Here is a 47,542-nt window from a genome sequence, read left to right as displayed (position 1 = left end):
GGCTTCGGTCCTCCTACACCACCACCCGGGACACGACCCGCCGTGGGGTCAGGACGACGGATACGGTGAAGTCGACTTTTCCTCTGATGCATCGCGCTCCTGCGGATCGTGCCCGGTGAAGAGATCTGCGAGCATGCGACCAGGAGCATCGAGAACCGGAGATCGGAACAGTGTCCGAACGCCATCAGCCCGCCCTGCGCCATGCCGTGGATGATCTGCCCACGCGCATCGTCAAGCGGCAGGCGGAACGCGCGGGTTGGATCAAGGCAGCCGGCGGGCAGATCTCGCCCGGCCAGGTGCCGGCGCGGCTCTCGGCTGCCCCCGGTCGCGCCCATCGGCGCAATGCGCGGCTGCTCGGGATGATCGCCGCCGGCTTCGCCGCGCTGGGCGCGGTCTCAGCCCTCGTTGCGGAGGGTGACGACGCGCTGGCAATCCTAGTCCTGACGCTGCTGCCGGTCGGGACGGCGGGGGGCGGCGCGCTCTGGCACTTGGCCAAGGCGCGCGTCGCGCCAGCCCGGCTGCGCCTGAGCCTGTCCGAGACCGGCGTTGCCCTCGAAGCGGATGGAAGAGCCTGGAGCATGCCGCTCACGGCCTTCGAGGGCATCGCGCTCCGCTCCTACGTCACCCAGAAGGAGAACCCACGCACGCGCCAGCACAGGACCGTCATCGAGACGAGGGAGCGGAAAGGCGAGGAGATCCGGCTCTACTGGGTCGAACTGACGCACGCCGACCCCGAGCAGTCGATCCCTCTCTGGGCGTCCGACGCCCCCTTCGCATCGGCCGACGGCATCGGCTTCGCGCAGGGCTTCGCGGAGCGGCTCGGCCTCATGTTGCTCTCGACGGCGGGCGTCTCAGCCGTGTGGGAGGATCGACCGCGGCGGCGCTGAACGCTCTCAGACCCCGGAGTTGCGAGCGTGGACCGGCCGCGACCCGGTCCTTCCGCCGGTGCCTAGTAGCCTGCTCTCCAAGGCTCCGGCCTGGAGACCGCCTGTACCGAGTCGCACCTCCTCCGCCAGTTTCCATGCGAGCCGTGCTCCCTGCGCCGCTGCAAGACGGGCGGGCGCTGGCTCAGCAAGGTCGACGCCTTGGCGATGGGGTGCCGGAGACCGTCACCTTTCTGCGCAGGCCAGAGGTTCGGGCTTCCGGTCGGCGAACGGTGTCGCCACGGCGACCTCCAATTCCGGGGCGTCGGGCCAGATCGCCGCAGAGAAAATGGGCGCGCGAAGGCCGGCCCTCAGTCGTAGGTGACGATGCCCGCCGCTACCTCGCGGTCGTAGCCGCGGCTGGCGAGGAGAAGCTGGCGCGTATAGGCCTCGCGCGGTTCCTGGCGGCGCAGCGTGGCCACGTCCATTTCCTCCACCACCTGGCCGCGATTCATCACCGCCAGCCGGTCGCACATATGCGCGATGACGGCGAGGTTGTGGCTGACCAGCAGCAGCGTCAGCCCATGCGCCTGGCGCAGGCGGCGCAGCAGGTTCAGGATTTCCGCCTGCACGCTGACATCCAGCGCCGAGGTCGGCTCATCCAGCAGCAGCACCTTGGGTTCCAGCATCAGCGCGCGCGCGATGGCGACGCGCTGGCGCTGCCCGCCGGAGAGCTGGTTGGGGTAGCGGAAGCGAAAGGCGGGACCGAGGCCCACATCCGTCAGCGCCCGCTCCACCCGCGGCCCCACATCGCCGATGCCCTGGATTTCCAGCGGTTCCGACAATGCGCGGTCCACGGTGTGGCGCGGGTGCAGCGACGCGTAGGGGTCCTGGAACACCATCTGCACCATGCGCGGCAGCCGCGCATCACGGCCCGCCACCGCCACGCCGCCCACCGTCGCCTCGCCGGTCCAGTACGGGTTCAGCCCGGCCAGCACACGCAGCACGGTGGACTTGCCCGAGCCGCTTTCGCCCACCAGGCCGAAGCTCTCGCCCTTGGCCACGGTGAAGCTGACGTCGCGTGCCGCGCGCACGGACCGGGTACCCTGGCCGAAGGTGACGGTGAGGTCCCGCACATGGATCATGCGGTCACTCCTTCAGCCATTCGGGGTCGCGTTGCAGGGTGGGCAGTTCGGCGCGGTCATCGTCGATGCGCGGCAGGCTGTTGAGCAGACCCCGGGTGTAGGGGTGCGTCGCGGCACGCAGGTCCCGTGCGTGGCGTTCCTCCATCACGCGACCGCCGTACATGACCAGAACGCGGTCGCAGAAGGAGGAAACGAGGTCGAGATCGTGGCTGATGAAGATCAGCCCCATGCCGCGCTTGGCCACCAGGTCATCCAGGATGGCCAGCACCTGCATCTGCACCGTGACATCGAGGGCGGAGGTCGGTTCGTCCGCGATCAACAGGTCAGGTTCCGGTGCCAGCATCATCGCGATCATGATGCGCTGGCCCATGCCGCCCGAAACCTCGTGCGGATACAGGCCATACACCCGCTCCGGGTCGCGGATGCGCACGGCCTCCAGCATTTCCAGTGCGCGGCGCTTGGGGTCGCCGCGGTCGCGCACGGCTTCCGCGATCTGCTCGCCCACGCGCATCACGGGGTTGAGCGAATATTTCGGGTCCTGCAGCACCAGGGAGATGCGCTTTCCCCGCAGCGCGCGCATCTCGCGCGGGGAGGCGGTCAACAGATCCTTGCCATCGAAGCGCAGGCGCCTGGCTTCCAGCTTCGCATGCGCCGGCAGCAGCCGCAGCAGCGACCGCCCGGTGAGCGACTTGCCCGAGCCGCTTTCGCCCACGATGCCCAACCGCTCCCGCCCCAGGGTGAAGGAAACCCCGCGCACCGCGTGGAACGGCCCGGTGGGGGTGGGGAAGGTGACGCGGAGGTCCTCGACCTCCAGCAGCGGCGTGCTCATGATTTGCGCGGGTCCAGCACGTCGCGCAGCCCGTCGCCCAGCAGGTTGAAGGCGAGGCTGACGGTGATGATGGCGATGCCCGGGATGGTCGCCACCCACCACTGGTCCAGCACATAGCGCCGCCCTGCCGAGATCATGGCGCCCCATTCCGCCATGGGCGGCTGCGCGCCAAGCCCCAGGAAGCCCAGCCCCGCCGCCGTCAGGATGATGCCCGCCATGTCCAGCGTGACCCGCACCACCAGCGACGCGACACACAGCGGCATGATGTAGGCCCAGAGGATGCGCGCCGTCCGCGCCCCCTGCATCCGCGCCACGGCGATGTAGTCGCTGTTGCGGATGGTGATGGTCTCGGCGCGGGCGATGCGCGCATAGGGTGGCCAGGCGGTCAGCGCGATGGCGATGATGGCGTTCTCGATGCCCGGGCCGAGTGCGGCCACGAAAGCCAGCGCCAGGATCAGGCTGGGGAAGGCCAGGAACACGTCGGTGACGCGCATCAGCACCGTGTCCAGCCAGCCGCCCGCATAACCCGCGGCCGTGCCCACCAGCAGCCCGATGGGCGCCGCGATGGCCGCGACCAGTACCACGATCATCAGCGTGATGCGCGCGCCGTAGACGAGGCGCGAGAAGGTGTCGCGCCCGAACTCGTCGGTGCCGAACCAGTTGCCCGGCGTGCCCGGCGGCAGCAGGCGGCGCGCGAGGTCCTGCGCGTAGGGGTCATGCGTCGCGATCCAGGGGGCGAAGGCCGCCACCACAATCAGCAGCAGCACGATCAGCAGGCCCAGCACCGCAAGCCTGTTACGCTTGAACTGCAGCCAGCCGCGGTAGAATTGCCCCAGCCGCGCCTGGTTGCGGGATGCGGGTGTGTCGGTGAGGAGCTGCGCGCGCCAGGTGGTCGTCGCGCCGGAGGCGCGCGGATTGTTCATTTCGCCCTCGGGTCCATCAGCTTGTACAGCGCGTCCGACAACAGGTTCAGCCCGACGAAAACCGCGCCCACCACCAGCGTGCCGCCCAGCACCGCGTTCATGTCGGCGGCCAGCAGGGCGGTGGTGAGGTAGCGGCCAAGGCCGGGCCAGGCGAACACCGTTTCGGTCAGCACCGCCCCCTCCAGCAGCCGCGCATAGGACAGCGCGATCACGGTGATGAGCTGCACCGAGATGTTGCGCAGCGCGTGCACCCAGATGATGCGCGCCTCGGAAAGCCCCTTGGCGCGGGCCGTCACCACATATTCCTGGCTCAGCTGGTCCAGCATGAAGCTGCGCGTCATGCGCGCGATGTAGGCGATGGAGAAATACCCCAGCACCGCCGCCGGCAGCACCACATGGCTGACGGCGTTCCAGAACACCTCCCACTCGCCCGCGATGGCGGAGTCGATCAGGATAACGCCCGTCACGGCGGGCACGATGTCCTCGAAGAAGATGCCCAGCCGCCCCGGCCCCGCGACCCAGCCCAGGATGCCGTAGAACACCAGCAGCCCCATGATGCCGAGCCAGAAGATCGGCACCGAATAGCCCACCAGGCCGATGACGCGCACCAGCTGGTCCGGCCAGCGATCCTGGTACACGGCGCCGGCGATGCCCATGGGCACGCCCAGCGCCACGCCGATGATGGTGGCGATGGTGGCCAGTTCCAGCGTGGCGGGGAACACCCGCGCGATATCGTCCAGCACCGGCCGGTTGGTGACGAGGGAATTGCCGAAATCCCCCACCGCCATCTTCTGGACGTAGAGCCAGAACTGCACCCAGAGCGGCCGGTCCAGCCCAAGCTCGATGCGCACCGCCTCATAGACGTCACGCGGCGCCTGGTCGCCCACCACGGCCAGCACCGGGTCAATGGGAACCACGCGCCCGATGAAGAAGGTCACGGCCAGCAGGCCCAGCAGCGTCAGCGCCACCTGGAGGGCGAACTCGCCGCCCCGGCGCACGCCCCGCAGCGCGCCGGCCCCGCCCGATGCGACGCTCACCTCAGCCCTTGTTCGCGAGCCAGTAGATGGCCGACAGCCCCGGCGAGCTCGCCATGTAGCCGGTCAGGTTGGAACGATGCGCCACCTGCACCTGCTGCTGCGCGAAGATGGCGAAGGGGGAGGTGTTCATGAACTCCTCCTGGATCTGCCGGTAGATGGCGGCGCGGGCGTTCTGGTCGCGCTCGGTCATCGCGGCCTCGGTGCGGCGGGTCAGCTCGGGAATGTCCCAGCCATTGCGCCAGGTCAGCTTGCCCGGATTGTCGGCGCCCGGCGGATTGTGGGCGAAGCTGTCGGCATTGTAGTGCGGGTCCGGGTAGCCCAGGCCCCAGATGCCAATGAACAGCTGGTGGTTCCGCGCACGGAACTTGGCCAGCACCTGCGCGCCGGTGGCCGGCAGAACTTCCAGCCGCACGCCGCCGCGCGCCATGCTGGCCTGCAGCGTCTGCGCCACGTCGAGCGAGGGGAAGCTGTTGGCGGTGTCGATGGTCAGCGCGATGCCGCTGCCGTGGCCAGCCTCCGCCAGCAGGCGGCGGGCACGGTCGGGGTCGTAGGTGTAGGGCCGCGTGTCCACGGCGCCCAGGATGGCGCGGGGAATGAAGCTCTGGTGCGGAAACACCTGGCCCGGCAGCAGGTTGTTGGCGATGCCGTCATAGTCCACCAGGTACTTCAGCGCCTCCACCACCTTCGGGTTCGACAGCAGCGGGAAGGTCATGTTGGCGCTGAAATACTGGATGGTGCCGCGCGGGAATTCGGCGATGGTGAGGTTCGGCCGGCCGCGCAGGGCCGTGATGTCGGTGGGCGTCAGGTTGCGCGCCACATCCACATCGCCACGCTCCAGCAGCAGGCGCTGCGTCGCGGCTTCGGACACGTGGCGGACGATGACGCGCTGGAGATTGGCGCGGCCGCGCCACCAGCTGTCGTTGCGCTCCAGCGTATAGCTTTCATTGGGCTGGTAACGCCCGATGCGATAGGCGCCGGAGGCCGCGGAGTTGCGGTTCAGCCAGGTGTTGCCCATGTCCTCGCCGGCATTCTGCTGCACCAGCCGGCTGTCCACCACCGAGGCGATGGTGGCGGTGAACAGGTTCTGGATCAGGCTGGGCGCATAGGCACGGTTGAAGGTGACCGAGACGGTGAAATCGCCCAGCTGGCGCACCGTCTCCTCCACGTTTTCGCGCGTCAGGCCGACGCTGCGGTACATGAAGGCGGGCGTGCGGTTGATCAGCAGCGGGCGGCGCAGCGAATAGACCACATCGGCCGCGGTCAGCGCGTTGCCCGAATGGAAGCGCACGCCCTGGCGGATCTGGAAGGTGAAGGTGCGGCCGTCCTCGGAGACGGTGAAGCTCTCGGCCAGGCCCGGCTGAAGCTCGGCGGCGTCCTTCGTCGGGTCCAGCATGAACAACTGGTCATAGACATTCTTCAGCAGGTCGCTGCCGGTCACCTCAAAGGAGTGGTGCGGGTCCAGCGCCACAAGATCGTCGATGGTGCCCGCTATCACCAGCGCGTTGCGGGGCGTCTGCGCCTGGGCGACGCGCGCGCCGGGCACGGCACCCATCACAAGGGCCGCGGCGCCCGCGGAGAGGAGGGTGCGCTTGGAAAGGCTGGTGATCATGCTATGGCTTCCGTCGGGGGACGCCGCATGCGCGCGGCAGCTTGTTACAGTTCACTTATGCATGCCCCGGCGTCAAGCTCCGCCGCGGCCCTTGCGCTGGGGCTCCGGCCTCGACCCTGGGCCATAGGCTTTGCGCGGTGGCTGGCGCCTCCAGCCCCTTCATCTTGGCCAGCTCGCCATAGCGCCGCTGCTGGGCCGCCTCGGCGCTGTCACATAGTCCGGCGAGAGCTTGGCGAAGGGATTCGGCTCGACCGCGGTAGCGCCTGGTGGCCACATGCAACCGCACCGGTTCGGCCACCTGCTGACCGAATTCCTTACCAGCCAGGCATGGCCGAGCTCCTGATGCCGGCCGTCAATGCCGGCATCGGCCGGATTCCCACCCAGGTAAGGCGAGGTCCGTACCCGTGTGGAGGACCGGCCACGCCGTCCCGGCGCCGTCGGTGATCTGGAGCGTGTCGCTAACCGGCTTTGCCGAAGGCGCCTTCCTCGCGGGCCTGGACGAGGTCCTGGTCCCCCAGGCCGATCTCGCGCAGGATCTCGGCCGTGTGCTCGCCCACCATGGGCGGCGGGCGGCGCACCTCGACCGGCGTGGCCGTCAGTGTGAAGGGTGGCGCCACGCCGTGTTCGACATGACCGTCACGCTCCCAGTGCAGCACCGCCCCGGCGGCCTCCAGCTGCGGATGGTCCGCCGCCTGGCCCACATCATGCACCCGCGCGACATTCACCTTGGCCGCGCCCAGACGCCGCAGGATCTCGTCGCAGGTCAGGGCGCTTGTCACCTCCGTCAGCGTCGCCAGAAGCGCCGCCCGGTTGGTGCGGCGGTCCATGGCGGTGAGGTATTCCGGACGCTCCAGCCGCGCCGGATCCAGCGCCCGCGCCAGGCGGCGCCACATGTCGTCGCTGGGCGCGATGATCACCACATCGCCATCGGCGGCGGGGAAGACCTGGTTCGGCACGGTCAGGTGGTTCGCCGTGCCCATGCGCCGGTGCTTGGTCCGCGCCAGCCACCAATCGGTGTAGAAATAGCTCATCAGATGCGCCGAGGATTGCAGCAGGGAGGAGGTGACCTTCTGCCCCTCGCCGGTCTTCGCCCGGTGCAGCAGCGCGGCGAGGATGGCGCTGACCATTCCGAGGCTGCCATGCAGGTCGATGCCCGCGGTGCCGACCCGCACCGGCGGCCTATCCGGCTCCCCGGTCAGGTGCATCAGCCCGCTATGCGCCTGCAGCGCCACGTCATTGGCGCCGAAGTCGCGCAGCGGCCCGGCCTCGCCATAGGCCGAGAAGCCGCAATGGATCAGCCGCGGATTGACCGCCCGCAGATCCTCCCAGCCGAGGCCCCATTTCTCCATCGCGCCGGGGCGGAAATTATGCACCAGCACATCGGATGCGGCGGCCAGCCGTCGGGCCAGCCCCAGGCCGGCGGGCGATTTCAGATCCAGCGCGATGCTGCGCTTGTTGCGATTGAGCGCGAGGAAGGACGGGCTGGCGCCGAGCCGCTCCAGCACCTCCGCCGTCACGCCGAAGCCGCGCGCCTCGTCGCCGCGGCCCGGTTCCTCCACCTTGGTCACCTCGGCACCGAGGTCGCCCAGGATCTGGGTCGCCGCGGGGCCGGCGAAGACGCGGCTGAGATCCAGCACGCGCACGCCATCCAGAACACCGGCCATGGTCAGTGGATCTTGACCGCGGCGGTGCCGACGGTAACCAGCTTGCCGGCGCCATCCTCCGCCCACACCTTCAGCGAAAGCCGCTGTCCCCCCTGCGGCAGGGGCTGGGCGCCTTCCACCCGCAGCACGCAGGTGATCGGCACATCCTCATAGACCGGCGCCACGAATTTCGTCAGCAGCGCGCCGGGGTCTTCCAGCACCTGCGTGCCGAGGCTGCGCAGCAGCAGGTCCAGGATCCAGTTGCTGGTGATCATGCCGTCCGAGATGATGCCCGGCAGGCCTTGGCCTTTCGCATATTCATCATCGTCATGGATGGTGGGTACGCTGAAATGTACGCGCCCGTCATTCGCTTCCACCGTCGGCAGCGCATCGACATACCAGCGCATGCGCTCCCGCGTCATCACGCGCGGGGCGGAGCGGATTTCGTCGCCCGGGTTCAATTCCATCGGGGTCCGGTCCATCACGCGGCATCCTTCGCGGCTTCGCGGTAGGACAGGCAGACCGTGTCGCGATATTCCACCAGCAGGCGGTCGGCGGATTTATCACGCATGGTGATGTCCACATCCATGTATTCACGCCCGCGCTTCATGTAGCGGCTGCGCACCACGCCCTCGACCACCAGGGGCATGCCGGCCCGCAGCGCGCCATGCCAGCGCACGTCGAAGGTGTAGTGCACCCGCGCATTCGGCCCACAGCCATCCGGGCAGTAGATCGTGTAGAAGCGCAGCTTCTCCAGATGCGCCATGGTCGGCGGCACGATGGGGTTCGGGTCGTTCTGGAAGCAGGGCTGGTGCAGCTCGTTCGCGTGGCAGTATTCGCGCACCTGGAAGGGGCTGATGACGACATCCACCGGCCCGAGCCGGTCGCCTTCCTCGAGATCACTGGTGTAGCGGCCGGTGGCCATCCTATTCCCCCTTGAAGACGGGCTTGCGCTTCTCGACGAAGGCGCGCTGCGCCTCCTTCGTATCGGCGCTTTGCGAGAGCTGTTCGGTGACGGTCTGTTCGAAGCGATAGGCCTCGCGATACGGCATGCTCTCCACCACGTTGAAGGACCGCTTGATCTCGCGCACCGCGAGCGGGCTTTTGGCGGCGATCTCGCGTGCCATCTCCAGCGCCGCCGGCAGCAGGGCCTCCGCCGGCAACACCGCCTCGACCAGTCCGAGGCGATACAGCTCGGCCGCCGGCATCTTGCGGCCCGTGAAATACATGGCGCGTGCCTTGGAGCGGGAGAAATGCTCCGACAGCAGCTTGGTGCCGCCGGCCAGCCCCACATCGATCTCCGGCATCTGCACCCAGCAGGTCTCGGCGGCCAGCATCACGTCGCAGGACAGCATCAGCGCGAAGCCTGCGCCGATGGCCGGGCCGTTGGCGGCGCAGATCACCGGCTTCAGGCAATCCATCGGCGCGTAGAAGAATTCCCGCGTCAGCCGGTTGTGGGAGATGTAGTCACCCGGTTCCTGCACCAGGCCGACGCGTTCCTTGATGTCGGCGCCGGCGGAGAAGCTGTTGCCCGCGCCGGTCAGCACCACGCAGCGCACGTCGCGGCGGTCGCTGCAACTGTCGAAGATCCAGGTCAGCTCCTCCCGCAGCCGGCGGTTCTGCGCATTCACCGGCGGGCGGTCCAGCGTGACGGTGGCGATGCCCTCGGCCACCGCCAGGCGGCAGGTCTGCAATTCCATCCCGGTCAATCCAGTTTCACGCCAGCGCGCTCGATGACGGAACGCCATTTGGTTCGGCCGTCGGAGATGACCTGTGAAAGGTCTTCCGGTGTGCCGCCGGATGCCGCCATGCCCATCTCGCGGAAGCGTTCCCGGATGCGGGGCAGGGCCAGCACCTCGTTGAAGGCGGCGTTCAGCCGCTGCACCACGGGCGCCGGCATGCCTGCCGGGCCAAGCATATAGAGCAGCGTGGTGCCCTCATACCCCGCCAGGGTCTCGGCGATGGCGGGAATCTCCGGATGGTCCTCCAGCGGCCGCTCCGTGGAGATGCCGAGCACCCGCAGCCGGCCCGCGCGCACCGCAGGCATCATCGCCGCGAAGCTGTCGAGGCTGGCCTCCACCCGCCCCGCCATCAGATCGGCCAGGGCCTGGCCGGAGCTGCGATAGGGCACATGGGTCATCCGCGTGCCGCTCATGTTCATGAACAGCTCCATCGCCAGGTGGCTGGAACTGCCGGGGCCGGTGGAGGAGAAGCTCAGCCGATCCGGGTTGGCGCGGACATGGGCGATGAATTCCGCCACGTTCTGCACGGGCAGGGACGGGTGCACCACCAGGATGTTCGGCAGGTGGGCGATGTGCACGATCGGCGTGAAGCCGCGTTCCGCGTCATAGGGCAGGTTGCTGTAGAGGAAGGGGTTCGTCATCTGCACGCCGGGGGTGCAGATCAGGATGGTGTAGCCATCCGGCGGCTGCTGCGCGACATGGGCGGCACCGACGGAGGCGGCCTGGCCGGGCCGGTTCTCCACCACCAAGGGCTGGCCGAGGCGGGGCGACAGCTCCTCCACCAAAAGCCGCGCGACGATGTCACTGCCGCCGGCGGGGGCGAATGGCACCACGAAGCGAATAGGCCGGCTGGGAAAGGGCGCAGAGCCCTGGGCCAGGACCGGTGCCGCCAGCGCCAGGCCGGCCCCCATTCCAAGCAACATGCGGCGTTTGGCCTGCATCCTATTGATCCTCCCGAGGGTCAGTCCGGGAAGTCTTGCGACGCGGCGGCGGGGCGGACAACGCTCGGCGGATGAGCAGCATCCTTGCTCTGGATGCAACGCTGAGGCGCCGGCGCACGGCGACATCCTTTCACCTGGCGCAAGGATGCCGTGCTGCGGAGGAACGTTCACCTGTCGCTGCGCAATGCCTAACGTCGCCGCAACCCGGCCGCGCGGCGGCACGGGACGGAGGGGGAAGCACAGATGCCAAAGCTGAGCCGCAGGCAAGCCATTCATCTTGCAGGCATGGCCACCGCCATGCTGGCCACCCCCGCCTTGGCACAGCCCCGATGGCCGGACCGGCCCATCCGTATCGTCGTGCCCTATCCCCCGGCGGGTCGACAGACCCGGTGGCGCGCCTGCTGGCGACCGCCCTGCAGCCCCGTCTCGGCCAGCCCGTGGTCGTGGAGAACCGTGCTGGCGCCGCCGGCTCCATTGGCACGGAGGCGGTGGCGCGTTCGGCACCCGATGGCACCACCTTCCTGTTCCACACCTCGGTCCTGGCGACGGAGCCGAGCTTCAAGCAGAACCTGCCGTATAACGTGCTGACGGATCTTGTGCCGGTATCCCTGCTTGTCACCGGCCCCTACCTGCTCGTGGTCAACCCCGGCCTGCCGGCGCAGAATGTGGGGGAGCTGATTGCCTTCGCCCGGGCGCGGCCCGGCGTGGTGAATTTCGGCTCCGCCGGCACCGGTTCCTCCGGCCATCTGATCGGGGAATTGTTCGCGCTGCGGGCCGGCGTGCAGATGGTGCATGTGCCCTATCGCGGCGGCGGGCCTTCCGTCACCGCGCTGATGCAGAACGACATCCAGTTCATCTTCGACACCATCCCCGGCTCGCGCGGCCTGGTGGAGGATGGCCGGCTGCGGGCGCTGGCGGTGACCAGCGCAGGGCGGGCGCCGCTGCTGCCGCAGGTGCCGACCATCACCGAAAGCGGCCTGCCGGATTTTGCCAACGAGTTCTGGCTCGGCCTGCTGGCGCCGGCGCGGTTGCCCACAGACATCCAGGCGCGCATGGCGGATGCGGTGCGCGAGGCCCTGGCCGAGCCCGCCTTCCGGGACCGGCTGATGGCGCTCGGCATGGTGCCCCGCGGCCTGGGGCCGGACGAATTCGCCACCACGCTGCGCCGCGATATCGCCGAATGGCGAGATGTCATCACGCGCGCGAACATTCGCGCGGAATAGGCCGGGAGACAGGATCATGGAACGCATCACTCTTCCGCGCCGCGGTCTGCTGCTGGGCAGCCTGGCCGCCGCCGCTTCGCTGCGCAGCGGCACCGCGCCCGCCGCAGTGCCGCGCGCGACGGAGCAGGCCCCCGGCTTCTACCGGCATCGGGTCGGTGAGATCGAGGTGACGGCGCTGCTCGACGGCAACCTCGCCTTCCCGGATGCGGCGCTGCCGAACCTGTTCCGGAACTACGACGCGGACACCGGCACGCGGTTGAAGGCGGCAGCCTTCGATGCGCCGGGCGGCGTGCCGTTGGCGGTCAACGCCTTCCTGGTGAACACCGGCACGCGGCTGATCCTGGTGGATGCCGGCGCAGCGGCGGCGCTGGGCCCCAATCTCGGGCAGATTCCGCGCAACCTGCGCGCCGCGGGCGTGGCGCTGGAGGATATCGACGCGATCGTGCTGACCCATCTGCACCGCGACCACGCCGCCGGCATGCTGACCGCCGATGGCGCCGCGCTGTTCCCGCGCGGGGAGGTGCTGGTGGCGGAGGCGGAGGCTGCCTACTGGTCCGATAGCGGGGAGGAGACCCGCGCACCGGCGCCGCTACGCCCCTTCTTCGGTCCGGCCCGCGCCGTGCTGGCGGCCTATGGCAGCCGGGTCCGCCGCATCGCGCCAGAGACGGAAGTGGCGCCCGGTGTCCGCACCCTGGCCATTCCGGGTCATACGCCGGGCCATCTCGGCGTGCATGTGGCCTCGGGCGGCGCGCAGTTCCTGATGTGGGGCGATGTGGTGCATGCGCAGTCGCTGCAGTTCGCCCGGCCGGACTGGTCGATCTCCTTCGATTCGGACCCCGACCTGGCGGCCCGCACGCGCAGCCGCATCTTTGACATGGCGGCCACGGACCGCCTCGTGGTCGCCGGCTCCCACCTCGCCTTCCCGGCGATCGGCCATGTGGCGCGGCGCAGCGAAGGCTACGGCTTCGTCCCCGCCATGTGGCGCTCGCCGCTCTGACGATGGATGAGGCCGGCAAGGCGGCGCTGAAGGCGGAGGTGATCGCGGCACGGCGCTACTGGGCGCCGTTCCATGAAGGCCTGTTGCAGCACGACCCGGCTTTCCTGGAGGCCTATCTGGCCTTCCTGCACGGCCCATGGCGCAGCGGCGCGTTGCCCGCCAAGGTGCGTGAATTCGTCTATATCGCCGCCGATCTGTCCTGCGCGCATCTGTATGAGCGCGGCGCCAGGCGGCACATGGAATTCGCGCTGGAAGCCGGCGCGACGCCGGCCGAGATCCTGCAGGTGATCGAGCTGACCAGCGCGCTCGGCACATGGACCGCGCGCCAGGGCCTGGCGATGCTGGGGGAGGAGGTGGCCCGCGCCGGCCGCCAGCCGCCACTGCCTGTCGCCGCGGAGCATCTGGCGGCGCTGCGCCAGCGGTTTGAGCCGCTGCTGGGCGAATGGCCGGCGGAGGTGGACACCCTGCTTTCCGTCGCGCCGGCCTATGTCGAGGCCTATCTGCTGTTCCTCACCAGCCCGCGCCGCACCGGGCCGCTGGAGCGCAAGGTGGTGGAGTTCATCGGCCTCGCCGTCGCGGCCTCCCCGGCCACGCTGTATGAGCCCGGCATGCGCTTTCACATCCGCCGCGCCCTGGCGGAAGGTGCGGCGCGGGAGGAACTGGCGGAGGTGCTGCAACTCGCCGGCGCCATCTCCATCCATTCCTGCTCCATCGGTGTCCCGGCGCTGATGTCGCTGCTGGAGTCTCCGGATTAGCGGTCCGTATTCCGGAAGGTCTCGACCAGGAAGTCGATGAAGACGCGGATGCAGGCGGAAAGGTGGCGGCTGCGCTGATAGACGGCGAAGACGCCATTCTCGAATTCCAGGTGGCTCGCGCGGTGGTCCGCCAGCAGCCGGACCAGACGGCCCGCGCGGATATCCTCCCGCACCGACCAGTCGGGCATCAGCACCACGCCGAGGCCGGCCAGCGCCGCGGCATGCAATGCCGGCCCGTTATCGGTGGTGAGGCTGCCCGCCACCGGCACCTCCACCGGCGGCCCCTCGGCATGCGCGAAACGCCAGACGGACCGGCCCATGCCGAGGCGGTAGGTCAGGCAGTTCTGCTGCGCCAGGTCGGCCGGGGCCAGGATCGGCGGGCGGCCGGCGAGGTAGGCGGGCGCGGCGCAGACCACCCTTTCGCTGGTGGCCAGGCGCCGCGCGATCAGGGCGCTTTCGGTCAGCTTGCCGATTCGGATATCGACATCGACATTGCGCTCCGCCAGGTCGACCGGATGGTTCGACATGACCAGTTCCACCGAAATCTTCGGATAGGCCTGCAGGAAGCGCGGCAGGTTCGGCATCAGCACCAGCGTGCCGACAAGCAGGCGGGAATGTACCCGCAACAGGCCGGAAGGCTGCTGTTCCCGCTGGCTGACCTCGGCCTGCATTTCCTCGATCTGGTGCAGGATGTTCTCGGCATGGCGCAGGTAGATCTCGCCGGTGCTGGTCAGCGTCATGCTGCGGCTGGTGCGGTTCAGCAGACGCGCGCCGAGTTGTTCCTCCAGCGCCGTGATCTGGCGGGAGACGGAAGCCGGCGAAAGCCCCAGCTTGCGCCCGGCCGCGGAGAGGCTGCCGTGATGCGCGACCGCGGCGAACAGGCTCATCGTGCGCAAGGTTTCCATGGTCTGGCCGGGCTTCTTTTCATTTTCCGTACAGCATTGGTAGCGGAGCGGCCATGGATATCACGCGTCATCGCGGTCCGGGGCGCACGCCACCTTTCGGTCGGTCGCGCCACCGGCGCCTCGAACTGGGGGAGAACGGCAGCGGCTTGCCGGACGGTGCCGCCAGAGTTCGGTGTCAGAGCTTGGGTTGGGGTGAATCGTTTGACGGCAAGCCGCAGGGCCGACCCGCCGGTGTTTTCAAGCTGATGCGGCGGACGGTCCCTGAGCGGCCTCGATGTGCCAAGCTCGCGGCGAGACCTGAGTCCCGCCGCGATGGTGCCGCCGCCGAAGCATTCGCAGCAGCGCCAGGCACTAATCGATGCGGATGCCGCTATCGCGGATGATCGGCGTCCATTTCGTGCGTTCGGCCGCCAGCGCCTCATTCATCTGGTCCGGCGTGCTCCAGCGCGGCTCAAGCCCGTTGCGGTTGAGTACCGCCGTCACATCGGCGTCGCCCAGCGCCACGCGCATCGCGGCGTTCAGGCGGGCGATGGCGGCCTCCGGCGTGCCGCGCGGCGCCATCACCGCGTACCAGGACGGCACGTCGAAGCCCGGCAGGCCCGATTCCGCGACGGTCGGGATGTCCGGCATCAGGCGCGAGCGTTCGAGATGGGGGATGGCCAGGGCGCGCAGCTTACCCTCGCGCACCTGCGGCAGCACCGATGCGGCGGTGGCGAAGGAGTAGTCGATCCGCCCGCCGAGCAGATCCGTCACCACCAGCCCGCCGCCGCGGTAATGCACGGCGGTGGTGTCGATCCCGGCGGTGCGGTTGAACAGCAGCCCCGCGAGATGCGGCCCGCCGGCGATGCCGCTGGTGCCGTAGGAAAGCTGCCCGGGCGCCGCCTTGGCCGCGGCAACCAGTTCGGCCACGTTGCGCCACGGCCGGTCGGGCGGCAGCACCAGCATGTTGAACAGGTCGACCGCCACCGAGACCGGCACCAGGTCGCGCGCCGGGTCGACCGGCAGGCGGATCACCATCGGGCTGACCACCAGGGCGCCCAGCGTCGCGAGCAGCAGCGTGTGGCCATCGGCCGGGCTGCGGGCCACCACCTCGGTCGCGATGTTGCTGCCCGCGCCGGGGCGGTTCTCGACGATCACGGGCTGGCCCAGCACCTCACCCATTTTCGGCGCGATGGCGCGGGCGGAGATGTCGGTCGCCCCACCCGGCGTGAAGCCGACGATGAGGCGCAGCGGGCGGGACGGAAACCCCTCCTGCGCCAGGGCGGGGGCGGCAAGCGGCAGGGCGGCGGCACCCAGCAGGGCGCGGCGGCTGAAGGCAGTCGGGGTCATGTCGTTTCGTTCCCAGGTGATGATTGTTGACAGTCTTATCGCACAAACTGCGCGGGGGGCGAAACCGCCTTCCGCCAGGCTTGTGCCGCGATCCCGGCATAGACCGTGGCGGGTTGACAGGAGTTGAAGCCCCGGTGCCATCATCCGTGCACCTGCTGGCAGGTTTGTCGTGCAGCGATCCCAGGACCTGGAACGGGCGGCACCCATGATCACTTGCGCGACTGAGGGGCCGTGCCCGCAATCCACCGCACGATCCGGCGCGACTGGCGCCCGCCTGGCGGCAGCCTGACATGCGGGTTGCCGTCGCAAGCTTCGAATACGAAGGCAACAGCCTGTCGCTCCGCGTCGAGCGTCGCGCCGACTTCGCGCGCATCGGCATCCACGAGGGCGCCGCGCTGCCGCAGGCCATGGAGGGCAAGGACCTGGCGCTGACCGGCGCAATCCACGCGCTGCGCGATGCGGGGGCCGAACTCGTGCCGATCTTTGCCGCCAAGGGCGGTGCGGGCGGGCATGTCGAGGATGCGTTCTTCCACGAGGCGCGCGATCGCATCGTCGAGGGCATCGCCGCCGCGCTGCCGCTGGATGGCGTCTATCTCGCCATGCACGGCGCCATGATCTGCGCCGAGGAGAAGGACCCGGAAGGTGCGGTGCTGGCGGCGTTGCGCGCGCGTATCGGGCCAGGCATCCCGATCGCCATCAGCCTGGACCTGCATGCCCATGTGACGCCGCGCATGGTGGCCGCGGCCGACATCGTCGTGGGCTATGAGACCTACCCGCATGTCGATGCCTACCAGACCGGCGGCCGCGCCGCCGGCTTGCTGGTGCGCGCGCTGCGCGGCGAGATCCGCCCCGTCACCCGCATGCGGAAATACAACGCCATCGTGCCGGTGCTCGGCGGCGCCACGCTGGGTGATGCGCCGATGGCGCATGTCGCCGCCCATGCCCGGGCGCTGGAGCAAGCCGGGCGGGCGCTTTCGGTCAGCTATTTCCCGGTGCAGCCCTGGCTGGACATGGCGGATGTCGGCATCACCGGCCTCGCGGTCACCGATGCGGACCCGGCGGGGGCGGCGGCGGTGGCGCAGGACATCCTCGATGACATGTGGCGGCGCCGCCGGGATTTCGAACTGCCGGCGATGACCCCCGCCGAGGCGGTGCGCGCCGCCCTCGCGCTGCCGGGCCGCACCCTGCTGATCGACGCGCCGGATGCGATTGGCGGCGGCGCCTCGGGCGACAGTCCCGCGCTGCTGGCGGCGCTCCTCGATGCGGCGCCGGAGGTGGATGCCGCGCTGGCCATCGTGGACCCGGCCGCCGCCGCGCGGGCCTTCGAACTGGGCGAAGGCGCGGAAGCCGCCTTCGCCGTCGGCGCCTGGCAGGACCGCCGGTGGTTCAAGCCGGTGAATCTTGTGGCGCGGGTGGAACGGCTTTGCGAGGGCAGCTTCACCTATCGCGGCGGCCCGGCCTCCGGCGCGCGGGCGAGGCTCGGCCCCTCGGCGGTGTTGCGGGTGGGCGGGCTGCGCCTGCTGGTGGCCAGCCACGCGGTGTATGAGCATCTGGACGAGCACTACGCGGCCTGCGGCATTGACATCGCCCGCTGCAAGCTTGTCTCCTTCAAGAACCTGATGAACTACCGGAAGCTGCTGGACCCCGGCACAGGCTTCATCGCGCTGCACGGCCCGGGCGCCACGCCGCTGCGCCTGCAGGATGTGGCCTGGGAACATCGGCGCCGTCCCTTCTGGCCGGCCGACGACATGCCGGTGCCAGATGCGCTGAGCTGAGCACACCCAAAGGACACGGCAGAATGATCCCACGCAGAACCCTCCTCGCCACGGCCGCCGCCGCGCCGCTGCTGTCCATGCCCGCCTTGGCGCAGGGAAGGGCGCGGACGCTGCGCTATGTGCCCAGCTCCAACCTCACTCTGCTGGACCCGATCTTCACGCCGGCCGCGGTCACCCTCGCGCATGGCTATTGCGTGTTCGACACGCTGTACGGGGTGGATGCGGAGCTTCGGCCGGTGCCGCAGATGGCCGCCGGCCACAGCGTCTCCGCCGATGGCCTGACCTGGGAGATCACGCTGCGCGACGGCCTGCGCTTCCATGATGGGGAGCCGGTGCGCGCACGGGATTGCGCTGCCAGTCTCAACCGCTGGTCGAAGCGCGACAGCTTTGGCCAGGCGCTCGGCGCCGCGACGGAGAGCTTCGGCGCGCGTGACGACAAGACCATCGTCATCAAGCTGACCCGCCCCTTCGGCCGGCTGCTGCACGCCATCGGCAAGCCGCATTCGTCCCCCGCCTTCATCATGCCGGAACGCCTGGCGCAGACCAGCCCGACGACGCAGGTGACGGAGATGGTGGGCTCCGGCCCGTTCCGCTTCGTGCGCGGCGAATATGTCTCCGGCGCCCGCATGGTCTACGAGAAGTTCGCCGACTATGTGCCGCGATCCGAGGCGCCGGCCTGGACCTCGGGCGGCAAGGTGGTGCATTTCGACCGTCTGGAATGGCAGATCCTGCCGGACCCGGCGACGGCGGCGGCGGCGATCCAGGCCGGCGAGGTCGATTGGCTGGCGGCCGTGCTGCCGGAACTGGCGCCGCTGGTGGCGCGCAACCGGCAGGTGGAGCTGTTCCGCGGCGACCCCTTCGGCGTCGTCTCCGTGCTGCGCTTCAACCATCTGACCGCGCCCTTCAACAATGTGGCACTGCGCCGGGCGGTGCTGCGGGCCATCGACCAGACGCCGTTCATCCAGGCGATCACGGCGGATCCCGCGAATGGCCAGGTCTGCCGGTCCATGTTCCCCTGTGGCATGCCGGGCGTCGTGGAACTCGGCGCCGATGTGATGGGCTCGCTGGATATCGCCCAGGCGCGGCAGGCGGTGCTGGATGCCGGCTACAAGGGCGAGAGGATCGTCCTGCTGAACCCGACCGACCAGCCCACGATCAACGCGCATGGCGTGCTGACGGCGGATCTGCTGCGGCGGATCGGCATGAATGTGGATCAGCAGGATCTGGATTGGGGCACGGTGGTGCAGCGCCGCATCTCGAAGGCCCCGGTCGAGAATGGCGGCTGGAGCATCGCCTGCACGAACTGGCCCGCGATCTCGATCGACAATCCCGCCACCAACACCACCACGCGCGGTGTCGGCGATGCCGGCTGGTGGGGCTGGTTCCATGATCCGGCAACCGAGGAGCTGGTGCAGAAATGGCTCAGCGCCACCGCGCCGGAGGAGGCGGATTCGCTGTTCCGGGCCGCGCAGGCGCGGGCGCTCGAAATGGTGCCGACCATTCCGCTGGGCCAGACCTACTCGGACGGCGCCATCCGGAAGGACATCCAGGGCGCGCTCAATGCCTCGGTGAACCTGTTCTGGAATGTGCGGCGGGTGTGAATTCAGGCCGGGGGGGTCAGGCGGATATCCGCGGTGCGGGCATGCGCCTCCATCCCCTCCAGCCGTGAGATGCGGGCGGTCGCCTCGGCCACCGGCCGCGCCGCCTGCGCGGTGCTGCGCTGCCAGGTGACGGTCTTGAGGAATTTGAACACCGACAGGCCACCGGTGTAGCGCGCGGCCCCCGAGGTCGGCAGCACATGGTTCGGCCCGGCGGCCTTGTCCCCGAAGGCCACCGTGGTTTCCGCGCCGAGGAACAGCGACCCATAGGCGGTCAGGCGCGCGAGCCACCAATCCAGGTCCCGCGCCTGCACATGCAGATGCTCCGGCGCGTAGCGGTCGGCGAGCAGCGCCATTTCCTCCCGCGTGTCGCACAGCGTCACCTCGGCCATGCGGTCCCAGGCGGCGTGGGCGGAGGCGGCGTTGGCGGCGGGCAGGGTCTTGATCAGCGCCGGGATCATCCCGATCACGGCCTCCGCCAGCCCCCGGTCATCGGTGACCAGCCAGACCGGGCTGTCGGCGCCATGCTCCATCTGGCCGACCATGTCCCAGGCGACCGTGGCGGCCGCGGCGGAATCGTCGGCGATGATCAGGGAATCCGTCGGGCCGGCCACCATGTCGATCCCGACCCGGCCGAACAATTGGCGCTTCGCCTCCGCCACCCAGGCATTGCCCGGCCCGGCCAGCACATCCACCCGTGGCAGTCCGAAAAAGCCGAAGGCGAGGCTCGCCATCGCCTGCACCCCGCCCATGCACAGGATCCGGTCGGCGCCGGCCAGCCGCATGGCGAACACCATCTCATCGGCCAGACCCTGCGCCCCGCGTGGCGGTGAGCAGGCAATGACATGCCCGACCCCGGCAGCGCGTGCCGTCGTCACCGTCATCAGCGCGGAGGCGACATGGCTGAACCGGCCGCCGGGCGCATAGCAGCCCGCCGCGGCCACCGGGATCGATCGCTGGCCGGCCCGAAAGCCCGGCGCCATCTCGATGTCCATATCGGTGAGGGTTGCCCGCTGTGCCTCCGCGAAGCGCCGGATATTGCCGTGGGCGAAGCGCAGATCGGCCTGCACCTGCGGATCGACGCGCGCCGAGGCCGCCGCGATCTCGGTCTCGGACAGCACGGGGTCGCCCTGCCAGCCATCGAGGTCGCGCGCATAGGCAAGCGCCCGCGCCGCGCCACCGGCCTCGATCTCGCGCAGCATCCCGGCAACCGCTTCCGGCACGGCCATGCTGTGCTCGCGGCCCGGTGGGGTCGCGGATTTCAGGCGAAGGAGGGTCATGGCGGATGGCCTGGTCGATGCCCCGGCAGGCTACACCACGACCAGCGGGGCGACGAGCGGCAGGACGGGCCCGATGGCCCCGCCCGGTTTGCCCGACACGACGCCGCTCGCTATCAGTATCGAAAGACAGCGGCGGGAGTCCGAGATGTCCGGTGCCCACGCCACCTGCCGCGCCGAGGCCGCGCGGGGCGGCCTTGTCGCGATGCGCTCCGCTTCCGTGGCGGCCTTGCGCCCGGCCACCGGCCGCCACGCCGCATGACCGCATCACCCTGTTCGGCCCTGTGGTGGGGCGCCGCCATCGGCCTGCTGGGCGGGCTGATCGGCCTCGGCGGCGCCGAGTTCCGGCTACCGGTGCTGCTGGGCCTGTTCGCGCTGGCGGCGCATCCGGCGGTGCGGATGAACCTGCTGATGAGCCTCGTCACGCTCGCAGCCGCCGCGGTGGCGCGCTTCGGCCTTGCCAGCTTTCCGGACCTCGCCGCGCATCTGCCGGAGATTGCCGCGCTGACCGTCTTCGCCATGGCGGCCGCCTGGTTTGGCGCCGGGTTGCTGGCGCGCATCGACGCGCATCGCCTGACACGGCTGATCGCGGGGCTGCTCGCCGCCATCGGCCTGCTGCTGCTGGTCGAGGCCGTGGCCGGGGAGGCATTGCACCTCGGCGCCGCACCTGGCGGCTGGTGGCGGCCGGTGGCGGGGGCCATCGCCGGGGTGGGGATCGGGCTGGTGTCCTCGCTGCTCGGCGTGGCGGGCGGCGAGCTGATCATCCCGACGCTGATCTTCGGCTTCGGGCTGGATATCCGCACCGCCGGCACGGCGAGCCTGATCATCAGCCTGCCGGCCGTCGCGGTCGGCGTGGCCCGCCATGCGCGCGCTGGCGGCTATCGCGATCGTGTCGCGCTTCTGGGCATCGGTGCCCCGATGGCGGCGGGGTCGGTGCTGGGCGCGATGGCAGGCGCGGCGCTGTTGCCCTTCGTGCCGGCAGGCGCGCTCAAGCTGTTGCTCGGAGCCATCCTGCTGGCCTCCTCGGTCAAGCTCTGGCGCAAGGGCGCGGCGGTGGCGGCAGGATGAGGGGCGGGTCCTGATCCCCGCGTCGCAGCTTCGGCAGCGGCTTGCCTCGCGTCAGGCGGCCGTACCGGCTGCCAGGGGCATGCGCGGACCGCGCGCCGGGACCTCCACCGCCCGCCGTTGGGTAGCCCGTGCCACCGCGGCCAGCAGGGCCAGGCGCTCCACCGGCTTGGACAGGTGCCCGTCGAAGCCGGCCTCCAGCATCGCCTGGACCTGCTCCGGCAGTGCATCGGCGGTCAGGGCCAGAACCGGCAATGTGGCGGCCCGGCCCGGCAGGGCGCGGATCCGCCGCATCGTCGCGCTACCGGTCAGGCCCGGCATGTGCTCGTCCATCAGGACCAGATCCGGCAATTCGCCCTGTGCCAGCAGGTCCAGCGCCTCCTGGCCGCTTGCCGCCCCGGTCACCTGATGCCCGGCCGGCTCCAGCAGGGCCGCTGCGACGAAGCGGTTGGCGGCCACATCATCCACCACCAGGATACGCAGCGCATCCTGCCGCGGCGCGACCGCGACCAGCGGCAGGGTCTGTGCCGTGCGCCGGATCTCGGCGCCGCAGGCGGGCAGGGGCAGCGCCAGGGTGAAGCAACTGCCCACCCCCTGCGGTCCATCCGCATGGGTCAGGCTGCCGCCCATGGCGCGGGCCAGGGCGGCGCTGATCGCCAGGCCCAGGCCGCTGCCGGTGTGCGAGCCCTCATCCTCGGCCTGGACGAAATCCTCGAACAGATGCGGCCGCAGCGCCGCCGGCACGCCGCTGCCGGAATCGATCACGGCGATGCGTATCCCCGCTGCCTCCGCCGTCACCTGAAGCGCCACCGTGCCGCCGCGTGGCGTGAAGCGGATTGCGTTGGCCAGCAGGTTCAACAGGACCTGCCGGATTCGCAGGCCATCCCCCAGCACCGTCCCCGGCACTGCCGGGTCCAGCCGCAGCGCCAGGGTCACCCCCTTGGCGGCCGCCGCTTCCTCCGCCAGCGTCAGGGTTTCGTGCAGGAAGGGCTCGGGCCGCAGCGGCCGGGGCTGGGCCACGAACCGCCCGGCCTCGATGCGCGCGATATCCAGCACATCATTGACGATGGCCAGCAGATGGCGCCCGGCCTGGTCCAGGGTCTCCGCCTGGCGCCGCTGGCGCGCGCCCAGGCTGGCATCATGCGAAAGCGCCTGCGCCATCCCGAGCACGCCGTTGAGCGAGGTCCGCAGTTCATGGCTCATGCGGGACAGGAAGCGGGTCTTGTGGGCATTGGCGCGGTCTGCCGCGTCCCGCGCGGCGGCGAGCGCTGCGGTGGAACGCTGTTCCGCCTTCTCCTTCATCATGGCGACGAACAGCAGGGTGCCGCCTGCCAGGAAGACGACCTGCAACACCACCAGCGCGCCGAACATGAAGCCCTGCGGCAGCTGGTTGCCGATCGGCCGCGGCGCAAAGACCATGGTCGCGGTCGCCAGGGCGATATAGATGACGGAAACCGCCGCCAGCAGGCTGATGAACAACGGGCGCGACGGCAGTGGATTGATTCGCTGGCCCCGCACCAGCTCCAGCACCGCCAGGCCGTTATAGCCAAGCAGCACCAGCGCCATCAGCGCCACCCTGGCATCGATGCTGGCGTGGAAGGCGGGAATCCGGTTGGCGCCGATCCAGATCACCGCGCCCAGCAGCAGCGCCCAGGGAATCGGCCGGTGCCCTTCGAACTGCCGCGCGCCGGTCCAGTGCAGGCCATAGCCGAGGCAGAGCAGCAGGTTCGCGACGTCGATCGAGACCCAGTCCGGCGCCATTCCGCGCAGGGCGAGCAGCACCGTGCCGCCGGCGCCCAGCAGCCGCGCCATGCCCCAGGAGGCGAGCGCGGTTTCCCGGCGATCGAGCGACCAGAGCCAAAGCGAGGCCAGCCCGAGGAACCCGCCCAGGATCGAGGAGAAGACAAAGACCGTCGGGAGGTGGATCTCCGGCACCGCGTTTCGCCCCCGTGAACGGGACGCTCCCTGCTAGGACACGGAGCATAGCGCAATTGGGCCGAAGTGCTCAACCTTAGGTTGTCGAAATGTAAATATCGAATGCAACCGGCCGCAGGGTGTCAGGGCGCTGGCAGCAGCAGCGCCAATTCCCGCTTGAGAACCTTGCCGGCGCTGTTGCGCGGCAGATCCGCCACCACGAAGACCTGGCGCGGCCATTTCGGCCTTGGCAGGCGGCCGCGTGCGAAATCCAGCAGCGTGGCGGGGTCGCAAGGCGCGGCCAGCGTCACGAAGGCCGCGATCTCCTCGCCGAACTCCGCCGAGGGCCAGCCCAGCACGGCGCATTCCGCCACCGCCGGATGCGCCCCCAGCGTGGCCTCGATATCGGCCGGGTGGATGTTGATGCCGGCGCGGATGATCATGTCCTTGCGCCGGCCGCGCAGCGTGACGAAACCCTCCGCATCCAGGGAGGCGAGGTCGCCAGGGTAGAACCAGCCCTCGCGGAACGCCTCGGCGGAGGCTTCCGGGTCGCGGTGGTAGCCGGTGGCGCAGGCGGGGCCGCGGTAGCGCAGCAGGCCGGTCTCACCGGCCGGCAAAGGCTGGTCGCCGTCATCGACCACCTCCACCTCGACGCCGAAGACCGGGCGGCCCACCGTCTCGCCATGCGTGGCGAGGTCGGCGGGGGTCAGCAGCGACACGCCGCCGCCTTCGGTGCTCGCGTAGTATTCGAAGAAATTCGGGCAGAGCCTGTCGCGGATCGCGAGGCGTTCCGCGGGAGAGAGCGGGGCGCCGGAGGAGAACAGCAGGTTCAGCTTGCGCAGCGGCGCCAGCCCAGTGTCCTCCAGCGCCAGCAGGCGGCGGAACTGCGTCGGCACCAGGAACAGGCTGGTGGCGTCGTGCCGTGCCACGCAGTCCAGCAGATCCTCCGGCGCGCAGGGCGGTGGCTTCAGGATCAGCGTGCCGCCGGAGAACAGCACGGACATGGCGAAGGTGCGGCCGCCGCCGAAATACAGCGGCGTGGCGCAGATGAAGCGGTCGCGCCCGTTCAGGCCGAGATTGATCCAATGCGTGCGGAAGCGCGCCAGGAAATGCCGGTGCGCGATCAGCGGGCCCTTCGGCCGGCCGGTGGTGCCCGACGACAGCGACAGCACGAAGGGCGCCTCCGCGTCATGGCCGAAGGCCATGCCCTCCGCGCTGGCATCGCCGGGCGTGTCGCAGCGCAGGCCGGGCAGAGGCGCCGCATCGGGTTCCAGCAGCACCAGCGCGGCGCCGAAATGGGTGGCGACGTTGCGCTGTTCCTCCGCCGTCCAGCGCACATCCATCGGCAGGATCGGCAGGCCGGCACGCGCCACCGCATACAGCGCCACCACATGCTGCGCCGAGTCGCGCAGGCAGATGCCGATGGGCTGATCCGCCGGCAGGCCGAGGCCCAGCAGCCAGGCGGCCATGCGCCGCACCCGGGCGGCAAAATCCGCATGGGTCAGCACCAGATCGCCATCGATCAGCGCGATGTGGCCGGGGCGCGCCTTGGCGTGGATGTCCAGCGCATCGGCCAGGTTCATGCGCCGGCGCCGTCCAGCTTGTAGATGCGCTGCACATTCGTGCGCAGGAATTTTGCCAGCACCGCCTCGGGCAGATTCAGCTCCGCGATTTCCGCCATGGTGCGGCCGAAATCCAGCACCGGGAAATCCGTGCCGAAGATCACCTTGTCCTGTCCGTAGCTGCGGATGTAGTGCTTGAAGCTGTCGGGCCAGTAGCGCGGGCTGTGCGCATCCGATCCGATGAAGACATTGGCGTGTTTCCAGGCCATCGCGATCATCTCCTCGGTCCAGGGGATGCCGACATGGATGCCGATGATCTTCAGCTCCGGGAAATCACACGCCACCGCATCCAGCGTGATCGGGCGGCCGACGGAGCGAAGCGGGTAGCTCGGGTCATAGACCATGGATTGCCCGACCTGCAGCTGTACCGGCACGTCCAGCTCCGCGCATTTCGCGTAGAAGGGGTACCATTTCGCATGATCCGGCGGCAGCTCGAACCAATGCGGGTAGAAATGCGCGCCGATGAAGCCGTATTCGGTTACAGCTCGAGAAAGTTCGCGCACACCGCGCATGCCCTCGGTGGGGTCGAGGCCCGCGAGGCCATAGAAGCGGTCCGGATGCGCCTGCACCGCATCCGCCACCAGGCGGTAGTCCACGTGATAGCAGGCGGGATGGCCGAGGCGGCCGACCTTGGCGGCGATGAGAAAGGCCTTCTCGATGCCCGCGGCATCCATGCGCGCGATCATATCCTTCAGGCTCATGCCTTCGAAGATTTCGCGCTTCACGCGCATCTTGCTGGTGTAGAAGCCGGTGCGATCCGGCCTGCCGGCCAGCGCCTCCGGCGTCCAGATGTTCACCACCGCATCGATCGCCCGGATGCCCGTCACGCTGTTCCCCTTGCCGTCAGACCCATCTCCCGCGCGATGGAATCGCGCAGCACTTCATTGGCGCCCTCGCCGAAGGTGTAGAGGCGCGAATCCCGCCACAGCCGCTGCATGTCGCTTTCGGCCGAATAGCCGGCGCTGGCCATGATCTGCATGCCGGCATCCGCCACGTCGCGCAGCGTCTCCGTCGCGATGATCTTGGCCTGCGCTGCTTCCCGCCGGCACGGCGCGCCCTGGTCGATAAGCTGCGCCAGATGCCGCACCATCAGGCGGGATTGATCGACGCGCATCCGCATATCCACCAGCCGGTGCGCGATGGCCTGGAAACGGCCGATCGGCTGGCCGAACTGTTCCCTTTCCTGCGCATGGGCCAGCGCGATCCGCAGCGCCGCCTCGGCCGCACCGGTCACCGTCGCGGCCATCGAGGCGCGGGAGAAATGCAGAGTGGACATCATCTGCGCCAAGCCGCGGCCTTCCTCGCCCAGCAGCGCATCCGCCGGCAGCTCCACATCGTCCAGGCCGATGTCGAAGGAGGGCATGCAGTTGTTGCCGACCTTGGGCAGCCGCGTCATGGCGATGCCGGGCGTGGCCGTCGGCACCAGGAACAGCGAAATGCCGCGCGGCCCCTCGGCGTCCGGCCCTGTGCGCGCCGGCAGGATCAGCCAGCGCGCGCCCTCCGCATCGCTGATCCAGGTCTTGCGGCCATTGATGCGCCAGCCGCCTGCATGCCGCGTGGCGCGGGTGCGGATGGCGGCGGCATCGCTGCCGGCCTGCGGTTCGGTTAGCGCCAGCGCGCAGAAGGCGCGGCCCGCCATCAGCAGCGGCAGCATCTCCGCCCGCTGCGCCGCGCTGCCATGGGCGCGGATGGTGGCGAGGCCGAAGCCGACGACACGGTTGAAGATCGAGGCGGCCATATAGGCGTGCTGCCCCAGCGCATCCTGCACCAGCGCCACCGTCGCCCAATCCCCGCCGAGCCCGCCTTCCGCCACCGGCACCGCCAGCGCGAACAAACCGGCCTGGCCCATCTCCGGCAGCAGGTCATAGGGCGGGATATGTGCGGCGTCCCGCCTGCGGATTTCCGCGGTCGGCAGGCGGCGGGCCAGCAGCGCCTGAACGCTCGCCAGGATCTGCGCCTGCTCCGAAGTCATACCCTGATCCGCGCGGAGGCATGCCACGGCACCAGCATCCGCCGCAGCGCGCCGATGGTGAAGTAGAACAGGAAGCCGAGCATCGACATGTGGATCAGCACCGCGAACATCTGATCCGTCTCGAAGGCATTCAGCCGCGCGATCAGCAGATGCCCCAGCCCCGCATTGCCGCCGAGATACTCGCCGACGATGGCGCCGATGATGGCCAGCACGATGCCGATCTCAAGCCCGGTGATGATGAAGGGCAAGGCGGAGGGCAGTTCCAGCCGCCGGAACACCTGCCACCGCGTCGCATTCAGCGACACCATCACATCGCGGTGCCCCTCATCGATGGATTTCACCCCCATCGCCGTATTGGTCAGGATCGGGAAGAAGGCGAGCACCGCGGCGACAATGACCTTGGAGGTGATGCCGAAGCCGAACCACAGCACGAACAGCGGCACCAGCGCGACCTTAGGGATCACCTGCGTTGCCACGATGAAGGGGTTCAGCGTCTGCTCCAGCCAGCGGATGCGCGCGATCAGCACGCCGAGCACCACGCCGATCACGGTGGCATAGGTGAAGCCCGTCAGCGTCGCATAGACGGTCATCCACGTATGGTGCCAGGCACGCGGATCGCGCAGCATTTCCAGCCAGGCGGACCACACCGCGCCCGGCCGCGGCAGGATGAGCGGGGAGATGCCGGAGAGGCGCACATAGCTGTCCCAGATCAGCACGAGCGTGGCCAGCAGGATGGGCGTGGTGATCCAGGGCAGCGCGCCCTGCATCGTCACCAGGCGCTTTCGGAACTGGGCGGGCGCGGCCTCGGCCATCAGCTGATCTCCGCCAGGCGATGCCGCAGCTTCCGCACGATATCCTGGAACTCCACGGTGGATTGCAGGTCCGGCGCGCGCGGCCGGGCGAAGGGCACGTCCACCACCATGTCGATGCGACCCGGGCGCGGCGACAGCAGGACGATGCGGTCGCCGAGGAACACCGCCTCCGCGATCGAATGCGTCACCAGCACGATGGTCTTGCGGGTCGCAAGCCAGATGCGTTGCAGCTCCAGGTTCATCGCCTCCCGCGTCATGGCGTCCAGCGCGCCGAAGGGCTCGTCCATCAGCAGGATGCGCGGGTCGTAGGACAGGGCGCGGGCGATCGCGGCGCGCTGGCGCATGCCGCCCGAGAGTTCACGCGGCCAGCGCTTCTCGAAGCCCTGGATGCCGACCAACCGCGCGAGCTCCTGCGCCCGCGCCGCGCGCTGCGCCTTGGGCACGCCCTTCAGCTCCAGCGGCAGGGCGATGTTCTGCTCGATGGACAGCCAGGGAAACAGATTGGCGTCCTGGAACACCATGCCGAGGTCGGACAGCGCGGCCGCCTGGCGCTGGCCGCCCCGCCACAGGCTGCGACCCTCGATGGCAATCTCGCCGGAGGTCGGCGCGATCAGCCCGCCGATCATCCGCAGCAGCGTGGTCTTGCCGCAGCCGGAAGGGCCGAGCAGCACCAGGAACTCGGCCTCCGCCACGGCAAGGTCGGTGGCCGCCAGGGCATGCACCGGCTCATCCCGCGTGCCGTACCATTTCTCGACCGCGTCGAAGGTGATGGCGGGCTGCGTCATGGCGTGAAATCCGCCTGTCCCGCCGCCATCGCATCCAGCGCCTGGTTGGCACCGATGATCCGCGCGAAGCCGAATTCCATGGCGTCAAGCGATGCCGCATGGCGCGCCGTATCGAAATCCGCCACGGCATCGCGCACCACGAAGGTGCGGATGTCCCGCTGCGCCGCGTCGCGCACGCTGCTTTCCACGCACATCGATGTGGTGACCCCGCCCACCATCAGCGCGCGGATGCCGGCACTCGCCAGCACCACATCCAGCGCGGTGCCGAAGAAGGCGGAATAGCGCGGCTTGTCCAGCACCACATCGGCCGGGTGCACCCCGGCTTCCGCCGGGATTTCTACATCGGCGCTGCCCGCGGCCAGCGCGCCGATCTGCCCGAGGCGCGGCCGCAGCTCCGTCGTCAGCAGCCCGCCATCGGCATGATCCGCCCGCAGCACATGCCGCGTCCAGATCACCTTCATGCCCACGGCGCGCGCGGCACGGGCCAGCGCATAGCCCTGCCGCGCGGCGGCGGCGCAGGTCGAGACGTCGCGGCCCTGGGCTGCGACGAAGCCCTCCGGGTGCAGGAATCCCCGCTGGTAGTCCACCAGCAGCAGCGCGGCTTCCGCGCGATGGAATCGCATCAGGCCAGGGCACGCTCGACGAATTCGTTGGTGTAGAGTGTCTCCGCCTTCACGCCCGCCGGCGCGAAGCCGGCCGCGGCCATCAGGTCATAGCCGCGCTGCCAGCGTTCCGGCACGTTCCGCAGCATGTTCTCCCGCCCCGCGGTCAGCCAGAACTGCATCTCGTTGCGCAGGACCAGCGGCGCGGTGGTGGCGTTGCGCATCTCGGCAATCTCGAAGCCGCGCAGATTGGCCAGGGTCTGCGACAGGTCGGTATCGGCCAGCATCGCATCCAGCGAGAGCTTCACCGCGCGCAGGAAGCGCGTGATGATGTCGCCGTTGGCCGCCAGGGTGGAACGGCGCGCGATGTAGCACTGGCCGGGGATGGGTGCGACATCATCCGTGTTCCAGCTCACATGCGGCGTATTCGCCGCCTGCAACGCCACCGGCACGCCGGCCGAGACGATATAGGCATCGATCCGCCCCTGGGCGATCAACTGCAGCCCCGCCGGCGAATTCGGCGCCACCTGCCGCGCCACCCGCGCGCGTTCCACGCCGGTGGCCTGCAGCATCACGTCCAGCACGATCTCCGTCGCACCGCCGACCGAAAGCACGCCGATGGTCTTGCCCGCCATATCCGCGGGTGTCCGCACCGGCTTGTCCGGCGCACTGATGACGTAGAAGGGCGAGCCCTGGCTGATGGTGCCGACCGCGACCAGGTCATCACCGCCGGGGCGGGAGGAAGCGCGGATATGGTCGCCCACCCCGGTGCGCGACAGCAGCGCGCCGCCGCCGACGATCTGCTGCACCGCCATGGCGGAACCGCGGCCCTGCTGGATGGTAACGTCCAGCCCCTCCCGCGCGAAGAAGCCGCCGCCCTGGGCGTTCAGCACATCGGCGAAGGCCAGGATGTAGGAAAAGGGCGTGACGAAGGTCATCGTGCGTGGTGATTGCGAACGGGCATCGCGCATCGTCACGGACAGCATCGCTGCGCCGCCCAGGGCAAGCGCGGCGCGGCGCGTGGTGGCGTGTGCGGACATCGTCTGTCTCCTTCGCATGGAGCGCGCAGGGGAACCCCAGCGGCGCGCCGCGTCAATGCCCGTAACCATTCCGCCGCATCAGGCGAAGCGTGGGCAGAACAACGGAGCTGACCGATGATGCACCACGCCCCATTGCCGGGCCGCCGCCCGACCCGGCGCGATGGCGCACTGCACGCCGATCTCTGCATCATCGGCGCCGGCTCCGGCGGCCTGTCGGTCGCGGCCGGTGCGGCGCAGATGGGCGCCTCCGTCGTGCTGATCGAAAAGCACCGGATGGGCGGTGATTGCCTGAACACCGGCTGCGTTCCCTCCAAGGCCTTGCTGGCGGCGGCGCATGCGGCGGCGGTGGTGCGCGACGGGGCGCGCTTCGGCGTGAACGGGCATGAGCCTGAGATCGATTTCGCCGCTGTGTGGGCGCATGTGCACGGCGTGATCGCCACTATCGCGCCGCATGATTCGGTGGAACGCTTCACCGGCCTCGGCGTCACCGTGCTGCAATCCGCCGCCCGCTTCACCGGGCCGGAGGAGGTGGAGGCGGGGGGTGAGCGCATCCGTGCGCGCCGCTTCGTCCTCGCCACCGGCTCCGCCCCCGCCGTGCCGCCGGTGCCCGGCCTGGCGGAGACGCCCTTCCTGACCAATGAGACGATCTTCGAGCTGACGGAGCGCCCGGCGCATCTGGTGGTGCTCGGTGGCGGGCCGATCGGGGTGGAGATGGCGCAGGCCTTCCGCCGCCTCGGCGCCGCCGTCACCCTGGTGGAGCGCGCCGCAATCCTGCCGAAGGACGAGCCGGAAGCGGTGGCGATCCTGCGCGAGGCACTGCGGCGGGAGGGGATCGCGGTGGTGGAGAACGCCGCCGTCACCGCCATCCGCCGCGCCGGCAACGGCGTGGAGCTGGAGCTGGAAGCGCCGGCCGCGCTGCGCCTGATCCGCGGCAGCCACCTGCTGGTCGCCGCCGGGCGCCGGCCGAATACGGAAGGGCTCGGGCTGGAGCAGGCCGGCATCGCCGCCACGCCGCGCGGCATCACGGTGGATGCGGGGCTGCGCACCAGCAACCGCCGTGTTTTTGCCATCGGCGATGTCGCCGGCGGCCCGCAATTCACCCATATCGCCGGCTACCATGCCGGGCTGGTGATCCGCGCCGCGCTGTTCGGCCTGCCGGTGAAGGTGGACTACGCCGCGCTGCCCTGGGTCACCTATGCCGATCCGGAACTCGCCCATGTCGGCCTGACCGAGGCCGCGGCGCGGGAGGCCGGGCACCAGGTCTCATTGCTGACGCAGCCGCTGTCCGGCAACGACCGTGCCCAGGCGGAAGCGGCGACGGAGGGGCTGATCAAGGTGGTGCTCGGCCCGCGTGGCCGTATCCTGGGCGCTACCATCCTGGCGCCGAGGGCCGGGGAGATGATCGGGCTGTGGGGTTTGGCGATCCAGCGCAAGCTCGGCATCGGCGCCATCGCATCCTCCCTTGCGCCGTACCCCACCCTGTCCGAGATCTCGAAGCGCGCTGCGGGCGGCTTCTACACGCCCCGCCTGTTCGGCGCGGGCACCCGGCGCATCGTCGGGCTGGTCCAGCGCCTGCTGCCATGAGGATCGCCATGATGACCCTGCCCAACTGGATGCGCGACCGCAGGCTTTGGATCGTGCTCGCCGTCATCGCCGTGATCCTGGCACTGCGGCTGACGGGACTGACCGAGCATCTGTCGCTGGAAACCCTGGCGCGGCACCGCGTGACACTGGCGGCGCTGGTGGCGGACCATGTGCTGGTGGCGGGGCTGGTCTTCGTGGCGGCCTATGCCGCGGCGGTGGCGCTGTCCGTGCCCGGCGCGGTGTTCCTGACCCTGGCGGGCGGCTTCCTGTTCGGCGCGGTGCTGGGCACGGCGCTGACGGTGGTGGGGGCCACCATCGGGGCCACGCTGGTGTTCCTGCTGGCCCGCCGCATCTTCGGGCCGGATGCGCTGGACCGGCTGGGCGCCACGGCGCAGAAGCTGGCCGAGGGCATCCGCCGCAATGCCGCGTCCTACCTGCTGGTGCTCCGGCTGGTGCCGCTGTTTCCCTTCTTCCTGGTCAATCTGGTGCCGGCCTTCGCCGGGGTGCGGCTGCCCACCTACGTCCTGACCACCTTCTTCGGCATCCTGCCCGCCACCGCCGTGTTCAGCCTGGCCGGCGCCGGGCTTGGGGAGGTGCTGGAGGCCGGCGGCAATTTCGAGGTCAGCAGCGTGCTGACGCCGCAGATCCTGGGCGCGCTGATCGGTCTGGCGGCGCTGTCGCTCGCCGCCATTCCGCTGAAGGCGCGCTTCGCGAAGGGCTAGGTCGCCGGCTCGAAACCGCCCGCGCCGGGGCGCCCGGCCAGTTCCAGGCTCTGCGCGAAGGCGTCCCGCCGGGCGATGTTGGTGGCGGCCAGGCTGCGCAGGCGGCCCACGCCGGCGGCGGCCGGGGTGGCCGCGGGTTGCAGGGTGAAGGCGTTGCCGGGTGCGTAGCCACGCAGCGCCGGCCCGCCATCGGCATAGGCGAAGCCGCCTGCGGCCGGGCGCAGGCTGACCTCCGCGCCCGCGATCAGGCGCCCGACAATCGGCGCATCCGCTTCCGGACGGACCCGCAGTGGCACGGGGGCGGAGGCGACGGCGCGTGGCAGTGCCGCATCCGCCGCCCGCCGCGCCGAAAGTGCCGCGCGCGTGCCGGGGGCCACCGCCTCCACCGATTGATCGATGCGGGCGGCGCGCGCGGTGATGGCGGCGCGGGTGCGCTCGGCCTGGTCCAGGTCCCGCTGCATCCGGCCCTGGGCTTCCTGCAACCGGGCGGGCAGGGCGGCGGGCGGGGTCTCGGCGCGGATCACCCGCACCTCTGTCCAGCGGCAATACAGCAGGGCATCGAAGGCGATCTGCAGGCGTTCCAGCGCCGCATTCTCCCGCTCCAGCTCCGCCTCCAGCTCGGCGGCGGAGGGTGGGCCGCTGCGGCGCGGCGGGCTGCCGAACAGGTCCCCGGCATTGACGAAGACCACCACCTGCGGCCCGCAACTATCCTGCGGGTCGGCCGCCACGGTCGGCGGGGTGCCAGCGGGCGGCGTGGCGCAGGCGCCGAGCGCCAGCAGCATGCCGAGGGCGGCACCCGTCAGTCCGACATGTCGCATGGCCGTCTCCCTCGATCGCACGGCAGAGTTGCGGTGCCGCGACGCAGCGTCAACCGGCGCTGCCTTCACCGTCGTAACCGTTCGAGCAGCGCCATCGCGGCGTGCGGCGCCTTCGGCTTGTAGCCGTTGATCATGAAGACGAAGACTTCGCGCGGTTTCGCGGGCTTCTTCTGCGCCGGCGCCAGCAGGGGCAGATCCGCGGGCGTGCCGCCCTCGGACCAGATGCGCGCCCGATCGGCCCAGAGGTCCAGCGCGGCCGCGGGATAGCCCAGCGCCTCCTCCTCCGACGCCGACTGAAGCCGGGCATAGACGAAGGGCGCGGTCACATCATGGATCGCCGGGTGCTTCTCGCTATCCGCCAGCACCACGCCGATGCCGTAGCGGCGCAGCAACTGGGGAAATTCCGGCACCGCGAAGCTGGGATGCCGCACCTCCACCACATGGCGCAGCGCCACGCCATCCTGCGTCTTCGGCAGCAGCCGGAGAAAGGCCTCGAAATCATCCGGTTCGAAGGCCTTGGTGGGCAGGAATTGCCAGTTGATCGGGCCGAGCTTCGCCTTCAGCTCGACCAGCCCGCCGGACAGGAAGCGCGCGATGGAGGCGCCGGATTCGGCCAGCACCTTGCGGTTGGTGGTGAAGCGGCTGGCCTTCAGGGCGAAGACGAAATCCTCCGGCGCCTCATCATGCCAGCGTGCGAAGCTCTCGGGTTTCTGGGCGCCGTAATAGGTGCCGTTGATCTCGATGGCCGTCACCTGGCGGCTTGCGAAATGCAGCTCCTGCTTCTGCGGCAGGCCCTTCGGATAGAAATCGTCGCGCCAGGGTTCAAAGGTCCAGCCGCCGATGCCGACGCGAATTCCTGGCATGATGTTCCTCCCCAGCCGAACAGGCTGCACCAGGGCCGCGGCCTCACCACATCAGCGAGATCGGTGCCAGCGCCTGGCCGCGCCGCGCGCGCTCCGCCGGTGGCAACACGTCGCAGGAGGGCCAGGTTCCGCTGGACAGCGCGGCGGCATAGCCCTCCGGCAGCCGCGCCGCGCGCATCGCCGCGGCGGCCGCCTCGTGGTCGTAGTGCAGCGGCAGGATCTCGGTGCGCAGGCCCCGGCTTTCCGGCGACAGCAGCGCGAACCAGACGCGTGGCGTGCCGTCATCCGCCGGCATGCCGATGGCGCCCGCGTTCAGCCACAGCCCGACGCCGATGCGCCGCGCGAAGGGGATGCCGCTATGGCCGGCCACCACGCCGTCGCAGCCGGTCGCCGCGATTTCCGCCGCCAGTACATCCTCCGGCGCCGAGGCGAACAGGAAGCGGCTGGTTTCCTGGGCGCCGCCATGCCGCACGGCCAGGCGCCGTCCATCCGGCACCGCCAGCTCGATGCGCTTCGGCAGGTCGCGCATCCAGTCGCGCTGCGCCGGGGTGACCTGGGTGTTGGCATGCGCGTACCAGCTTCGGCTGAGCAGGTCGCATTCGGTGCCTTCCTCGAAGCCGCAGCCGCAATCCTCGGCTGCCTCGGCCAGTTGCTCCTCGCAATTGCCGGCCAGCACGGCCATGCCGCTGTCCATCACCAGCGCCGTGGTGGCCGCCGCATCGGCGCCATAGGCGACGACGTCGCCGGTGCACAGGATGCGCGCGGGCGGAATGCCGCGCCGTGCCGCCTCCGCCAGCAGCGCGGTGGTGGCCTGCAGGTTGGAATAGGGGCCGCCGAAGACGAGCAGCGGTCCGTCCAGCGTCATCTTCATGCCAGGTGCCTCCAATCGCGTCTCAAGCCAGGCTTCGCCTGAGGGCCGCGCTGATCCGGTCCGCCGCCAGGGTCAGTCCGACCACCACCAGCAGGATCGCGAAAAGCCGGTTGAAGTCGAGCAGGTCCACCGCGTTCTTCAACTCCTGCCCGATGCCGCCGGCACCCACCAGGCCGAGCACGGTCGAGGCCCGGATGTTGAATTCCCACACATAGAACAGCGCGCCCGCCGTCTCCGGCAGGGTCTGCGGGATCAGCGCGAAGCGGGCCACCTGCAGCTTCGTGCCGCCGACGGCCAGGATCGCCTCCGCCGGGCGCGGATCCGCCGCCTCGAAGGCCTCCGACCACAGCTTGCCGAGCGAGCCGGCCGAATGCAGCGCCACGCCGATCATGCCCGCGAAGGGGCCGAGGCCCACGGCGGCGACGAAGATCAGCGCGAAGACGAAGCCATCCACCCCGCGCAGCCCATCCAGCACGCCCCGCGCCGGCTGGCGCAGCAGGGCGGCGCGGGTGACGGGCCGCGCCGCCAGCAGGGCGAAGGGCGCGGCCAGGATCGCGGCCAGCACCGTGCCCAGGGTGGCGATGCCCACCGTCTCCGCCGCCCGCCGGGCGATGTCGCCGGGGTTGGAGAAATCCGGCGGCCAGCCGGTGGCGAGCCATCCGGCTAGCCGCGGCAGCCCGGCCGCCAGCCGCGCCGGGTCCGGCTGCACCGCCCAGACCGAGGCCGCGAGCAGGGCCAGGAAGGCGGCCCAGCCGAAAGCCTTCAACAACCCGGCGCCTTCACGCGTTGCGCAAACGGCCGAGCGCGCGGCCGGCTTCCTCGATCGGCGCATAGGTCTCGGGCGTGGCGGCGACCCAGCCGGTATAGTCGGGCGGCAGCACGGAATCGGTGCTGGCCAAAGCGGCGGCGGCCAGCGCCTGGCTGGTTTCCGAGGGCAGGTCGCGGCGCACCGCCAGCGCATCATTCGGCAACGGCTCGCTGCGCCAGACTTCCTTCACCTGTTCCGCCCGCACCCTTCCGCTGGCCAGCATCGCCGCCAGGTTGCGGTCGAAATCGGTGGCGAGGTCCACCTGGCCATTGGCGACCGCGATGACATTCGCCGCATGGCTGGCGCCGTCGCGGTAGCGGAAATAGCTGCGCGGATCGATGCCGCGCTGCAGGAACCAGTGATGCGGCACCAGCCAGCCGCTGGTGGACCCGGCATCGGCGAAGGAGATGGACATGCCCCGCGCATCCTCCGGGAAGCGGGTGATGGCCAGTTCCGGCCGGGCCAGGATGATGGCGTGGTAGGTCGGGCTGCCGCGCCATAGCACCGTGGCGATGGGTTCCGCCCCCGCCCGCGCGCGGGCCAGCACATAGCCCCAGGGCCCCATCCAGGCGCAATCCACCTGGCCGCTGCCAAGCGCCACCGCAATGCCGGCCCAGTCGCTGGTGACCGACAGCTCATGCCGCCGGCCGAGCTGGGCGGCGAGGTGGGCGAAGAAGGGGGCGAAGGCGCGGCGCGTATCACCCGGCGTGGGCTGGAACGGCCCGACCGCGAAGCGCAGCGGCGAGGCCTGGGCGAGCGCGGGGGCGGCCAGGGTGGCGGCGGCGGAGGCCAAAAGAATGCGGCGGGGCAGGCGGATGGGCATGCGGGCGGGTCCTCCGTGGCGGATTGCCACAGCTTCGCCGCGCTGGCCCGGCCGGTTACGGTATTTGTGACTGAGGCGCGTGAGGGACGGTGGTGGAGGTGAGCGGGATCGAACCGCTGACCTCGTCATTGCGAACGACGCGCTCTACCAACTGAGCTACACCCCCACACGCCAAGCGTGGGTCCACCGCAGGGCGTGGCTTATGAAAGCGGCGGGGCCGGGTGTCAAGCCAGGGCGCAGAAGATGTCCTTGGCCCGCAAAGCCTTGTTCCAAGGGCAAGCCGCCATTAGGTTTCGGGCGCAACGCCCAGGGGTCGCAGATGCTGCTCGATGCCGTTTTCTTTCTGGTCCGGGCGGGTCTCGACCTGTTCTGGTGGGCTGTCCTGCTGGCCGCGATCATGCAGACCCTGCTGTCCTTCAACGTGCTGGATGGCCGCAACCGCATCGTCTGGACCATCGCGGATTTCCTGTACCGGCTGACGGAGCCGGCGCTGCGCCGGGTGCGCGGGCTGCTGCCGAATATGGGCGGCATCGACCTTTCGCCCCTGGTGGTGCTGCTGCTGATCACCGCGGCCACCATCGCCGTCACAGCCATTCAGGGCTACCTGCTGCGGAGCGGCCTGTACTTCTGATTGCGGAGCGGCCTGTACTTCTGGCTGCGGAGCAGCCTGTGCATCCGGCCGCGCCATGACCTGCTGGCGGGTGCGGCCGGATGGGCTGGACCTGGCGGTGAAGGTGCATCCGCGCGCCCGGCGCCCGGCGCTCGGCGGGCTATCGCCCGATGGCGCCGCGCTGCGCGTCGCGGTGGCGGAGGTGCCGGAGGATGGCCGCGCCAACCGCGCGGTGTGTACGGCCGTGGCCCGCGCCCTGGGCCTGGCCAATTCGGCGGTCGAGGTCTTGCACGGCGCCGGCAGCCGCCAGAAAACCCTGCGCGTGACCGGCGACCCGGCTTCGCTGGCGCCCCTGTTGGAAAAGCTCATCGCATGACGGCCACCATCATCGACGGCAAGGCGGTTGCCGCCGCTTTGCGCCAGGACATCGCCGCCCGCGTCGCCGGCCTGGGCTTTCGCCCCGGCCTGCGCGTGGTTCGGGTGGGGGAGGATCCGGCCTCGGGCGTCTATGTCCGCAACAAGGACAAGGCGGCGCAGCAGGTGGGCTTCGACAGCGCCACCATCGCCCTGCCGGCCAGCACCACCGAAGCCGAGTTGCTGGAACAGGTCGCGCGGCTGAATGCCGACCCGGCGGTGGATGGCATCCTGGTGCAGCTTCCGCTGCCGCCGCAGATCCGCGCGGATCGGGTGGTCGCGGCCGTGGCGCCGGAAAAGGATGTGGATGGCTTCCATCCGCTGAATGCCGGGCTGCTGGCCAGCGGCCAGCCGGGCCTCACGCCCTGCACGCCGAAGGGCGTCATGCATCTGCTGAAGGCCGCCGGCGTGGCGCTGCCCGGCGCGCGGGCGGTGGTGGTGGGGCGCAGCAACATCGTCGGCCGGCCGATGGCGCAATTGCTGCTGGCGGCCGATTGCACCGTCACCATCGTCCATTCCCGCACCCGCGACCTGCCCGCCGAATGCCGCCGCGCCGAGATCCTGGTGGCGGCGGTCGGCCGGCCCGAAATGGTGCGCGGCGACTGGGTGGCCGAAGGCGCCACCGTGATCGATGTCGGCATCAACCGGCTGCCCGATGGCCGCCTGGTGGGCGATGTGGCCTTCGCCGAGGCCGCTGCCCATTGCGGCGCCATCACCCCGGTGCCCGGCGGCGTCGGCCCGATGACAATCGCCTGCCTGCTGGAGAACACGCTGGACGCGGCCCTGGCCCGCCGCGGCTGAGGGTGCAAGACCGCCGCGCCCCGCGTTACTGAGGCACTCCACCGAGGGCATCCGTTTCATGCAGGGCAGCGGGCTGCTGATTGCCGGCGCATTCGTCGCCATCTGGGCCTCCGCCTTCACCGTGGCGGGGGTGGTGGTGAAGGAATGGCCGCCGCTCTGGGCGCTCGGCATCCGTTTCGGGCTGACCGTGCCGATGCTGCTGGCGATCCTGCTGATCATGCGCTCCCGCCTGCCGCGGCCGGGCGATATCGGCCGGGTCGCGGTGCTGGGGCTCTGCGGCATGGGCGGCTACCTCGCCTTCGCCTGGCTCGCCATGGCGCGCATTCCCACCGGGCTTGTCGCGCTGATCTGCGCCACCACGCCGCTGATGGTGGCCGCCGGGGAAAGCCTGTTCCTGCGCCGGCCGCTGCCGGGCCTCGCCTGGGTCGGGCTCGCCATCGGCTGGTCCGGCGTGGCGCTGCTGGGCTTTCTGCGCGCGGTCGATGGGCTGGCCATGGCGGAGGCCATCGGCTTCGTCTTCGCCCTCGGCGCCGCGATCAGCCAGGCGGTGGGGCTGCTGGTCTATGCGCCGGCCAAGGGCCGCGTCGATATCTGGTTCGCCAGCTTCGGCCAGACCACCGTCTCCGCGCTGCTGTGCCTGGCGCTGGCGCTGATGCTGGAGGGTGCGCCGCCTACCTCCGCCAGCTGGCCGACCTGGGCGGCGATGGGCTGGTCCATGGTGGTGGTGGGCATCGGCGCCTACGCGCTGAACTTCGCCATGATGCGCCGCGTCCCGGCCTCCACCGCCGCCGCCCTGCAATTGCTGGCCCCGCCACTGGCCGCCGTCTTCGGCTGGGCGCTGCTGAGCGAGCGGCTGTATTTCAGCGACATCATCGGCGGCGTGCTGACGCTGGGCGGGCTGGCCCTTCTGGTGCATGCGCGCTCGCGGGGCTGATCCCGCGAAAACGCAATGCCGCCGCGGCCTCGCCGGGGCATGATGCCGGCATGCAAGCGCGACGACGAGCACCCATCGGTTCCTGAGCTCCGCCCGGCCATCTGGCCGACACGCCCGTTTGCCCACAGGATATCCCCATGTACACGCCAGCCGCCTTCCGGGTGGACGACCCGGCCTGGATCTTCGGCCATGTCGAACGGCATGATTTCGGCATGCTGGTCAGCGCCGCGCCGCTGATGGTCAGCCATCTGCCCTTCCATCTGGTCCGCCCGCAGGGCGACGAACCCGCCCGGCTGGTCTGCCACCTGGCCCGCGCCAACCCGCATTGGCAGGCCTTTGCCGGGGCGGGGGCTGAGGCCGTGGCGGTGTTTCGCGGCGTGCACGCCTATATCTCCCCCACCTGGTATGGCCAGCACCCCAGCGTGCCGACCTGGAACTACGACGTGGTGCAGGCCGAGGGGATCGCCACGCTGGTGGAGGACCCGGCCGAGATCGCCGAGCAGATGCGCGCCATGGCCGCGGCCTATGAGCCCACCCCCGGCTTCGACATGGACGCGCAGCCGCCGAAATACATGGACGGCATGTTCAAGGCGCTGGTCGGCGTCACCCTCACGGTGCGGCACTGGACGGGCAAGCGGAAGCAGAGCCAGAATCGGCCGCAGGCGGATCGAACCGCCGTCGCCGCCGCGCTCGATGCGCGCGGGGAACACGCGGCGGCTGCCGCATTGCGCGAGGCCAACGGCATTGCCTGACACAAGCCCGGATATCGAGACGCTGGCCAGCCGCGAGGTCTACCGCAACGCCTGGATGACGGTGCGGGAGGATCAGGTGCGGCGCCGCGACGGCTCCACCGGCATCTATGGCGTGGTGGAGAAGACGGATTTCGTCACCGTGGTGCCGGTGCATACGGATGGCTCGGTTCAGCTCGTCCAGCAATTCCGCTACCCGGTGGGGCGGCGGCACTGGGAATTCGTCCAGGGCATCTGGGGCCCGCCGGGCACGGACCCGCTGGAGGCCGCGCGCCACGAATTGCTGGAGGAAACCGGCCTCACCGCCGCCGAATGGCAGCATGGCGGCTTCCTGAACCTGGCCCAGGGCACCATGCGCCAGGGCTACGACATCTTCCTGGCGCGCGGCCTGAGCCAGGGGGCGGCGAGGCCGGAGGTGGAGGAGCAGGACCTGGTCACCCGCGCGGTGACGCTGGCTGAGCTGGAAGCCATGCTGCTGGCCGGCGAGATCCGGGATGCCACCTCCGTCGCCAGCTTCGGCCTGCTGCGCCTGAAGGGGCTGATCTGATACCAGCGGCCCTTCCGCGTGGCCGCTCGGGCCGCCGGGATCGCTGGCGCCTATCGGGAAGATAGGCACTGGTCGCATTGCCGGGTCCGATTCGATGGCGGCATAGTTTCGCATCGAAGGAGAGGCCCCACCATGTCCGCATCCCCCATCGCAATCTTTGCCGCCGGCTTCATCGCAGGTGGCTTCATCCTCGGCGGCGTCGTCGCCCAGGCCCGGATCGTCACGCTGAACTCGGCCATTGCCGGGGTTCTGCCCAACTCCGAGGGCAGCCTGTTCTGCGTGACCGCGACCAGCGTCCTGCGGCCCATCACCGGGACGATCCGCAATACCAGCGTCAACGCCCCCGGCGGCGTCTCCTACGGCGTCACGATGCGCTGCCCTGCCTGAAGGTCACGGCGCCTGGCCGCGAGCCTATCTCTCCTTCCGCCAGGCCAGCACGCAGCCATCCGGCCGCAGCTCCAGCCGGGCGCAGCAGCCACGCAGCAGCGCCAGCGGTGCCGCGCCGGGGCCTTGCGGCAGGGTGAGTTCCAGCTCCACCTCGCTCGCCACCTCCCGCACCTCCGCCAGCAGGCGGCTGCCTTGCGGGATGCGGCCGACGGCATCCTGCGCCACGGCCAGCAGCGCCATCTCCAGCGCCGCGCGATCCAGCCGCACCGCCGCCACCCGCTCCGGCGCCGTCAGCTCCGCCCCCAGCCGCGCGCCGAGCGCCACCCGCAGCAGCGGCAGCACCTGTTGCAGCACGGTGGCGGGCGAGACCTCCACCGGCTCCGCCACCTCCCGCCGCGCATAGTCGAGGAAGCCGCGCATCGCCTCATCCATCCGCCGGCTGGCCTGCACGGCGCGGTCGAGCTGGCGTCGTCCCGCGCTGCCGGGCTCCCCCGCGCTGCGGGCCAGAAGGTCCAGATTCGCGGCCAGCACCATCATGGCGTTGTTGATGTCGTGCTGCAGCGCGGGCGCCACGCGGCGCAGACGGTCCAGGCGCTCAAGCCCAGCCTGCGCTGGATCCGCGGATGGGGAGGTGTTCAGGTCATCCGCCAAGCCAGGACTCTCCTTCATCGGGACAGGGAGGCCGCGCCCGGTGCGGGCTGGGCCAGGGATTCGAGGATGTCGCGGAACAGCCGCGCGGGCAGGGTGCCGCCGCGCACATCGGCCATCGGCGTCGCATCATCATTGCCGAGCCAGATGCCCGCCACCAGCGTGCCGCCGCCATGGCCGGGCGGGGCGGCGGTGAAGCCGACGAACCAGGCGTCGCGGAAATCCTGCGTCGTGCCGGTCTTGCCCGCCACCTGGCGGCCGCCCGGCGGCTGCGCGGCGCGGCCGCTGCCGCGCGTCACCACCGATTCCAGCATCCGCCGCATCGCCGCCGCATGGTCGGGCGTGGTCACCCGCAGCAGGGTTGGCCGCCCGGCCGGCACCGGCTGGCCATCGGCCCGCGCGGAGACCACGCCGCGCGCCTCCGGCAGCAAGCCGCCATTGGCGAAGGGCGCATAGGCCGCGACCAGGTCGAGCAGCGTCACCTCCCCGGTGCCGAGCGCCAGCGTGGCATCGCGCGGGAAGGGGCCGGGCAGGCCGAAGCGCTGCGCCGTGTCATTGGCCGCCCGCGCCCCGCCGCCGCGCGCCAGCACCCGCACCGCCGCGGTGTTCACCGAATGGGTCAGCGCTTCCTCCAGCGTGATCTGGCCCTGGCTGCGCCACGCCCCGTTGCCCGGACGCCAGCCGCCGAGATTGACCGGCCCATCCGCCACGCTGTCCCCCGGCGCCATCCCGGCTTCCAGCGCGGTGAGGAAGACGAAGGGCTTGAAGGCGGAGCCGGGCTGCCGGCGGGCCTGCGTCGCGCGGTTGAACTGGCTGCGGCGATAATCCCGCCCGCCCGCCATGGCGCGCACCTGGCCGGTTTCCGCCTGCATCACCACCACCGCCCCCTGGCCGACACCGGCCCGCGCGCCGGGGCCGGCCAGCAGCGCCTCCAGCCGCGCCTCCACCACCGCCTGGATGCGCAGGTCGAGCGAGGTGCGCAGAACCAGATCCGCATTGCCCGGGAAACGCGTGCCGAGGTCATCCAGCACCCAATCCGCGAACCAGCCGGAATCGCGGGAGGGACGCGGCGTGATGCGGATGCTTTCCGCCGCGAGCGTCGCCTGGCTCTGCGTGATGAAGCCCGTCTCCACCATCGCCCCCAGCACCTCCGCCGCCCGGCCCGCCGCGGCTTCCGGCGCGGTGCGCGGGTTGAGCCGGGATGGCGCCTTGGGCAGGCCCATCAGCACGGCGGATTGCCACAGGTTCAGCCGTGTGGCGGGGATGCCGAAATACAGCCGCGCGGCCGCATCCACGCCAAAGGCGCCGGCGCCGAGATAGACGCGGTTCAGGTAGATCTCCAGCAATTCGTCCTTGCTGAAGTGCCATTCCAGCCAGAGCGCCATGACGGCTTCCTGCGCCTTGCGCCGGAAGCTGCGCTCCGGCGTCAGGAACAGGTTTTTCGCCAACTGCTGCGTCAGGGTGGAGCCGCCCTGTGCGATCTGGCCTGATGACCAGTTGACCCAGGCCGCGCGCGCGATGCCGATCGGGTCCAGCCCCCAATGCTGGCGGAAGCGCCGGTCCTCGATCGCCAGCAGCGCCGCGGGCAGATGCGCCGGCAGCGCCGGCAGGCGGACGATCTCGCCATGCACATCGCCCGATGTGGCGATGACGGCGCCATTCGCCGCCTCCAGCGTCACCCCGGCTCGGCGTGTCTGGCTCAGCGCCAGGTCGGTGCGCGGCAGGTCCCAGACCAGCAGCAGCAGCACCGCGGCCACGGCCAGGCTGCCCCAGACCGAGACCAGCACCAGCAGCCGCAGCCAGAACCAGGCCCGGCGCCCGGCCCGGCGCTGCGCCGGCGTGGTCAGGGGGGCGGCCAGCGGGGCGACGGGCCTGGCGCGCGGGGCGGCGGAGCGGGTGCGGGGGCGGGCGGTGCGGGCCATCGGCGGCAGGCTTAGCGCAAAACCCTTGCCGGGGAACGTAAATCCTGCACGCGAAGTCCTTGATTCGTCTCAGGCACCCACGCCCGGCACCGGCCCCACCTCCCGCGCCACCGACAGCAGCGCGCGGCGCAGCCAGGCATGGCCGGGATCGGCCTCGAAGCGGCGATGGAAAATCAGCGAAAGTCGGGTGTGCTTGAACTCCACCGGGCAGGGCCGCAGCGCCAGGCCGTAGGTTTCCGCCATGCGCTGCGCCAGGCGCGCCGAGAGCGACATCACCATATCCGTCCGCGCCAGAATCTCCGGCACCGCGCCGAGATGGGCGACCACGGCGCCGAGCCGGCGGGGAAACCCCGCCTCCCGCAATGGCCCGTCCAGCGCGCCGTCGCGCGACCCGTTGGGTGAGTGCAGCAGATGCGGGAAGGCGGTGAAGCGTTCCAGCGTCAGCGGCCCCTCCGCCAGGGGATGCCCCGCGCGGACAAGTGTCAAAAAGTTCTCCGGCAGCAGGCGGACGCGGGTGAACAGCGCCGGCGGGTCCGGCAGCACCGCCACGGCCAGCTCGGCCTCCCCCTGCGTCAGCAGGTCCAGCGCATTGGTGCGGTCGGCATGACGCACGGCGAGCAGGGCGCGCGGGGCTTCCTGGTGCATCTGTTCCAGCAGGGGCGGCACCAGCACGCTCTCGGCATATTCGGACAGCGCCACGGTGAAGACGCGGTCCGTGGTCGCCGGGTCGAAGGGCGCGTGGTCGGCCAGCGTGGTCCGCAGCCGGTCCAGCACCTCCGCCACCGGGCCGGCGAGCGACAGGGCGAGCGCGGTGGGCTCCACCCCGCCGGGGCGGCGCAGGAACAGCTCGTCATTCAGCGCGGTGCGCAGCCGGGCGAGCGCGTTGGAGACGGCGGGCTGCGACAGGTTCAGCTTCTCCGCCGCATGCGTCACATGGCGCTCACGCGCCACCGCATCGAAGACGCGCAGCAGATTGAGGTCGAGGGTCTGGAGGTCGGCCAAGGTCGGGGCATCCCGGATGCGAACAGCTGCGCATCATTTGTGGTCGTGATGATGGCTGTTCCATCCCCGTGTTGGAAGCGAGCGGTGCCGCGCGCCCATAACCGCGCCACACCGGGCGCGAACCGCGCCCCTTCCAGACGGAGCCACGGATATGAACCTCGACCCCCGCACCACCACCCCCTATGCCGCGCTGCTGCTGCGCGTGAGCATGGGCGTCCTGTTCCTGGCCCATGGCCTGCTGCTGAAGATCATGACCTTCGGCTTCGCAGGCACGATGGGATTCTTCGGCTCGCTCGGTTACCCGCCCGTGCTGGGCGCCGTGGTGGCGGTGGCGGAGACGCTGGCCGGCATCGCGCTGATCCTTGGCATCTGGGTGCGGCCGGTGAGCCTGCTGCTGCTGCCGATCATGATCGGCGCCACGATCCAGCATCTGGGCAACCCCTGGCTGTTCAGCGCGCCGGGCGGCGGCTGGGAATTCCCGGCCTTCTGGACCGTGCTGCTGTTGGTGCAGGCGGGCCTCGGTGCCGGGGCGCATGCGGTGGATGTGAACCGGCTGCTGGGGCGTGAGAGCGTGGCGGCGCGGGCCTGACGCCTCGCTCAGGTGCCGGTGGAGCCGAATCCGCCGGCACCGCGCGCCGTCTCCGGCAGCACCGCCACCTCCCGGAAGCGGGCGCGCACCACCGGGGCCACCACCGCCTGCGCGATCCGCATGCCGCGCTCCACGGTGAAGGGCTCGCTGCCCGCGTTCATCACGATCACCTGCAATTCGCCGCGATAGTCTTCATCCACCGTGCCCGGCGAATTGGGCAGGGTGATGCCGTGTTTCAGTGCCAGGCCGGAGCGCGGCCGTACCTGCAATTCATGGTCGGGCGGCAGCGCGATGCACAGCCCCGTCGGCACCAGCACGCGCGCGCCGGGCGCGATCACCAGCGGCGCGGTGACGGCCGCCAGCAGATCCATCCCGGCGGCGCCGGGCGTGGCATAGGCGGGCAGGGGCAGGCCCTCGGCATGGGGCAGGCGGGTGACCAGGATTTCGACCATCATCTCAGTCATTCTTGGCAAGACTCTCCGCAATCCGCGCCGCCAACCGCCGCGCGACCTCATCCTTCGGCAGGCGCGGCCAATTCTCCACACCCGCATCCGTCACCAGATGCACGGTGTTCTCCGCGCCGCCCATTACATCGCCCGAGACGTCATTCGCCACGATCCAGTCGCAGCCCTTGCGCTGGCGCTTGGCCTGCGCGTGCGGCACCACGTTTTCCGTCTCCGCGGCAAAGCCCACCACCAGCCGCGGCCGCTGCACCTGGCGCTGCGCGATGGTGGCCAGGATGTCCGGGTTCAGCGTCAGCGAAAGGCCGGGCGGCGGCGCGCCGGGGACCTTCTTGATTTTCTGCACGCCGACATCGGCCGGGCGGAAATCGGCCACCGCGGCGGCGAAGACTGCGGCATCCGCCGGCAGCGCGGCTTCGACCGCCGCCAGCATGTCCCGCGCGCTTTCGATCCGTACCACCGTCACCCCGGCCGGGTCCGGCACCGCGACCGGGCCGGAAACCAGCGTGACGCGCGCGCCCAGCGCGGCGAGTGCCGCGGCGATCGCATGCCCCTGCCTGCCGCTGCTGCGATTGGCGATGTAGCGCACCGGGTCGATCGCTTCCTGCGTCGGCCCGCTGGTCACCACCACATGCCGCCCGGCGAGCGGGCCATGGGCCAGAAGCGCCTCGATCGCCGCCAGGATCTCCGGCGGTTCGGCCAGCCGGCCAGGGCCGCTTTCCGGCTCCGCCATCGGCCCATCCTCCGGCCCCACCACGGCCACGCCGCGGGAGGCCAGCGTCCGCATATTGGCGATGGTCGCCGGATGCGCCCACATCGCCGGGTTCATCGCCGGCGCCACCAGAATCTTCGCCCGCGTCGCCAGCAGCACGGTGGACGCCAGATCATCCGCCAGCCCGGCCGCCATCTTCGCCAGCAGATCCGCCGAGGCCGGCGCCACCACCACCAGATCCGGCGCACGCGCCAGGCGGATATGGCCGATCTCGGCCTCCGCCGCCCAGAGATCGTCATGCACCCGGGCGCCGGAGATCGCCGCCAGCGCCTCCTTCGTCACGAAGCGGGCGCCGCCGGCGGTCAGGATGGGCGTGACCGCATGGCCGGCGCGGCGGGCCAGCCGCACCAGCTCCAGCGCCTTATAGGCGGCGACACTGCCTGAAACGATCAGAAGCATTTGGGCCATGCGCCCAGCCTAGACTCGCCGTGGCGGGCCGGCGACCCCCCGGCGCGACCCCCAACCACGGAGCGACCGAACCCCATGCGCCGAACCCTGCTTGCCGCCGCCCTCGCCTCGCTGCTGCTGAACCCGCTGGCGGCCGCGCGAGCCGATGAGATCAAGGACGCGATCACCGAGGCCGGCCGGACCTATGCCGCCGGGGACATCGCCGGCGCGCGCGCCGCGCTGGCCGAGGCCTCGCAACTGCTCCAGCAGCGTGCCGCGGATGGGCTGGTGCAGGCGCTGCCGGAGCCGCCCACGGGCTGGACGGCGGAGGAAGCCGCGAGCCAGGCCGCCGCCACCATCTTCGGCGGCATGACCCAGGCCAGCCGCAGCTACACCAATGCCGCCGGCCAATCCGTGAAGGTGGAGA

The 47,542-nt window shown here is 70.4% G+C and carries 49 protein-coding genes, 1 tRNA gene and 1 pseudogene; 19 read left to right on the top strand and 32 right to left on the bottom strand.

All coding sequences use genetic code 11. The features are described from left to right. The first annotated feature begins 170 nt into the window (after window positions 1–170). Window positions 171–887, top strand: a complete 717-nt coding sequence (locus Q8S40_RS09015) for a hypothetical protein (protein WP_304810452.1) — start codon at window positions 171–173, stop codon at window positions 885–887. A 347-nt stretch (window positions 888–1,234) separates the two neighbouring features. On the opposite strand, the gene Q8S40_RS09010 is transcribed toward Q8S40_RS09015, so the two are convergent. The 10 genes from Q8S40_RS09010 to Q8S40_RS08965 form a co-directional block, all read right to left on the bottom strand. Next, a complete protein-coding gene (locus Q8S40_RS09010; protein WP_305670113.1) occupies window positions 1,235–2,008 on the bottom strand; it encodes an ABC transporter ATP-binding protein in 774 nt (257 codons plus the stop codon). A gap of 4 nt (window positions 2,009–2,012) precedes the next feature. After that, a complete protein-coding gene (locus Q8S40_RS09005) occupies window positions 2,013–2,837 on the bottom strand; it encodes an ABC transporter ATP-binding protein (RefSeq protein ID WP_305670112.1) in 825 nt (274 codons plus the stop codon). Further along, window positions 2,834–3,760 (bottom strand): ABC transporter permease, encoded by a 927-nt coding sequence (locus tag Q8S40_RS09000; protein WP_305670111.1) that lies wholly within the window; start codon window positions 3,758–3,760, stop codon window positions 2,834–2,836. Before Q8S40_RS09000 ends, Q8S40_RS09005 begins: the two co-directional genes overlap by 4 nt. After that, window positions 3,757–4,797, bottom strand: coding sequence for an ABC transporter permease (locus tag Q8S40_RS08995; protein ID WP_371136820.1), 1,041 nt, complete (start codon window positions 4,795–4,797; stop codon window positions 3,757–3,759). The genes Q8S40_RS09000 and Q8S40_RS08995 overlap by 4 nt, the downstream gene beginning before the upstream one ends. Window position 4,798: 1 nt before the next feature. Then, window positions 4,799–6,406 carry an ABC transporter substrate-binding protein gene (locus Q8S40_RS08990; RefSeq protein ID WP_305670110.1) on the bottom strand — a complete coding sequence of 536 codons (1,608 nt, stop codon included), beginning with the start codon at window positions 6,404–6,406 and terminating at the stop codon, window positions 4,799–4,801. A 458-nt stretch (window positions 6,407–6,864) separates the two neighbouring features. Next, entirely contained in the window at window positions 6,865–8,070 is a 1,206-nt protein-coding gene (locus Q8S40_RS08985; protein WP_305670109.1) for a CaiB/BaiF CoA-transferase family protein, read from the bottom strand. A 2-nt stretch (window positions 8,071–8,072) separates the two neighbouring features. After that, entirely contained in the window at window positions 8,073–8,531 is a 459-nt protein-coding gene (locus Q8S40_RS08980) for a MaoC family dehydratase (RefSeq protein ID WP_305670108.1), read from the bottom strand. Then, complete coding sequence (locus Q8S40_RS08975; protein WP_304813816.1) at window positions 8,531–8,974, bottom strand: hypothetical protein; 444 nt, start codon at window positions 8,972–8,974, stop codon at window positions 8,531–8,533. Before Q8S40_RS08975 ends, Q8S40_RS08980 begins: the two co-directional genes overlap by 1 nt. Before the next feature lies 1 nt (window position 8,975). Then, complete coding sequence (locus tag Q8S40_RS08970) at window positions 8,976–9,749, bottom strand: enoyl-CoA hydratase/isomerase family protein (RefSeq protein ID WP_304813817.1); 774 nt, start codon at window positions 9,747–9,749, stop codon at window positions 8,976–8,978. A 5-nt stretch (window positions 9,750–9,754) separates the two neighbouring features. Then, window positions 9,755–10,714, bottom strand: coding sequence for a tripartite tricarboxylate transporter substrate binding protein (locus Q8S40_RS08965; protein ID WP_305670107.1), 960 nt, complete (start codon window positions 10,712–10,714; stop codon window positions 9,755–9,757). A gap of 407 nt (window positions 10,715–11,121) precedes the next feature. Here Q8S40_RS08965 and Q8S40_RS08960 point away from each other — a divergent pair, with 407 nt between their 5' ends. From Q8S40_RS08960 to Q8S40_RS08950, 3 genes are read left to right on the top strand one after another with little or no spacing between them, the layout of a single operon-like run. Continuing rightward, window positions 11,122–11,955, top strand: a complete 834-nt coding sequence (locus Q8S40_RS08960; RefSeq protein ID WP_305670106.1) for a tripartite tricarboxylate transporter substrate binding protein — start codon at window positions 11,122–11,124, stop codon at window positions 11,953–11,955. A gap of 16 nt (window positions 11,956–11,971) precedes the next feature. Beyond that, window positions 11,972–12,952, top strand: coding sequence for an MBL fold metallo-hydrolase (locus tag Q8S40_RS08955; RefSeq protein WP_305670105.1), 981 nt, complete (start codon window positions 11,972–11,974; stop codon window positions 12,950–12,952). A gap of 2 nt (window positions 12,953–12,954) precedes the next feature. Then, on the top strand, window positions 12,955–13,707 hold the full coding sequence (locus tag Q8S40_RS08950) for a carboxymuconolactone decarboxylase family protein (protein ID WP_305670104.1): 753 nt from the start codon (window positions 12,955–12,957) through the stop codon (window positions 13,705–13,707). On the opposite strand, the gene Q8S40_RS08945 is transcribed toward Q8S40_RS08950, so the two are convergent. Further along, a complete protein-coding gene (locus Q8S40_RS08945; RefSeq protein ID WP_305670103.1) occupies window positions 13,704–14,594 on the bottom strand; it encodes a LysR family transcriptional regulator in 891 nt (296 codons plus the stop codon). The two genes, Q8S40_RS08950 and Q8S40_RS08945, sit on opposite strands and share 4 nt — an antisense overlap. Window positions 14,595–14,963: 369 nt before the next feature. Beyond that, on the bottom strand, window positions 14,964–15,941 hold the full coding sequence (locus Q8S40_RS08940) for a tripartite tricarboxylate transporter substrate binding protein (protein ID WP_305670102.1): 978 nt from the start codon (window positions 15,939–15,941) through the stop codon (window positions 14,964–14,966). A gap of 290 nt (window positions 15,942–16,231) precedes the next feature. On the opposite strand from Q8S40_RS08940, the gene Q8S40_RS08935 reads away from it, so the two are divergent. Together Q8S40_RS08935 and Q8S40_RS08930 are read left to right on the top strand one after the other, a co-directional pair. After that, window positions 16,232–17,716 (top strand): M81 family metallopeptidase, encoded by a 1,485-nt coding sequence (locus tag Q8S40_RS08935; RefSeq protein WP_305670101.1) that lies wholly within the window; start codon window positions 16,232–16,234, stop codon window positions 17,714–17,716. A 23-nt stretch (window positions 17,717–17,739) separates the two neighbouring features. Next, window positions 17,740–19,317, top strand: a complete 1,578-nt coding sequence (locus tag Q8S40_RS08930; RefSeq protein ID WP_305670100.1) for an ABC transporter substrate-binding protein — start codon at window positions 17,740–17,742, stop codon at window positions 19,315–19,317. Between the two features lie 2 nt (window positions 19,318–19,319). Here the strand turns inward: Q8S40_RS08930 and hisD are convergent, their stop codons facing one another. Beyond that, window positions 19,320–20,594, bottom strand: coding sequence for a histidinol dehydrogenase (hisD, locus tag Q8S40_RS08925; RefSeq protein WP_305670099.1), 1,275 nt, complete (start codon window positions 20,592–20,594; stop codon window positions 19,320–19,322). Here hisD and Q8S40_RS08920 point away from each other — a divergent pair. After that, on the top strand, window positions 20,593–20,853 hold the full coding sequence (locus tag Q8S40_RS08920) for a hypothetical protein (protein WP_305670098.1): 261 nt from the start codon (window positions 20,593–20,595) through the stop codon (window positions 20,851–20,853). The genes hisD and Q8S40_RS08920 overlap by 2 nt on opposite strands. Beyond that, the gene (locus tag Q8S40_RS08915; RefSeq protein ID WP_305670097.1) at window positions 20,850–21,659 is read left to right on the top strand and encodes a sulfite exporter TauE/SafE family protein; all 810 of its coding nucleotides are present in this window, start codon (window positions 20,850–20,852) and stop codon (window positions 21,657–21,659) included. The genes Q8S40_RS08920 and Q8S40_RS08915 overlap by 4 nt, the downstream gene beginning before the upstream one ends. Before the next feature lie 51 nt (window positions 21,660–21,710). On the opposite strand, the gene Q8S40_RS08910 is transcribed toward Q8S40_RS08915, so the two are convergent. The 8 genes from Q8S40_RS08910 to Q8S40_RS08875 all read right to left on the bottom strand — a co-directional run bounded on the left by Q8S40_RS08910 (window position 21,711) and on the right by Q8S40_RS08875 (window position 30,403). After that, window positions 21,711–23,591 carry an ATP-binding protein gene (locus Q8S40_RS08910; protein WP_305670096.1) on the bottom strand — a complete coding sequence of 627 codons (1,881 nt, stop codon included), beginning with the start codon at window positions 23,589–23,591 and terminating at the stop codon, window positions 21,711–21,713. Between the two features lie 122 nt (window positions 23,592–23,713). Beyond that, window positions 23,714–25,153 carry a class I adenylate-forming enzyme family protein gene (locus Q8S40_RS08905; RefSeq protein WP_305670095.1) on the bottom strand — a complete coding sequence of 480 codons (1,440 nt, stop codon included), beginning with the start codon at window positions 25,151–25,153 and terminating at the stop codon, window positions 23,714–23,716. Then, window positions 25,150–26,019, bottom strand: coding sequence for an amidohydrolase family protein (locus Q8S40_RS08900; RefSeq protein WP_305670094.1), 870 nt, complete (start codon window positions 26,017–26,019; stop codon window positions 25,150–25,152). The genes Q8S40_RS08905 and Q8S40_RS08900 overlap by 4 nt, the downstream gene beginning before the upstream one ends. Next, entirely contained in the window at window positions 26,016–27,164 is a 1,149-nt protein-coding gene (locus Q8S40_RS08895) for an acyl-CoA dehydrogenase family protein (protein ID WP_305670093.1), read from the bottom strand. Before Q8S40_RS08895 ends, Q8S40_RS08900 begins: the two co-directional genes overlap by 4 nt. Continuing rightward, complete coding sequence (locus Q8S40_RS08890) at window positions 27,161–27,976, bottom strand: ABC transporter permease (protein WP_305670092.1); 816 nt, start codon at window positions 27,974–27,976, stop codon at window positions 27,161–27,163. Before Q8S40_RS08890 ends, Q8S40_RS08895 begins: the two co-directional genes overlap by 4 nt. Next, window positions 27,976–28,761, bottom strand: coding sequence for an ABC transporter ATP-binding protein (locus Q8S40_RS08885; protein WP_305670091.1), 786 nt, complete (start codon window positions 28,759–28,761; stop codon window positions 27,976–27,978). Before Q8S40_RS08885 ends, Q8S40_RS08890 begins: the two co-directional genes overlap by 1 nt. Further along, a complete protein-coding gene (locus tag Q8S40_RS08880; RefSeq protein ID WP_305670090.1) occupies window positions 28,758–29,384 on the bottom strand; it encodes a cysteine hydrolase family protein in 627 nt (208 codons plus the stop codon). Before Q8S40_RS08880 ends, Q8S40_RS08885 begins: the two co-directional genes overlap by 4 nt. After that, window positions 29,384–30,403 carry an ABC transporter substrate-binding protein gene (locus Q8S40_RS08875; RefSeq protein ID WP_304813847.1) on the bottom strand — a complete coding sequence of 340 codons (1,020 nt, stop codon included), beginning with the start codon at window positions 30,401–30,403 and terminating at the stop codon, window positions 29,384–29,386. Before Q8S40_RS08875 ends, Q8S40_RS08880 begins: the two co-directional genes overlap by 1 nt. Window positions 30,404–30,517: 114 nt before the next feature. Between Q8S40_RS08875 and Q8S40_RS08870 the strand changes: the two genes are divergently transcribed. Both Q8S40_RS08870 and Q8S40_RS08865 read left to right on the top strand, forming a co-directional pair. Next, entirely contained in the window at window positions 30,518–31,987 is a 1,470-nt protein-coding gene (locus Q8S40_RS08870) for an NAD(P)/FAD-dependent oxidoreductase (RefSeq protein ID WP_371136819.1), read from the top strand. Window positions 31,988–31,995: 8 nt separating this feature from the next. Continuing rightward, window positions 31,996–32,709 carry a TVP38/TMEM64 family protein gene (locus tag Q8S40_RS08865; RefSeq protein WP_305670089.1) on the top strand — a complete coding sequence of 238 codons (714 nt, stop codon included), beginning with the start codon at window positions 31,996–31,998 and terminating at the stop codon, window positions 32,707–32,709. On the opposite strand, the gene Q8S40_RS08860 is transcribed toward Q8S40_RS08865, so the two are convergent. The 6 genes from Q8S40_RS08860 to Q8S40_RS08835 all read right to left on the bottom strand — a co-directional run bounded on the left by Q8S40_RS08860 (window position 32,706) and on the right by Q8S40_RS08835 (window position 37,058). After that, window positions 32,706–33,527: a hypothetical protein gene (locus tag Q8S40_RS08860; RefSeq protein ID WP_305670088.1), complete on the bottom strand. Its 822-nt coding sequence runs from the start codon at window positions 33,525–33,527 to the stop codon at window positions 32,706–32,708. The two genes, Q8S40_RS08865 and Q8S40_RS08860, sit on opposite strands and share 4 nt — an antisense overlap. A gap of 65 nt (window positions 33,528–33,592) precedes the next feature. After that, a complete protein-coding gene (locus tag Q8S40_RS08855; protein ID WP_305670087.1) occupies window positions 33,593–34,390 on the bottom strand; it encodes a DUF72 domain-containing protein in 798 nt (265 codons plus the stop codon). A gap of 43 nt (window positions 34,391–34,433) precedes the next feature. Next, window positions 34,434–35,261 carry a metallophosphoesterase gene (locus Q8S40_RS08850; RefSeq protein ID WP_305670086.1) on the bottom strand — a complete coding sequence of 276 codons (828 nt, stop codon included), beginning with the start codon at window positions 35,259–35,261 and terminating at the stop codon, window positions 34,434–34,436. A gap of 22 nt (window positions 35,262–35,283) precedes the next feature. Next, window positions 35,284–36,027: a phosphonate ABC transporter, permease protein PhnE gene (gene phnE / locus Q8S40_RS08845; protein WP_305670085.1), complete on the bottom strand. Its 744-nt coding sequence runs from the start codon at window positions 36,025–36,027 to the stop codon at window positions 35,284–35,286. 13 nt (window positions 36,028–36,040) lie between these two features. Continuing rightward, window positions 36,041–36,892, bottom strand: a complete 852-nt coding sequence (locus Q8S40_RS08840) for a phosphate/phosphite/phosphonate ABC transporter substrate-binding protein (protein WP_305670084.1) — start codon at window positions 36,890–36,892, stop codon at window positions 36,041–36,043. A 90-nt stretch (window positions 36,893–36,982) separates the two neighbouring features. Then, window positions 36,983–37,058, bottom strand: a tRNA-Ala gene (locus Q8S40_RS08835). A gap of 153 nt (window positions 37,059–37,211) precedes the next feature. Between Q8S40_RS08835 and Q8S40_RS08830 the strand changes: the two genes are divergently transcribed. The 7 genes from Q8S40_RS08830 to Q8S40_RS08800 all read left to right on the top strand — a co-directional run bounded on the left by Q8S40_RS08830 (window position 37,212) and on the right by Q8S40_RS08800 (window position 41,334). Beyond that, window positions 37,212–37,523: a YggT family protein gene (locus tag Q8S40_RS08830; RefSeq protein WP_304813858.1), complete on the top strand. Its 312-nt coding sequence runs from the start codon at window positions 37,212–37,214 to the stop codon at window positions 37,521–37,523. 55 nt (window positions 37,524–37,578) lie between these two features. Further along, the gene (locus Q8S40_RS08825; protein ID WP_305670083.1) at window positions 37,579–37,878 is read left to right on the top strand and encodes a DUF167 family protein; all 300 of its coding nucleotides are present in this window, start codon (window positions 37,579–37,581) and stop codon (window positions 37,876–37,878) included. Next, window positions 37,875–38,717: a bifunctional methylenetetrahydrofolate dehydrogenase/methenyltetrahydrofolate cyclohydrolase FolD gene (gene folD / locus Q8S40_RS08820; protein WP_305670082.1), complete on the top strand. Its 843-nt coding sequence runs from the start codon at window positions 37,875–37,877 to the stop codon at window positions 38,715–38,717. The genes Q8S40_RS08825 and folD overlap by 4 nt, the downstream gene beginning before the upstream one ends. Before the next feature lie 58 nt (window positions 38,718–38,775). Next, window positions 38,776–39,651 (top strand): DMT family transporter, encoded by an 876-nt coding sequence (locus tag Q8S40_RS08815; RefSeq protein ID WP_305670081.1) that lies wholly within the window; start codon window positions 38,776–38,778, stop codon window positions 39,649–39,651. Between the two features lie 137 nt (window positions 39,652–39,788). Continuing rightward, window positions 39,789–40,403 carry an FMN-binding negative transcriptional regulator gene (locus tag Q8S40_RS08810; RefSeq protein WP_305670080.1) on the top strand — a complete coding sequence of 205 codons (615 nt, stop codon included), beginning with the start codon at window positions 39,789–39,791 and terminating at the stop codon, window positions 40,401–40,403. Continuing rightward, entirely contained in the window at window positions 40,396–40,947 is a 552-nt protein-coding gene (locus tag Q8S40_RS08805; RefSeq protein WP_305670079.1) for an NUDIX hydrolase, read from the top strand. The genes Q8S40_RS08810 and Q8S40_RS08805 overlap by 8 nt, the downstream gene beginning before the upstream one ends. Window positions 40,948–41,079: 132 nt before the next feature. Next, entirely contained in the window at window positions 41,080–41,334 is a 255-nt protein-coding gene (locus Q8S40_RS08800) for a hypothetical protein (protein ID WP_304813296.1), read from the top strand. A 24-nt stretch (window positions 41,335–41,358) separates the two neighbouring features. On the opposite strand, the gene Q8S40_RS08795 is transcribed toward Q8S40_RS08800, so the two are convergent. The 3 genes from Q8S40_RS08795 to Q8S40_RS08785 form a co-directional block, all read right to left on the bottom strand. Beyond that, complete coding sequence (locus Q8S40_RS08795) at window positions 41,359–41,985, bottom strand: hypothetical protein (RefSeq protein WP_304813297.1); 627 nt, start codon at window positions 41,983–41,985, stop codon at window positions 41,359–41,361. A gap of 14 nt (window positions 41,986–41,999) precedes the next feature. Further along, entirely contained in the window at window positions 42,000–43,904 is a 1,905-nt protein-coding gene (locus tag Q8S40_RS08790; protein WP_305670078.1) for a transglycosylase domain-containing protein, read from the bottom strand. A gap of 69 nt (window positions 43,905–43,973) precedes the next feature. Beyond that, entirely contained in the window at window positions 43,974–44,906 is a 933-nt protein-coding gene (locus tag Q8S40_RS08785; RefSeq protein ID WP_305670077.1) for a LysR family transcriptional regulator, read from the bottom strand. Between the two features lie 151 nt (window positions 44,907–45,057). Here Q8S40_RS08785 and Q8S40_RS08780 point away from each other — a divergent pair, with 151 nt between their 5' ends. Continuing rightward, complete coding sequence (locus Q8S40_RS08780; protein WP_305670076.1) at window positions 45,058–45,495, top strand: DoxX family protein; 438 nt, start codon at window positions 45,058–45,060, stop codon at window positions 45,493–45,495. Window positions 45,496–45,503: 8 nt separating this feature from the next. Here Q8S40_RS08780 and dut read toward each other — a convergent pair whose 3' ends face one another. Both dut and coaBC read right to left on the bottom strand, forming a co-directional pair. Beyond that, window positions 45,504–45,959, bottom strand: a complete 456-nt coding sequence (dut, locus tag Q8S40_RS08775; protein WP_304813303.1) for a dUTP diphosphatase — start codon at window positions 45,957–45,959, stop codon at window positions 45,504–45,506. After that, the gene (gene coaBC, locus Q8S40_RS08770; protein WP_305670075.1) at window positions 45,952–47,136 is read right to left on the bottom strand and encodes a bifunctional phosphopantothenoylcysteine decarboxylase/phosphopantothenate--cysteine ligase CoaBC; all 1,185 of its coding nucleotides are present in this window, start codon (window positions 47,134–47,136) and stop codon (window positions 45,952–45,954) included. Before coaBC ends, dut begins: the two co-directional genes overlap by 8 nt. Before the next feature lie 75 nt (window positions 47,137–47,211). On the opposite strand from coaBC, the pseudogene Q8S40_RS08765 reads away from it, so the two are divergent. Beyond that, a pseudogene (locus Q8S40_RS08765) lies at window positions 47,212–47,542 on the top strand (hypothetical protein); the annotation flags it as partial.

It is taken from the genome of Falsiroseomonas sp., from assembly GCF_030695085.1.
In the GTDB taxonomy this organism is placed as follows: Bacteria; Pseudomonadota; Alphaproteobacteria; order Acetobacterales; family Acetobacteraceae; genus Falsiroseomonas.
Note: the sequence above shows the minus strand (reverse complement) of the source record. Positions and strands in the feature narration are given on the sequence as shown.

What these genes read in the sequence shown, in the direction of transcription:
- Q8S40_RS09010 (WP_305670113.1), bottom strand. Translation starts at nt 2,008, where the DNA reads ATGATCCATGTGCGGGACCTCACCGTCACCTTCGGCCAGGGTACCCGG.
- Q8S40_RS09005 (WP_305670112.1), bottom strand. Translation starts at nt 2,837, where the DNA reads ATGAGCACGCCGCTGCTGGAGGTCGAGGACCTCCGCGTCACCTTCCCC.
- Q8S40_RS09000 (WP_305670111.1), bottom strand. Translation starts at nt 3,760, where the DNA reads ATGAACAATCCGCGCGCCTCCGGCGCGACGACCACCTGGCGCGCGCAG.
- Q8S40_RS08990 (WP_305670110.1), bottom strand. Translation starts at nt 6,406, where the DNA reads ATGATCACCAGCCTTTCCAAGCGCACCCTCCTCTCCGCGGGCGCCGCG.
- Q8S40_RS08985 (WP_305670109.1), bottom strand. Translation starts at nt 8,070, where the DNA reads ATGGCCGGTGTTCTGGATGGCGTGCGCGTGCTGGATCTCAGCCGCGTC.
- Q8S40_RS08980 (WP_305670108.1), bottom strand. Translation starts at nt 8,531, where the DNA reads ATGGACCGGACCCCGATGGAATTGAACCCGGGCGACGAAATCCGCTCC.
- Q8S40_RS08975 (WP_304813816.1), bottom strand. Translation starts at nt 8,974, where the DNA reads ATGGCCACCGGCCGCTACACCAGTGATCTCGAGGAAGGCGACCGGCTC.
- Q8S40_RS08970 (WP_304813817.1), bottom strand. Translation starts at nt 9,749, where the DNA reads ATGGAATTGCAGACCTGCCGCCTGGCGGTGGCCGAGGGCATCGCCACC.
- Q8S40_RS08965 (WP_305670107.1), bottom strand. Translation starts at nt 10,714, where the DNA reads ATGTTGCTTGGAATGGGGGCCGGCCTGGCGCTGGCGGCACCGGTCCTG.
- Q8S40_RS08955 (WP_305670105.1), top strand. Translation starts at nt 11,972, where the DNA reads ATGGAACGCATCACTCTTCCGCGCCGCGGTCTGCTGCTGGGCAGCCTG.
- Q8S40_RS08950 (WP_305670104.1), top strand. Translation starts at nt 12,955, where the DNA reads ATGGATGAGGCCGGCAAGGCGGCGCTGAAGGCGGAGGTGATCGCGGCA.
- Q8S40_RS08945 (WP_305670103.1), bottom strand. Translation starts at nt 14,594, where the DNA reads ATGAGCCTGTTCGCCGCGGTCGCGCATCACGGCAGCCTCTCCGCGGCC.
- Q8S40_RS08940 (WP_305670102.1), bottom strand. Translation starts at nt 15,941, where the DNA reads ATGACCCCGACTGCCTTCAGCCGCCGCGCCCTGCTGGGTGCCGCCGCC.
- Q8S40_RS08935 (WP_305670101.1), top strand. Translation starts at nt 16,232, where the DNA reads ATGCGGGTTGCCGTCGCAAGCTTCGAATACGAAGGCAACAGCCTGTCG.
- Q8S40_RS08930 (WP_305670100.1), top strand. Translation starts at nt 17,740, where the DNA reads ATGATCCCACGCAGAACCCTCCTCGCCACGGCCGCCGCCGCGCCGCTG.
- Q8S40_RS08920 (WP_305670098.1), top strand. Translation starts at nt 20,593, where the DNA reads ATGGCGGATGGCCTGGTCGATGCCCCGGCAGGCTACACCACGACCAGC.
- hisD (WP_305670099.1), bottom strand. Translation starts at nt 20,594, where the DNA reads ATGACCCTCCTTCGCCTGAAATCCGCGACCCCACCGGGCCGCGAGCAC.
- Q8S40_RS08915 (WP_305670097.1), top strand. Translation starts at nt 20,850, where the DNA reads ATGACCGCATCACCCTGTTCGGCCCTGTGGTGGGGCGCCGCCATCGGC.
- Q8S40_RS08905 (WP_305670095.1), bottom strand. Translation starts at nt 25,153, where the DNA reads ATGAACCTGGCCGATGCGCTGGACATCCACGCCAAGGCGCGCCCCGGC.
- Q8S40_RS08895 (WP_305670093.1), bottom strand. Translation starts at nt 27,164, where the DNA reads ATGACTTCGGAGCAGGCGCAGATCCTGGCGAGCGTTCAGGCGCTGCTG.
- Q8S40_RS08890 (WP_305670092.1), bottom strand. Translation starts at nt 27,976, where the DNA reads ATGGCCGAGGCCGCGCCCGCCCAGTTCCGAAAGCGCCTGGTGACGATG.
- Q8S40_RS08885 (WP_305670091.1), bottom strand. Translation starts at nt 28,761, where the DNA reads ATGACGCAGCCCGCCATCACCTTCGACGCGGTCGAGAAATGGTACGGC.
- Q8S40_RS08880 (WP_305670090.1), bottom strand. Translation starts at nt 29,384, where the DNA reads ATGCGATTCCATCGCGCGGAAGCCGCGCTGCTGCTGGTGGACTACCAG.
- Q8S40_RS08875 (WP_304813847.1), bottom strand. Translation starts at nt 30,403, where the DNA reads ATGTCCGCACACGCCACCACGCGCCGCGCCGCGCTTGCCCTGGGCGGC.
- Q8S40_RS08870 (WP_371136819.1), top strand. Translation starts at nt 30,518, where the DNA reads ATGATGCACCACGCCCCATTGCCGGGCCGCCGCCCGACCCGGCGCGAT.
- Q8S40_RS08865 (WP_305670089.1), top strand. Translation starts at nt 31,996, where the DNA reads ATGATGACCCTGCCCAACTGGATGCGCGACCGCAGGCTTTGGATCGTG.
- Q8S40_RS08860 (WP_305670088.1), bottom strand. Translation starts at nt 33,527, where the DNA reads ATGCGACATGTCGGACTGACGGGTGCCGCCCTCGGCATGCTGCTGGCG.
- Q8S40_RS08855 (WP_305670087.1), bottom strand. Translation starts at nt 34,390, where the DNA reads ATGCCAGGAATTCGCGTCGGCATCGGCGGCTGGACCTTTGAACCCTGG.
- Q8S40_RS08850 (WP_305670086.1), bottom strand. Translation starts at nt 35,261, where the DNA reads ATGAAGATGACGCTGGACGGACCGCTGCTCGTCTTCGGCGGCCCCTAT.
- Q8S40_RS08840 (WP_305670084.1), bottom strand. Translation starts at nt 36,892, where the DNA reads ATGCCCATCCGCCTGCCCCGCCGCATTCTTTTGGCCTCCGCCGCCGCC.
- Q8S40_RS08830 (WP_304813858.1), top strand. Translation starts at nt 37,212, where the DNA reads ATGCTGCTCGATGCCGTTTTCTTTCTGGTCCGGGCGGGTCTCGACCTG.
- Q8S40_RS08825 (WP_305670083.1), top strand. Translation starts at nt 37,579, where the DNA reads ATGACCTGCTGGCGGGTGCGGCCGGATGGGCTGGACCTGGCGGTGAAG.
- folD (WP_305670082.1), top strand. Translation starts at nt 37,875, where the DNA reads ATGACGGCCACCATCATCGACGGCAAGGCGGTTGCCGCCGCTTTGCGC.
- Q8S40_RS08815 (WP_305670081.1), top strand. Translation starts at nt 38,776, where the DNA reads ATGCAGGGCAGCGGGCTGCTGATTGCCGGCGCATTCGTCGCCATCTGG.
- Q8S40_RS08810 (WP_305670080.1), top strand. Translation starts at nt 39,789, where the DNA reads ATGTACACGCCAGCCGCCTTCCGGGTGGACGACCCGGCCTGGATCTTC.
- Q8S40_RS08800 (WP_304813296.1), top strand. Translation starts at nt 41,080, where the DNA reads ATGTCCGCATCCCCCATCGCAATCTTTGCCGCCGGCTTCATCGCAGGT.
- Q8S40_RS08790 (WP_305670078.1), bottom strand. Translation starts at nt 43,904, where the DNA reads ATGGCCCGCACCGCCCGCCCCCGCACCCGCTCCGCCGCCCCGCGCGCC.
- Q8S40_RS08780 (WP_305670076.1), top strand. Translation starts at nt 45,058, where the DNA reads ATGAACCTCGACCCCCGCACCACCACCCCCTATGCCGCGCTGCTGCTG.
- dut (WP_304813303.1), bottom strand. Translation starts at nt 45,959, where the DNA reads ATGACTGAGATGATGGTCGAAATCCTGGTCACCCGCCTGCCCCATGCC.
- coaBC (WP_305670075.1), bottom strand. Translation starts at nt 47,136, where the DNA reads ATGGCCCAAATGCTTCTGATCGTTTCAGGCAGTGTCGCCGCCTATAAG.